Genomic DNA, 48098 nt, shown 5'->3' on the forward strand with positions numbered 1-48098 from the left:
GGGCGGCGGCGGGGTCGCCGCTAGCGCACCACGGGGATGGCGGCGGTGGGCGGGACGATGGCCTGGGTGGCGGCCTGGATGGCCGTGATCGCGACGGTGTTGACGATGTCCTGCACGAGCGCGCCGCGCGAGAGGTCGTTGACCGGCTTGCGCAGACCCTGGAGGACCGGTCCGATGGCGACGGCGCCGGCCGAGCGCTGCACGGCCTTGTAGGTGTTGTTGCCCGTGTTGAGGTCGGGGAAGATGAACACCGTCGCGCGCCCGGCGACCTGGGAGCCGGGCATCTTCGAGGCCGCGACCGCCGCGTCGGCCGCCGCGTCGTACTGGATCGGGCCCTCGACGAGCAGGTCGGGCCGGCGCTCGCGCACCAGCGCCGTCGCCGCGCGGACCTTCTCGACGTCGGCGCCGGCTCCGCTCTCGCCGGTGGAGTAGGAGAGCATCGCGATGCGGGGGTCGATCCCGAACTGCTGGGCGGTCTCGGCGGACGAGATCGCGATGTCGGCGAGCTGCGCCTCGGTGGGGTCGGGGTTCACCGCGCAGTCGCCGTAGACCAGCACGCGGTCGGCGAGCGCCATCAGGAACACGCTCGAGACGACGGAGACGCCCGGGCTCGTCTTGATGATCTCGAAGCCGGGGCGGATGGTGTGCGCGGTCGTGTGCGCGGCTCCCGAGACCATCCCGTCGGCCAGGCCGAGCTGCACCATCATCGTGCCGAAGTAGGAGACGTCCGTGACGGTGTCGTAGGCGTGGTCGTAGGTGATGCCCTTGTGCGCGCGGATGCGGGCGTACTCCTCGGCGAAGCGCGCACGGTGCTCGGGGTCGAGGGTGCTCAGCACGCGCGCGCCGTCGAGGTCGAGGCCGAGGCCCGCCGCACGGGCGCGGATCTCGGCCTCCTCGCCGAGGATCGTGAGCCGGGCGATGCCGCGCTTGAGCACGGTCGCGGCGGCGCGGAGGATCCGGTCGTCGCCGCCCTCGGGCAGGACGATGTGGCGGTCGGCGATGCGCGCGCGCTCGATCAGCCCGTACTCGAACATCAGCGGCGTGACGACCTCGGACCGGCCGACGTCGAGGAGGGTGAGCAGCTCGACCGCGTCGACCGCCTCCTGGAAGAGGGCGAGGGAGGTGTCGCGCTTGCGCGGGGAGTCGGCCGCCAGGCGGCCGCGGGCCGCAGTGACGCGGACGGCGGTGTCGTAGGTGCCGAGCTCGGTCATCACGATCGGCACGCGGCTGTCGACGCCCTCGATCAGCCGGACGATCGGCTCCGGCAGCTCGAAGCCGCCGTTGAGGATGATGCCGGTGACGGTGGGGAACGTACCGGAGGCGTACGCCATGATCACGGCGAGGACGACCTCGGGCCGGTCGCCGGGGACGATCACGACGCCGCCCTCGGTGAGCCGCGGCAGGACGTTCACCATGGACATGCCGGCGATCACCACGCCGAGCGCCTCCCGGCCGAGCAGCTCCGGATCGCCCGCGACGACGACGCCGTCGACCGCCTCGACCAGGCGGGACAGGCTCGGAGCGACGAGGAACGGATCCTCGCGGATCGCCCAGACCGGGACGGTGGCGGGGATGCTCTCGCGGATCGCGGCGACGGCGTCGGCGGCGGTGTCGGGATCGGCGCGGTTCGCGATCACTCCGATGAGGCTCGCGTGGGCCGTGCGCAGCTCGACCGAGGCGAGCTCCGTGATCTGGCGCATCTCCTCCGGCGTGCGCGCGGGCGCCTGGCCCAGCTGCTCGCTGCGGGACGAGTCCCGGCCGGTGAGGACGAGCAGGACCGGAGCGCCGAGGTTGGCGGCGATGCGGGCGTTGTAGCCGAGCTCGGTGGGGCTGCCGACGTCCGTGTAGTCGGAGCCGAGGATGACGACGGCGTCGCACCGGGCCTCGACGCCCTTGTACCGCTCGACGATCCGCGAGAGCGCCGCCTCGCCGTCGGCGTGGACGTCCTCGTAGGTGACGCCGATGCAGTCCTCGTAGGCGAGGCCCGAGTCGGAGTGGCCGAGCAGCATCTCGAGCACGTAGTCCGGCTCGGAGGTGGAGCGGGCGATCGGGCGGAACACGCCGACCCGCTGCACCTGGCTGCTGAGCGCATCGAGGACGCCGAGGGCGACCGTGGACTTGCCCGAATGACCTTCGGCGGACGAGATGTAGATGCTCTGAACCATCGGATCCAGCCTACCGAGGGGGTCCCTCCGCCTGGCTGAGTAGAGGCCAGGGATGGGAGGGCGTGCATGGCGCGCGGCTGTGGAGGAGCGTCCGCAGTCGGTAGGGCCTCGTAGCGGCTGTGCGGCGGTCCATCGGCGGAGCAGGCGGGCCGGTTAACGGAAGAAGACCCCCCGCGCACCCGCCAGAGCCCGGTTACCCTTGCTGCGTTTCCGCCCTGGGGGAGTTGGCCTGGATGGCGCCACGCGGGGAGCCGGGTGACAGTCTAACCGACGACGGCGGCCGAGGAGAGCGGGGCGTGTCGGGGTCGTGGTCAGCGGGAGCCTCCGACACCGGCTAGTATCGATGAGTCGCGGCTCAGGTCGTGCCAGGAGGATTCGCCTAGTGGCCTATGGCGCACGCTTGGAAAGCGTGTTGGGTGAAAGCCCTCGGGGGTTCGAATCCCCCATCCTCCGCGAACGGTGTCCGTTGCTCTCGCCAGCACGGGCACCGTTTTGTTTAACCGGTGCGGCCGATCGTCGGAGCCCGGTCGACCGGTGGAGGCGTCGATCGGAGCGGCCCACTCACGCAGCGCCGGGTTCGCCCTGCCGGGGCACACCCGGCTGCAGCCGACGACGTCGCGCCGAGCAGGCGCCGCCGATCGTTCGGCGCGCGCCGGGCGTGCGGGATCAGCCGTAGAGGTGGTTCGTCCGCGCGCAGGAGTCGGAGCAGAAAGCACCACGGCGGGCGACGAGCGGGGCCGAGCAGGCGGCGCAGACGGGGCGGAAGAAGAGTTCGGCTATGGATCGCGACATGGTCCGACCGTAGGTGCCGGTCCCGGATCGTGCCCGTCGCCATCCGTATTACGACAACGCGGACGACAGGGCGGCGATACGGGCCCTCCGGCGACGCCGGCCGTCAGTCGGCGATGCGCTCGAGCCATTCGTCGAGCAGGAGCCGCTCCCCCGCGCTGAGGGGCTCGATCTGCGGCAGCGCCGTCCGCAGGGCGACGGCGTGCGCGACGACCGCACGGGCGGCGGGATCGGTGGGGCCCGCCTCCGCCGTGGTGATCGCCGCGAGGACGGACTCGCGCGAGCGGGACGAGAGCTCGTCGTCGGGGTCGGCGAGGGCGGTCAGCGTGAGGGTGCAGCCGAGCGCGGCCGACTGGAGCAGGCGGGAGGCCCGCTCGACGTCGACGGTGAGGCGGCCGGCTTCGGCGACGGCCCGGACCGCGTCGAGGAGGACGCCGCGGGACAGGCGCGCCGCCTCCGACTCCTCCCCCGGCCGCGCGGTGAACATCAGCGCGTAGAGGTGCGGTTCGGCGAGTCCGAAGGCGACGTGGTGATCCCAGGCGGCACGGAGCGCGTCGACCGGGTCGGCCGGCGCCTCGCTCCGCTCGAAGTCGGCGAGGGCCGTGGCGAATCCGGCTGCCGCGGCCGAGTCGAGCAGCCCGCGCAGGTCGCCGAACGTCCGGTAGATCGTAGGGGCCTGCACCCCCGCCGCCGCGCTGATCGCCCGCGTCGACACCGCGTCCCGCCCGCCGTCCGCCAGCAGCTCGACCGTCGCTCGGAGGATCCGCTCCCGCGTCGTCCCGCTCTCACTCATGCTACCGACGCTAACACGATTCCGTTAGCGCCTCGTCTCCCCGAGCGGCCCGGGTCGCGTCAGCGCCGTCGGGCGGTCCCGAAGATCCCGCGGACCACCTCGCGCAGCAGCGTCCTGCCGGCGCTCGAGCCCAGCACCTCCTCGACGACCGTCTTGTCGCGGCGGGTGGTGCGGGTCCCGCGGGAGGTCGGTGCCGTGCGCCGTCGGGAGCGCTCGGCGGCCTGGTCGGCGGCGCGCTCGGCGGCGGCCCGCTCCTTCGCGCGGCGGGCGGCGTCCGCGGTCTCCTCCTTGGCGCGACGCGCGTCCTCCTTCGCGCGGCGGGCGTCGTCGGCGGCCTGCTGCTCGGCGGCGGCGCGGGCCTCCTCGGCGTCGGCGGCGGCGTCGAGCCGGCGGGTGAGGATCTCGCGGGCGGAGTCGCGGTCGAGGGGCGTGCCGTAGCGCGCGAGGAGCGGGGACCTCTGGACGCTCGCCTCGCGGTCGGCCTCGGGGGTGGGCTTCATCGAGCCGAGCGGGGCGCGGAGACGCGTCCAGGCGACCGGGGTCGGGGCGCCGCGCTCGTTCATGACCGTCACGATCGCCTCGCCGATGGGGAGCGCCTGGAGGACCTCGCCGAGGTCGTAGTCGCTCTCGGGGTAGGTCGAGACGGTGGCGCGGAGGGCCTTGGCGTCGTCCGGCGTGTGCGCGCGGAGCTGGTGCTGCACGCGGGAGCCGAGCTGGGCGAGGACGTCGCCCGGCACGTCCTTCGGGGTCTGCGTGACGAAGACGATGCCGACGCCCTTGGAGCGGATGAGGCGCACGGTCTGGGTGATCGCGGCGAGGAAGTCCTTCGACGCGTCGCGGAAGAGCAGGTGCGCCTCGTCGAAGAAGAACACCAGCTTCGGCTTGTCGAGGTCGCCGACCTCCGGCAGGTCGTTGAAGAGGTCGGCGAGCAGCCACATCAGGAAGGTGGAGAACAGAGCCGGTCGGTCGGCGACTCCGGGGACCTCGAGGAGGCTGACGACGCCGCGCCCGTCGGCGGCGAGGCGGAGGAACTCGGCCGTGTCGATCTCGGGCTCGCCGAAGAACACGTCGGCGCCCTGGTCGGCGAACGCGATCAGCTCGCGGAGGATCACGCCGGCGGTCGCCTTGGACAGCCCGCCGAGCTCGGCGAGCTCCGCCTTGCCCTCGTCGCCGACGAGGTAGGTGAGCACGGCGCGGAGGTCGGACAGGTCGACGAGCGGGAGACCGGCGCTCTCGGCGTGGTGGAAGACGAGGCCGAGGCTCGACTCCTGCGTGTGGTTGAGGCCGAGCACCTTCGCGAGCAGCAGCGCGCCGAATCCCGTCACGGTGGCGCGGACGGGGACGCCGATGCCGATGCCGCCGAGCGCGAAGTACTCGGCGGGGGCCGCCTCCGCCCGCCAGTCCTGGCCGATGCCGCGGGTGCGGGCGAGCAGCGCGTCGGTCGCGGTGCCCGGAGTGGCGAGGCCGGAGAGGTCGCCCTTGATGTCCGCAGCGAAGACGGGGACGCCGTGGGCCGAGAGCTGCTCGGCGAGGACCTGCAGCGTCTTCGTCTTGCCGGTGCCGGTCGCGCCGACGACGAGGCCGTGCCGGTTGAGCATGCCGAGCGGGATGCGGACGGGCACGTCGATCCGCGCGTCGCCGTTGACGAGGGCGCCGAGCTCGAGGGCCGGGCCGGTGAACGCGTACCCGGCGCGCACGGCGTCGACGGCGCTCTCGGGGAGCGGGCCGGTGGCCGGGGCGGGCGCCGAGGGGGCGGGCGGAGCAGGTGCATCCGGAGCGATCGGACCGGAAGCGACGGCGTCCGGAGCGACGGCGTCCGGGGCAACGGGAGCAGCGGACTGCTCCGCTCCGCTCCCCGACGCCGCCACCAGCCGCACGTCGTCCGCGACGGCCTCCGCCTCCTCCGGGCCGGCCGCCGCGTTCAGCGCCGCGGCCGCCGCCTCCGCTCGCGCCAGGGCCTCGGCGGCCTCCGCCTGCAGTCGGCGGGCGGCCTCCAGGGCCGCGCGCGCCTCGTCCCTCGCCGAGGCGAGCCCGTCGTCGTCACTCATGGGCTCAGCCTAGGTCGGCGGCGCCGGTCAGTCCTCGCGGACGTGCCAGGACTGTCCGTACCCGCCGTCGGCCTCGGGGCGGGCCATCAGCTCGAGGAACGGGTCGGCGCTGAACGCCTCCGGCCCGAGCACTCCGGCGCCGGTCCACACGCCGGTCGCGAGGAGCTCGAGGGCGACCACCGGGTTGAGCGCCGTCTGCCAGACCACGCACTGGGTGCCGTACTCGGCCATCGTCCACTCGTTGTCGCTCACGTGGTAGAGGTACACCTCGCGGCGGGCGCCGTCCTTCGTGCCCGAGACGAAGAGGCCGGCGCAGGTCCTGCCCGTCATCCGCGGGCCGATGCCGGCGGGGTCGGGCAGGGCGGCGGCGACGACGTCGCGCGGCGAGACCTCGACGGGACCGCCGGCCGAGCGGACCCGCAAGGGCTCGGTGCTGTCGAGGCCGAGGAGGTGGAGGGTGCGCAGGACGCCGATGAACTGCTCGCCGAGGCCGTACTTGAAGGTGACCTTCTTCGCGTCGAGCCAGCGCGGCATCAGCAGCACCTCCTCGTGCTCGACGTTCACGCACTCGACCGGGCCGATGCCCTCGGGGAACTCGAACACCTCCGGCTCCGAGAAGGGGGCGGTGGTGTACCAGCCGCGGTCGCGCTCGAACACCACCGGCGGGTTCAGGCACTCCTCGATCGTGGTCCAGATGGAGAAGGACGGAGCGAAGATCTCGCGGCCGTCCGCGTCGTGCACGACGAGGTTCGCGCCGTCGCGCACTCCGAGCTCGTCGATCTCGTCGAAGAGGTGGTCGGAGGCGTAGCGGGCGAAGACGTCGGAGAGTCCCGGCTCCACGCCCATGCCCACCAGGGCGAGGCGGCCGCGGGAGGACCACTCCTCCGCCGCGGCGAACTGCTCGTCGCCGAGCTTGAGCCCCGTCAGCTCGTGGGGCCGCTCGGGGTGCGGGAGCGAGAGGCTCATCGCCATGTCGAGGTAGTCGGCCTCGGCGGCGAGCGCTCCGGCGAAGATCGTCGGGACGAAGCGCGGCTCGACGGCGTTCATCACGTGGGTCGCCCCGTGCGCGCGGGCGACGGTCTCGACGTTCTCGGCGTCGGAGGCGTCGATCCGCGCGGCGACGAAGCGGTCGTCGGCACCGTGCCGGTCCGCGATCCAGGCGACCGTGCGCTCGGCGCGAGCGAGGTCGTAGTCGCAGACGATGATCTGCTCGAAGAAGGAGCGGCGCGCGGCGATCTTCGCGAAGGCGTCGCCGACGCCGCCGGCGCCGACCAGGAGGATTCTCATGGGGACACCGTAGCGACGGATCGCGTCGTCCACCATGCCGAGCACCGACGGAATCGGAGCGGAGCGCGCCTTCCGGCCACCGGATCCGTCACAGGGCGGCCCGCTCCCCCCGCTCGAGCAGGCGGAGGAAGCCGGAGAGGTGCCCGAGGCCGGTCAGCGAGGTCGGGAGCGAGGCGGCGAGCGCCGGCGAGTGCACCAGGTAGGCCACCCACTTCGCGCGCGAGACCGCGACGTTCAGGCGGTTGGGCAGGAGGAGGAACTCCATTCCGCGCGGGACGTCGGCCCCGGAGGACGCGGCGAGCGACACGATGGCGACCACCGCCTCCCTGCCCTGGAAGAGGTCGACCGTGCCGACCGGCGTCTCCTCGAGGCCCGCGGCGTCGAGGGCGGTGCGGAGGAGCCCGCCCTGGGCGTTGTAGGGCGCGACGACGATGACGTCGGCCGCGGTCAGCGTCCGCTCGCCGTGCTCGTCGGTCCAGGCGCGGCCGACGAGGGAGAGGGCGATCTCGACGACGCGCCTCGCCTCGTCCGGCGAGGAGGTGGTGTCGCCCGCGTGCTCGACCGGGACGGAGTGCACGCCCGGCTCGACCCCCTCGAGGTGGCGCACCTGCGGCGCCCGCGACCGCAGCGCGCCCTCGTAGGAGAGCTCGGAGACGGCGTCGGAGAGCGCCGGGTGCATCCGGTGGGTCTGCGCGAGGAAGTAGCCGTACTCGGGCGGGAGGACGTCGTGCCCGTCGGCGAGCCAGCCGAGCGCCGACTCGTCGACCGGCTCCGGGTGCGCGCCCTGGCTCACCTGGGGCAGCTGCTGCGGATCGCCGAGCAGGAGCAGCCGCTGGGCGGAGACGGCCGACGCGATCGTCGGGGCGAGCGAGAACTGCCCGGCCTCGTCGACCACCAGGAGGTCGAGCGAGCGGCGCGGCACGGTGACCGGATTCGCGAAGGTCCAGGCGGTGCCGCCGATGACGCAGCCGCCGCCCTCCTCGAGGACCGCGGTGAGTGCCGCCGCGTTCTTCACCGGCGCCCAGGGCGTCGCCTCGAGCGCCTCGGGCGGCGTGCCGTTCTTGGGCACCTTCGCTACGCGGGAGGGATCGACGCCGCGGCCGACGACGGCGCTCAGCACGTTCTCGACCACCGAGTGCGATTGGCCGACCACGCCGATGCGCCAGCCGTGCTCGTTCACCAGCCGGGCGATCACGTGGGAGCCGACGTAGGTCTTCCCGGTGCCGGGCGGACCCTGCACCGCGAGGGTCGCCCGGTCGAGTCCGAGCAGAGTGGTGACGACCGCGCCGATCACGTCGTCGCCCTGCACAGGAGCGACGGCTCCGGGCGGCACGCGGCGGAGGACGTCGAGCGCCGGGTCGGCCAGCATCGCGGGCAGCGCGTCGAGGACCTCGCCGCCCCACTCCGCGATCGCCTCGGGCTGGGGCGCGGCGCGCGGCGGCGGCGCGGGGGCGAGGGCGACCGGAGCGTCGTCGTGCGGATCCTCCCCCGCCTTCAGGCCCTCCTTGAGGAGCAGGACGATCCGCTCCCCGTCGTCGTCGACCGCGAGGATCTCGGAGCGCTCGGAGGCGCCGCGCAGACCGGGACCGGGCGAGGGCGCACCAGGGGGCGCCGGGGCCTCGTAGACCAGGTACGGCGACGAGCCGGTGCCGAGCCGGCTGCCGGGAGCGAGCCGGCCGAGGATCCGCAGCTCGCGCGACTGCGTGCGGGCGCGCGGGAGCTTCGCCCAGTCGCGGACGACCTCGACCCGGTCGATCATCACGACGTCGCGGGTGTCCGCCCACTCGTCCAGCGGCTGCCGGAGGCGGTCGAAGTGCTCCTGCCAGAAGGTCTTGGCCTCGCGGCGGTGGTAGTCGATCGCCGCGCCGGCGAGGGCGAGCGCGGTCTGGTCGGCGGTGCGCTCCCGCGGCTCGATCCCCTCGACCTGCGCCAGCAGGGCGACCGCGACCGGGTGCGGCTCGCGGGGCACGGGGATCTCGACCTCGAGCAGCGGCGGCAGCTCCTCGCGCGGCGGAGCGAGCTCCAGGAGCCAGTCGCGCAGGCGGAGCGTGGAGCGGCAGTCGTAGGCGTTGTACTCGGCGACGAGGTCGAGCCCGCGCTGCCCCTCGGCAGGATCGGCCCTCTGTGCGGCGCGCGCCTCCACGTACATCTCGATGCTGTCGGCGGCGTTCGTGACGCCGGACGCGTCCCGCTCCTCCTCGCCCATGTAGAGCGGCTCCAGCTTCTTGAGCGAGTAGCTGCGCGAGCCCACGCGGAGCGCCCGCCGCACCACCGGGTACAGGTCGACCAGGACGCCGTCGCGCAGGAGCGCGTCGACCTCCTCCTCGCCGACCCCGTGGCGGAGCGCGAGCGAGAGCAGGTGGCTGCGCTCGTAGGAGGCGTAGTGGTAGACGTGCATCCGGGGGTGCTCGGCCCGGCGCGCCCGCAGGAGCGCGAGGAAGTCGAGGAGCGCCCGGCGCTCGGCCGCGAGGTCGTGCGCCCAGAGCGCGGTGAAGCGCTCCTGGTCGTCGACCATGCCGAAGAGGTAGTCGAGGCCCCACTCGCGGTTGTCCTCGGTGTAGAGCGGGTCGCCCTCGAAGTCGAAGAAGAGGTCCCCCGGATCGGGCGCGGGCAGCCCGGCGAGCACGGAGGCGTCGATCACCTCGACGGCCGGCACCGGCGAGGACTCCGACCGCAGCTGCAGCCGCGCCTGGGCGCGCAGGCCCTCGAGCGTGCCCGCGCCCAGGCCGGGGACGGGGCCGTCGTGCTCGGCGAGGGCGTCGAGGGTGAGGACGCCGGCCGCCGTGAGCTTCGCCCGCTGGTCGAGCCGCATCCCGGCGACGAGGATCGGATCGCGGTGCGCCTGGACCTCGGGCGCGCAGACCGAGCAGCGTCCGCAGGAGGGGTAGCGCGGATCGCCCCACTCCAGCGGCTCGTCGGCGGCGAGGCGCTCGTCGAGCACGGCGCGGAGCCGGGCGCGCTGCACGCGCTGGACCGGGGCGACGACGGCCAGCTCGTGGCTGGTGACGGAGCCGTCGCCGAGCACGAGGTGCACCTGCTCCCCCACGCGGATGCCGCGCGCCTGCATCTGCTCGGCGTAGGCGGCGAGCTGCAGCAGCGCCGGGATCTTCGCGTGCCGGGCGAGCTTGGTGTCGTAGACCTCGTAGGCGCCGTCTGCGGTGCGGAGGAGGAAGTCCGAGAAGCCCAGGAACTCGCCGTCGAAGAAGGTGGCCTGGTAGAGCACGTCCACCCCGGCGCGCATCGCCTCGACGGCCGCCTCGGCCGCCGCGGGGTAGCCGGCGGGCTCGGGGCGCTCGAACTCGAGCACCTCGTGCGTGCGCTTCAGCTCGGCGAGGAAGCGGTGCTCGTGCTCGTCGCCGAGTACCGCGGTGCGCTCGAGCATCCCGTCCCTCTCGGCCTCGAGGCGCGGGGCGCGGCCCAGCAGGGCGTCGAACCGGCGGAGGACCGCCCACTCGCAGGACGCCCAGTTCGACAGGTCGGTGGGGCTCGTGACCACGCGGCCGGACTCCAGGTACACGCGACTCCTTCCGCGATCACCGGGCGGCGATCGGCTCCAGGCTAGGGCGCCCCTCCGACACTCGTGCGGCTGCGGCCACCACCCGCGCCGCGCCGTCTCCGCGTGGCAGGCTGGGCCGATGACCCGCGCTCGCTTCGAGATCATCCCGGCCGACGACATCGGCGAGCGCGCCGCACGGGCGTTCCCGGACCCCTCCGCGGTGACGCTGACCGTGACCAGCCTGCCGAAGCACGGGACCGGGCGGACCGTGGACTGCGCGGTCGCGCTGGCCGGGCGCGGGTTCCGCGTGGTACCCCACCTGGCGGCGCGGAACGTCGAGGGCCGCGCCGCACTCGAGCGGGTCCTCGAGCGGATGGGCGAGGCGGGGATCGACGAGGCGTTCGTGATCTCGGGCGACGCGTCCTCGGCGGCCGGCACCTACTCCACGAGCCTCGAGCTCATCCGCGACGCCCGGGAGATCTCACCCGGGCTGGCCCTGGACATCGCAGGCTATCCCGAGGGCCACCCGCACCTCTCCGACGAGAGCATCGAGCGGCACCTGCGCGAGCGCGCTCCGTTCATCCGCTCGATCGTCACGCAGATGTGCTTCGACGTCGACGCGGTGGTCCGCTACGCCGACCGGCTCCGCGAGACGGGGATCACGGCCGATCTGTGGGCGGGGGTGCCGGGGCCGGTCGAGCGCTCGCGGCTGCTGACGCTGGGCGCGCGGATCGGAGTGGGCTCCTCGCTCGGCTTCCTGAAGCGGAGCACCTCGGTGGCCGGCGGGCTCCTCCGCGGACGCCGCTTCGACCCGTCCGCGTTCGTCGCGCGCCTGGAAGCGGCGGCGGGCGACCGCCTCGCGGGCCTGCACGTCTACACCTTCAACGAGCTCGACTCGCTCGCCGCCTTCGGCTGATCGGCGAGCCTCCGCGCTCCTCGGGCGCCGATACTGAGGGTCTCGAAGCCCTCGCGCGAAGAGAACTGCGCCGGTCAGGTGGTGCGGCGGATCCAGATCGGCGGGTGCGGGAGCTCGGCCTCGGTGCGCAGGCGGCCGGCGAGCGGAGCCCAGACCACGAGCGCCACGCCGATCCCGAGCAGCAGGCCGCCGACGGTGTCGCTCAGCCAGTGGGCGCCGAGGTAGGTGCGGCTCGCCATCATCGCCACGGTGTAGAGGAAGCCCGCGATCCAGACCCACAGAAGCGGGAACACCAGGGCCAGCACCATCGCCGTCGTCGCCGCGTTGGCGGTGTGGCCGGACGGGAAGGAGCCGTAGTCGCTGGTGACGAGCATGTCGGCCGGGCGGGCGCGTCCCACCAGCTCCTTGACGAGCTGAGTGGCGCCCACGCTGACCAGCGCGGCGATCGCGTAGTAGAGCGCCGCCCACCGCCTGCGGAACACCAGCAGCACGGCGACGATGCCGAGCGGGATGAGCGTCGTGCCGACGAGCCCCGCTCCGACCGTGTTCATGACAAGGGCCGGGATGTCCCAGACCGGCGAGCGGTGCTCGACGATCTCGTCCATCCACTCCACGTCGAAGCGGAAGGCCGAGGTGGGGCGGAAGGCGATCAGCACGGCGAGCAGCACCGTGAGCAGGATCGCGAGCGACGCGGAGATCAGCGGCCAGCGGCGGGAGACCCGGTGGGCCGCCTCCTTCGTCAGCAGCCGGGCGGCGACGTCGTCGGACGGCACCTGCTCGCGCATCCGCGCACGCTGGACGGCGTCGGGGCGCGCGATTCCGGGCTCGGTCGACAGGCGGTCGTCGCGGTGATCCATCCGGACATGATGCCGTCACCCGGCGTTCCCCCGCTGGGGGTTGCGGGGCGGCGCGGCCGACCGATCGGAAGACCGGCGTCCGCGCGGCGGGGTTCATGACAGGGTTCGAGCGGCCTTGCGGATCAGGGGCCTTCCCCCGCGGGGGTTCGCGGCGCGGCTCAGCCGGCCGCGCGGGCCAGGCGGGCGGCGCGGAGGGCGTCGAGCCGGGTCGGCTCGGAGGAGCGCGCGAGGAGCCGCGCGGCGACGGCGCTCACGCGGGAGTCGTCCGAGGCGGAGGCCCGCTCGAGGGCGGCGGCCGCGTCGGGACCGGTGATCGAGCCGAGCGCCATCACGGCCGAGACCGCGAGCGCGGAGTCGTCGCTGCCGGCGGCCCCGTCCAGCGCGTCGACGGCAGGACGCGCGTCGTCGCCCAGGTAGCCGAGCGCGGCGGCGGCGTGACGCCGGACCGGCGCGGACCCCTCGCGGAGAGCCTGCTCCAGACCGGGGACGGCCGCGGCGCCGAAGGAGGCGAGGACGTCGGTGAGCACGTTCTGCGCCTCCGCGTCGTCGTCGCCGAGCAGGCCGAGCAGGACCGGCAGGGCGCGCTCGTCGCCGAGGCGGCCCAGCGCGAAGCGGGCCTTCGCGGCGACGGCGGGCTCGGAGTCGGCGGCCAGCGGGGCGATGTCGTCGAGCGTCGCCGGGTCGAGGATCTTGCTGAGCACGTGCAGCGCCTGCGTGCGCACCCGGGGCTCGCGGCCGAGCGCCTCGCGGGCGACGGGGACGGCGGCGGAGCCGAGGCGGCCGAGCGACCAGGTGAGCACGTCGCGGACGAAGAAGTCCGGCTCCTCCCACAGGTGCGCGGCGAGGGGCTCGGCGGTGGCGGGCTCGGCGAGCTCGCCCAGGGTCATCGCCGCACGGAGGCGGACGTCGCGGTCGGGGTCGGAGAGCTCGGCGAGCAGGGCGGAGGAGTCGCGGGAGGACATGGGAGGGGACTGTAGCAGCGGCGCTCGGGAGCGGATCCAGCGAGGGCCCGAACACCCGGGAGGAGCTGCAGGAGCGGGGCGTGCCGGACCGCCGGGACCCGGAGCCGAGCGCTCAGTCCTGCAGCGCCGGGACGCTCCTCGGCCGGACGATCAGCCAGAGCGCCAGGATCGACACGGTCGCCGTCGCCATCATCACCACGGCCATCGGCACGGCCGAGCCGGCGCCGAAGACCCCCGAGATCGGCGACAGCAGTCCGGCGGTGCCGAAGTTGACCGCTCCGAGCAGCGACGCGGCCGTCCCCGCCTCCCGGCCGTGGTTGACCAGGCCGAGGACCTGCACGCACGGGAAGCTGAAGCCGCAGGACGCGATGAAGAACCACAGCGGGACGAGCGTGCCCCAGAGCCCCAGCCCGAGCACGTCGAAGAGGGCGATCAGGCCGGCGGAGGTGAACAGCGTCAGCGTCGTGATCGCGAGGATCCACTGCGGCCCGATCCTCCGGCTGAGGTAGGAGGACGCCTGCACGCCGAGGACGACGCCGAGCGAGTTCACGGCGAAGAGCAGCCCGTACTGCTGCGCGTCGAATCCGTAGAGGCCCTGGAACAGGAACGAGGAGCTGGAGAGGTAGGTGAACAGGCCGGCGAAGGTCATGCCCCCGATCACCGCCACTCCGAGGAACACGCGGTCGCTGAGGACGGCCCGGTAGCGCTGCACGAGCGAGCGGTGCTCGCGCTCGTGGCGGGCGGCGCGGGGCCGGGTCTCGACGACGAGCAGGCCGACGGCCGCGACGACCAGCACGCCGTAGGCGGCGAGGAAGACGAAGATCCCGCGCCAGTCCATGATCAGCAGCAGCTGGGAGCCGATGACCGGCGCGAGCACGGGCGCGAGGCCCGACACCAGGGCGAGCCGGGACAGCATGCGCACCAGCGGGCGTCCGCCGAAGAGGTCGCGGACCATCGCCATCGCGACCACGCCGCCCGCCGCCGCGCCGGCTCCCATCAGGAAGCGGAAGACGCCGAGGGTGACGATCTCGGGGGCGAGCGCCGCGCCGACGCAGGCCAGCACGTGCAGAGAGGTAGCCAGGAGGATCGGCAGGCGCCGGCCGACCGCGTCGCTCCAGGGGCCCACGACCAGCTGGCCGAGCGCGAAGCCGAGGGTCGTGCCGGTGAGGGTCAGCTGGACCGCCGCCTCCGACACGTTCAGCTCGCTCTGCAGCGCGGGGAACGCCGGCAGGTAGAGGTCGATCGTGAACGGCCCGAGGGCGGTCAGCGAGCCGAGGACGATCACGTAGACGAGGCGCTGGCGGGCCGTCAGGGCGTCGCCCGGGTGGCGGTGCACCGGGAGGGAGGCGGTCGGAGTCGAGGCGGGAGTGGACACGGAGTGCCTTCCTGCGCAGGGCGCAGCGGGGTGGGAGGGAGGGGTGCGGCCGGTGTCGTCCTCGGCTCGGGAGCGGACCTCGTCGGCTCCACGCCGCTCGGTCGAATCAATTCGATCACGTGTCGGACAGTGGCGCCACCCCTCGGCCCGCCGTCGGGTCAGACCGGGTGGAGCGGAGTGCCGAGCGGGTCGGCGAGCAGGCGCTCGAAGGCGAGCTCGGCTGCGCCCAGCATGAGCAGATCGGCGCCGAGCTCGGTCCGCACGATGCGCACGGAGTCGAGCGCGACCCGGAAGGGGCCGCCGCGGCCCAGGCGCTCCTCCAGGAACCCCGGCGCGACTCCGATCAGCGCCCCGAGGAAGCCGCCCAGCACCACGAGCTGCGGGTTGAACACGTTGATCACGTTGCGCAGGGCGACCGCGAGGTGCCCGAGCTGGCGCTCGACCTCGGCGCGGACGGCGGGGTCCTCGGAGGCGGCGAGCGCCTCCTCCAGCCGCTCGCTCTCGTCGAGGCCGAGCACGGTGAGCAGCTCGGCGCGGCCGACCTCGGTCTCGAGGCAGCCGACGGCGCCGCAGTGGCAGTCGATGCCCGCGCTGTTGACGAGGGTGTGGCCGATCTCCCCCGCGTAGCCGTCGATGCCGTGCAGAGGCGCGCCGCCGACGATGACGCCGGCGCCCACTCCGCTCGCGCCGCCGTTGAGGTAGACGAGGTGCGAGACGTCGCGGCCGGCGCCGAGGACGCTCTCGGCGAGTGCACCGAGGTTGGCGTCGTTCGCCGAGAGGACGGGCAGGCCGGTCGCGTCCGCGAGCATGCGGGAGAAGGGCTCGTCGTCCCAGCCGAGGTGCGGGCCGACCCGGACGAGGCCGTCGGCGTCGCGGACGAGGCCGGGCACGGCGACGCCGATGCCGACGGTCCGCGTCTCCTCGGGCAGCTCGGCGAGCAGCTCGGCGACCGCCTCGGCCGCCAGACGGGCGGCGGCCTCGGCGGTGGGGACGGAGGCGGAGCGGCGGATGCGGCGGCGGACGACGGCGTCGACGCCGACCACGGCGACCGTGACGGCGTCGATCTCGGGGTTCACGGCGAGCGCGACGACTCCGGGATCGGCCTCGACGACGGGGCTCGGCCGGCCGACCTGGTTCGGCGTGGCGGGCTCGCGCTCGCGCACGATGCCGAGCTCCACCAGCTCGCCGACCAGCGCCGCGATCGTGGAGCGGTTGAGGCCGGTCAGGCGGGTCAGCTGCGAGCGGGAGCGGGGGCCGCCGCGGTGCACGAGGCGGAGGATCGCCGAGAGGTTGTGCCGCCTGACGCGGTCGAGGTTGTTGCCGCGCGTCGCGTGGTCGGGCATCCGCGGTCTCCTCTGCTTGCGGGGGTCAGCCTAGCCGGGGGCGGGGCCGGGGTCTCGAGGGGAGGGCTGCGCCCGCTGCTCGATCAGCAGGAGGGCGCCGCTCAGGCCTCGACCCAGGTCCAGGTGCCGGCCGGGCCGTCGACCGAGACCTCGCCGCCGGTGCGCGTCACGGTGAAGACCGTCTCCTCCCCCGTGTCGTGCGCGACGACCCGGACCGGCGTCGCTCCGTCCGGTCCCGGGAACACCCTCAGCTCGAGCCCGTCGAGGTAGTCGTACTCGGCCGAGTCCTGGCGGGCCCCTACCGGGATCACCGCGCCCTCGCGCACGTACAGCGGCAGCGAGTCGAAGCCGTGGACCTCACGGCGCCACTCCCCCGTCGAGACGATCCGCTCGCCCGTCCACCAGCTCGTCCACGTCCCGCGCGGGAGGTAGAACTCGACCGTGCCGTCCTCGGTGAACACCGGAGCGACGAGCAGGTCGTGCCCGAGCAGGTACTGCGTGTCGAGGTGGGCGGCGCTGCGGTCGTCCTCGAACTCGAGCGCCATCGGCCGCATGATCGGGACGCCGGTGCTCGCCGCCTCCGCCCCCGCCGCGAAGAGGTAGGGCATCAGCGAGAGCTTCAGCCGGGTGAAGAGCCGGGTGACCTCCACGGCCTCCTCGTCGAACGCCCACGGCACGCGCACCGAGGAGGATCCGTGCAGCCGCGAGTGCGAGGAGAGCAGGCCGAACGCGAGCCAGCGCTTGAACACTCCGGGATCGGGCGTGCCCTCGAACCCGCCGATGTCGTGCGCCCAGAAGCCGAACCCGCCCAGGGCGAGCGAGAGGCCTCCGCGCAGGGTCTCGGCCATCGACACGTAGGAGGAGGTGTTGTCCCCGCCCCAGTGCACCGGCAGCGCCTGCCCGCCGACCGTGGCGCTGCGGGCGAAGAGGACCGCGCGGCCCTCGCCGAGCTCCTGCTCGAGCACCTCGTGCACCGCGCGGTTGTAGAGCTGGGTGTACCAGTTGTGCATGGCCTCGGGGTCGGTCCCGTCGGCCCAGACGACGCCCTCCGACGGGATCCGCTCGCCGAAGTCGGTCTTGAAGGAGTCGACGCCCTGGCGCACGAGGACGCGGAGCTTCTCCTGGAACCAGGAGGTCGCCTCCGGATTCGTGAAGTCGATCAGCGCCATGCCGGCGACCCACATGTCCCACTGCCAGACGTCGCCGGAGGCCGTTCTGAGCAGGTACCCCTTCTCGCGCCCCTCGGCGAACAGCGGCGACGCCTGCGCGATGTACGGATTGATCCAGACGCAGGTGTGCAGCCCGCGCTCGTGCAGGCGGGCGAGGATCCCCTCCGGGTCCGGGAAGGTGCGCGGGTCCCACTCGAGGTCGGTCCACTGGAACTCGCGCATCCAGAAGCAGTCGAAGTGGAACGCCGACAGCGGCAGCTCCCGCTCCGCGAAGCCGTCGATGAAGGAGTTCACCGTCTCCTCGTCGTAGCTCGTGGTGAAGCTGGTCGTCAGCCAGAGCCCGTAGCTCCAGGCGGGCACGACGGAGGGGCGGCCCGCGAGGCCGGTGTAGCGCCGCAGCACGTCCTTCTTCGCCGGGCCCTGGATCACCAGGTACTCCAGCGCCTCGCCGCCGACCGAGAACTGCACGCGCTCGACCGCCTCGGAGCCGATCTCGAACGAGACGAGGCCGGGATCGTTCACGAGCACGCCGTAGCCGCGGCTGGAGAGGTAGAACGGGACGTTCTTGTAGGCCTGCTCGGAGGAGGTGCCGCCGTCGGCGTTCCACACATCCACGGTCTGGCCGTTCTTCACGAAGGGGCCGAAGCGCTCGCCGAGCCCGTAGATCAGCTCGCCGACGCCGAGGTCGAGCTGCTCGTGCAGGTAGGCGGCTCCGTCCGGTCCGGTCAGGTAGCCCTGCGCCTTGTGCCCGGACCCGGTGAGGCGCGTGCCGGTCGAGGTGTCCCAGAACTCCAGAGACCACGGAGCGCCCTGCCTGATCCGGACCTCGAGGTCGCCGGTGCGCAGCACGCCGCCGGACTCCGTCACCTCCGCCGCTCCGACGTCGCCCTCGGCCAGCTCGAAGCCGGGGCGCACCGCCGTCCCGCGCCAGTGCTCGATCCGCACCCGCGCGACCCCCTCGGCCGGCGAGGACACCGTGACCGTGAGCGCCGGCCGGTTGAGGACGTCGCCACGGCCCTGGATGACCCGGGTCGGGGCGATCACCTCGAGCGAGGTGCCGTCGGTGCGGATGTCGTACGCCTCCTGCGCGAACAGGGGCGTGAATCCGGCCCGCGTCTGCCAGAACCCGTCGGTGAACTTCATGGAGGTGCCTTTCGATGGCGCGCCGGCGGATCCCGTGAGGGAGGCGCCGACGGAGGGAGAGAGGGCTACTTGACCGCGCCGGCGGTGATGCCGCGGGTGAGGGTGCGCTGGAAGATCAGGAAGAAGATCAGCGTCGGGAGAAGGCCCAGGAGGGCGCTCGCGCTGGTCGTGGTGACGTCCATGATCTTGTCGCCCTGGAGGCTCGAGATCGCGATCGGGACGGTCTGCGTCGCGTCGCTCACCAGGAAGACCAGCGGGATGAGGAACTCGTTCCAGGTCCAGATGAAGAAGAAGATCATCAGCACCGAGAGGGTGGGCCGCGAGATCGGGACGATCACCCGGGTGAGGACCTGCCACTTCGAGGCGCCGTCGAGAGCCGCGGCCTCGAGGATCTCCTTCGGGAAGGTGCCGTAGACGCTCGAGAGCAGATAGGTGCCGAACGCCGACTGGATGACGGTGAAGATGACGATGACCGACAGCTGGGTGTCGTAGATCCCGACCGCTTTGAACATGTAGTACAGCGGGTAGAGCAGGGCCTCCTGCGGGAGCATGTTCGCCAGCAGGAACAGGACGATGATCCAGCTCCGGCCGCGGACCCGGCCGATGCCGATCGCGTAGGCGTTCAGCACCGAGAGGGCGACGGCGAGGATCGCGACCGACCCCGAGATGAGGATCGAGTTGCCGAGCTTCTCGGGGAAGTCGACGCGGCTCCAGAAGGTCGAGAGGCCGTCGAAGGAGAGGCCGGTCGGGAAGGCGAGCGGGCCGTTCGCCGAGTACTCCGCGGGGGTCTTGAAGGAGTTGAGCAGGATCAGCAGCACCGGGCTGATGATCACGAGCCCGATCACCACGGCGACGGCGAGGATCACCCAGTCGCCGAGGGTGCGCTTCTTCGTGCCCTTCGCGGGCTTGGCGGGACGGGAGGACGAGAGGTCCGCGTCCTCCGTGCCGGCCTGGGTGAGGGGCAGGGTCTCGATGGCCGACATCAGCGGGCTCCTTCGCTGCGCTCGACGCGCTCCTGGGCGCGGATGAACAGCACGGCGAGGATCACGATGACGATCGTGAGCGCGGTCGCGATGGTGGCGCCGTAGCCCACCTGCTGCTTCTGGAAGAACTCGGTGTACGAGTAGTAGGAGGGGACGATCGTGGAGTCGCCGGGGCCGCCGCGGGTCAGGGCGTAGATCGGGCCGAAGACCTTCAGCGCGGCGATGGTGCAGGTGAGGGTGACCACGAAGATCTCGGGCCGGATGATCGAGACCGTGATCCAGCGGAAGCGCTGGAACCAGTTCGCCCCGTCGAGCTCCGCCGCCTCGTAGAGCTCGGGGTCCACGCGCTGCAGCGCCGCCATGAAGATGACGACCGGGTAGCCCAGCTGCACCCAGATCATCACGACCATGATCGAGAGCATCGCGGTGTCCGGCTTGCCGAGCCAGTCGTGCGAGAGGGAGCCGAGCCCGACGGCCTCGAGGATCGAGTTCAGCGCGCCGTTGTCGGGGCGGAGGATCCAGCCGATGACGATCGCGGCGATGACGGTCGGCAGGATCTGCGGGAGGTAGTAGGTGGCGCGGAGGAAGCTCGCCAGGCGCCCGCCGAACTTCTTGCCGACGAGATCGAAGAGGATCGCCGCGAGCAGGAGTCCGAGGATCGTGGGGACGATCACCATCGCGATGATCATGTAGACCGAGTTGAGGAACGAGGTCCAGAACTGGTCGTCGCCCATCAGCTCGATCCAGTTGTCGAGGCCGATGAAGATCGGCGGCTTGATGCCGCGCCAGGACGTGAAGCTGATGTAGACGTTCCAGATCAGCGGGATCAGCACGATGAACGTGAAGAGCACGAACCCGGGGATCAGGTAGAGCCAGTAGCCGCCGGAGCGCTTCTCGCGGGGCGGCGTCGTGGGAGGCGGCGCGCTCTCCGCGCGACGAGGTGCTGTCGTCGTCATGGGTACTCCTAGGTCGGACGGGGTCGTGGGTGTGCTGCCGCGGGATGCCGCTCCGGTACGGAGGCGACGGCGTGTCGCGTACCGGAGCGGCATCCAGCGGGGGGGGGTGGAGGCTCGGCGGTGTTCGTGCGACCCCCTCGAGGGGTCGCCGTCACGTCCTCAGGTCTTCCGCTGCCGTTCCGCGCCTGCAGGCGCGGGGTCGGCCGCCTCGGCCGACATCACGTGACGCTTCCGAGTCACGTGATGTCGGCGACTCCGTCGTCGTACTTGGCCTGGAGGTCGGAGAGCATGGCGGACTCGTCGGAGGAGCCGTTGATGAGCTCCTGCGTGGCGGCGACCAGGTCGTCGTAGAAGGTCGCGGTGGGCCAGTCGGGGTAGAAGGAGAGCTGGTCGCCGTCGACGACCGTCTTCCACTGCGAGAGCAGCGCCTTGCTCTTCTCGTCGGTGATGGCGCTCTCGTCGACGACCAGCGGGATGCCTCCGTTGTTGCCGATGAGGTTCTGGATCTCGGGTCGCATCGTGATGTCGATCCACTTGTAGGCGAGATCCTTGTTCTTCGCCGTCTCCGGGATCACCCAGTGGTTGCCGGCGGAGCCCATCGTGAACTCGGCACCCGGGAAGAGGAACGTGTCCCACTCGAATCCGGTGATCTCGGTCTTGAAGCGGCCGAACCACCAGGAGCCCGAGAAGAAGATCGGGTACTCGCCCGAGATGAACGCCGTGCCCGCGTCCTCCGCCTTCAGCCCGGAGGCGTCGGCCGAGAAGTAGCCCTTGTCGACGTAGGTCTTCAGCTGGTCGGCCGCGTAGCTCCAGGCCGCGTCCTCGAAGTCGACCTCGCCCGTGTAGGTCTGGTAGTCGGTGATCCAGGAGCGGTCGGCCTTCAGCAGCGCGAGCTGGTAGAAGAGCTGCTGCAGCGGGTACTCGGCGCCGGCCTCGGCCAGCGGGGTGATCCCCTTGGCCACGAAGGCGTCGAGGACGGCCGTGAACTCCTCGTAGGTGGTGGGGACCTCGAGGCCGCTCGCGGCGAAGGCGTCCTTGTTGTAGTAGACGAAGGTGAACTCGCCGTAGTTGGGGATGCCGTACCAGGAGCCGGAGCCCATGATCCCGTTCTCGTCGTACTTCGCGGTGGTCTGCAGCGCGCCGGGGATCAGCGAGTCCCAGCCGTAGAACGCGACCGCCTCGTCGAGGTTGGTGAGCAGGCCCTGGCTCGAGAGGAGCCCGCTGGTCGCGTTGCCCTTGTTGTACTCGACGACGTCGGGCGCCGAGTTGGAGTTGAAGATCTGGCTGGCGCCGGTGCGCAGCTGCTCGAAGGCCTTGAACTCGTACGCGATCTCGGCCCCCGTCTCCTGGGTGAAGATGTCGCGGGCGGCGAGCCAGGCGATGCCGCGGTCGCTGTCGGGCGTCTCGAAGTCCCAGAGCGTGAGGGTGCGGCCGGCGCCGTCGACCGTGGTCGAGAGCGCGTCGGAGCCGGCGTCGGAACCGCCACCGGAGCAGGCGGCCAGCGCGAACATCGCGCTGAGGCCGACTCCGCCGGCGAGGAGGTTGCGCCGGCTGAGACCGGCGGTCGGGCGGTGGAAGGCGGAGCGGGATCGGAGCGACATTGCGGTGGTTCTCCTTCGAACGGTGCGGTGGTGCTGCGGAGGTGGTGCAGGGAGCGCTCTCTCGCGGAGGCGCGGTGTCGAAGCGTTTCGACAGTGCGCAGAGCCGGAGCGGGCGGGAAGAGGGTGGAGGACTAGAGGGAGGCCGGCGCGGGAGTGCCGGACGGGACCGCCGGCACCGGAGCGCCGGTCGGAGCGACCGCGAGGGATCCGCGGTCGACGTAGGAGGGCGGGAGCAGCTCGACGCCGACGGTGCGGCCGGAGTCGATCTGCTGGAGGGTCCGCGCGACGGCCGCTCGGCACATCGCGTCGAACGGGAGGGGAAGACTGCTGGTGGGGACAGGGAGGGCGCCGCCGTCGTAGCTGGCGCAGGCCGCCAGGATCGACAGGTCACCGGGGACGGAGAGGCCGCGCTCGAGGACGCGCTCGATCGCCGCCTCCGCCACGGGCTCGTTGCAGTGCAGCACGAGCGCGGTCGGCGGGACGGGTGCGGCGAGGATCGCGTCGATCGCGGCCGATGCGCTCGGGCGGCCGATGTGCGGGCGCTCGACCGCGATCTCGACTCCGAGCGCTGCGGCCTCGGCGCGGAACGCCTCGTCGAAGCGGCGGACGAAGCCGGCGTTGCGGTCGGTGTAGGACTGCGGGTGCTCGAGCAGGCCGAGCGAGCGGTGGCCCAGCTCGGCGAGCCGGCGGACGCTCTGCCGGGCGGCCTCGGCGAAGTCGAGGTCGACGCAGGCGAGATCGTGGGAGTCGGCGGGCACGCCGATGAAGGTGGCGGGGACCCCCGCCGCGCGGATCAGCTCGGCGCGGTCGTCGTCGTCGTCGACGCCCATCAGGACGATGCCGTCGACGAGCGAGGAGGAGGAGACGCGCCCGATGCCGCTGGAGGCCTCGTCGGTGACGAGCAGCAGGACGTCGTAGTCCGACTCCCGGGCGCGCTCGAGCACCTCGGTGACGAAGCGCATGTGGGTCGGCAGGTGCAGCTCGCCGCGCATCGGGGCGGAGAGGGCGAGGATGTGGGTCCGCGCCCCGGCGAGCATCCGGGCTCCCGCGTGGGGCCGGTAGCCGAGCTGGCGCACCGCGTCGTCGACGCGCTGCCGGGTGGAGGCGGCGATCGAGCGCTTGCCGGAGAGGGCGTAGGAGACGGTGCTGATCGAGACTCCGGCAGCGCGGGCCACGTCGTGGATGGTCGCCATGGCTCCTCCTGCCGGACGTCGTCGTCGGTCGCGGTCGAGCTTCGAAGCGCTTCGACCGGTCGTGCTGGAGCGACTGTACGCACAGTCGAAGCGCTTGCGCAAGCGATCCTCGCGACGACCTCCCCGGGCGCCGGCCCGCTCCGCGAGCGGTTCCGCGGCACGAACGGGCGGCACCCGCGATCGGCCGGAGGGCGACGCGCCGGGCCTTCCGCTCGTTGCGCCTCCCGACCCTCAGGGGATATGTTGGGCTCAACAACAATTCGGCGACGTCGCCGGAAAGGATTCGGATCCCATGTCCCTGACCCCCACCCGCGCCGACAAGTTCTCGTTCGGCCTCTGGACCATCGGCTACAACGGGACGGACCCGTTCGGCGGCCCGACCCGCGAGCCGCTCGACGTCGTCCACGCGGTCGAGAAGCTCGACGAGCTCGGCGCGTACGGCCTCACCTTCCACGACGACGACCTGTTCGCCTTCGGCTCCACCGACGCCGAGCGCCAGACCCAGATCGACCGCCTCAAGGGCGCGCTGGAGTCCACCGGCCTCATCGTGCCGATGGTCACCACCAACCTCTTCAGCGCCCCGGTCTTCAAGGACGGCGGCTTCACCTCGAACGACCGCGACGTCCGCCGCTTCGCGCTGCGCAAGGTCCTCCGCAACATCGACCTCGCCGCCGAGCTGGGCGCGAAGACCTTCGTCATGTGGGGCGGCCGCGAGGGCGCCGAGTACGACTCCGCCAAGGACATCCGCGCCGCGCTCGAGCGCTACCGCGAGGCCGTCAACCTGCTCGGTGACTACGTCACCGACAAGGGCTACGACATCCGCTTCGCCATCGAGCCCAAGCCGAACGAGCCCCGCGGCGACATCCTGCTGCCCACGCTCGGCCACGCGATCGCGTTCATCGACTCCCTCGAGCGCCCCGAGCTCGTCGGCGTGAACCCCGAGGTCGGCCACGAGCAGATGGCGGGCCTGAACTTCACCGCCGGCATCGCCCAGGCGCTGTACCACGGCAAGCTCTTCCACATTGACCTCAACGGCCAGCGCGGCATCAAGTACGACCAGGACCTGGTCTTCGGCCACGGCGACCTGCACAACGCGTTCTCGCTCGTCGACCTCCTCGAGAACGGCGGCCCCGGCGGCGTCCCGGCCTACGACGGCCCGCGCCACTTCGACTACAAGCCCTCGCGCACCGAGGACGAGACCGGAGTCTGGGACTCGGCCGCAGCGAACATGCGCACCTACCTGCTGCTCAAGGAGCGCGCCGCGGCCTTCCGCGCCGACCCCGAGGTGCAGGAGGCGCTGGCCGCCGCCAAGGTCGCCGAGCTCTCCACCCCGACGCTGAACGAGGGCGAGTCGTACGACGACCTGCTCGCGGACACCGCCTCGTACGAGTCGTTCGACGCCGACGCCTACCTCGGCGGCAAGGGCTTCGGCTTCGTGCGCCTGCAGCAGCTGGCCACCGAGCACCTGCTCGGCGCCCGCGGCTGACCCGCACCCCCTGAGCCCGCGGTCCGCCGCGGGACGACCTGAAACGGACGAGATCCCCTGCACCCGCACGGGGTCTCGTCCGTTCTCCTGCATCCGGCCCGGTTCCGCACCGGACGCCCGAACCCGCACCCCCCCAACGAAAGAGGACAGCGATGACGCTCGTCGCAGGGATCGACTCGTCGACCCAGAGCTGCAAGGTGGTCGTCCGCGACCTCGACACCGGCGCCGTGGTGCGCACCGGCCGGGCGAGCCACCCGGACGGCACCGAGGTCGATCCGGCCGCGTGGTGGGAGGCGCTGCAGCTCGCCCTCGCCGACGCCGGCGGGCTCGACGACGTCGCCGCGATCTCGGTCGGCGGCCAGCAGCACGGCATGGTCGTCCTCGACGAGAGCGGCGCCGTCATCCGCCCCGCTCTGCTCTGGAACGACACCCGCAGCGCGCCCGCCGCCGCCGCGCTCATCGAGGAGCTCGGAGCCGGGGCCTGGGCGGAGCGGACCGGATCGGTGCCGGTCGCCTCCTTCACCGCCACCAAGCTCCGCTGGCTGCGCGACGCCGAGCCCGAGAACGCCGCCCGTGTCGCCGCCGTCGCGCTCCCCCACGACTGGCTGACCTGGCGCCTGCTCGGCTACGGCCCCGACTCCGCCCGCGGTCCGCAGCTCGACGCGCTCACGACCGACCGGTCCGACGCGTCCGGCACCTCGTACTGGGGAGCGGACGGCTACGACCTCGACCTGCTCGAGCGCGCCCTCGGCCACCGCCCGCTGCTCCCCCGCGTGCTCGGCCCCTCGGAGGAGGCGGGCCGCACCGAGAGCGGACTCGTCGTCGGCCCCGGCGCGGGCGACAACGCGGGCGCCGCGCTCGGCCTCGGCGCCGGCCCCGGCGACGTGATCGTCAGCATCGGCACGAGCGGCACCGTCTTCGCCGTCACGGACGACCCGGTGCGCGACGCCTCCGGGACCGTCGCCGGCTTCGCCGACGCGAGCGGGCGCTTCCTGCCGCTGGTCGCGACCCTCAACGCCGCGCGCGTGCTGGCCTCGACCGCGACCCTGCTCGGCAGCGACTTCGACGAGTTCGCCGCACTGGCCCTCGAGGCGGAGCCGGGTGCCGACGGCCTCGTGCTGGTCCCCTACTTCGAGGGCGAGCGCACGCCGAACCTGCCGGACGCGACCGCGAGCCTGCACGGGATGACCATCGCCTCGACCACGCGGCCGAACCTCGCCCGCGCGGCCATCGAGGGCATGCTCTGCGGACTGGCCGACGGCCTCGACGCCGTTCGCGCGCAGGGAGTGGAGGCGCGGCGCATCCTCCTCATCGGCGGAGCCGCGCAGAACCGCGCCGTGCAGCTCGCGGCCTCGCAGGTGTTCGACGTGCCCGTGCAGGTGCCGACGCCCGGCGAGTACGTGGCCGACGGTGCCGCCGTGCAGGCCGCCTGGGCGCTGACAGGATCGCGTCCGACGTGGACCGTCACCTCGGTGGCCGAGCCCGCGCCGGACCACCGCCCCGTGATCCGCGAGCAGTACGCGGCCGCCCGCGCCTGAGGATCCGGCCCCGGCCCTCTCCAGGGTCGGGGCCTCGCCGCAAGCCCCAGTGGACGGGGAGCGGAATCGCGCTACTCTCATTACTCAGCCAGCTGACTAATGGAGGAGCGACATGACCGCCACACGAACCCCCGACCGCGCCGACCGGATCCGCCAGGTCGTCGTCGCCGTGAGCGCGGTGCTCGCCCTCATCGGCTCCTTCATCGGCTCGGGCGCCGCGGGCGGCACGCAGATCCAGAACGCGGCCGGCGGCGCCCTGACCGCGTCCTCGACCCCCATCGCTCCCGACGGCCCCGCCTTCGCGATCTGGAGCGTCATCTACACCGGCCTCATCGCCTACGCGATCTGGCAGTTCCTGCCCTCGCAGACAGCCCGCACCCGCCACCGCCGGCTGGGCTATTGGGCCGCCGCGAGCCTCCTCCTGAACGCCGCGTGGATCCTGGTCGTCCAGGCCGGCTTCCTGACGCTCAGCGTCGTCGTGATCGCCCTGCTGCTCGCCGTGCTCGCGCGCATCTTCGTGATCCTGCGGACCACCCGCTCGGCCGGAGTGGTCGACGCGATCGTGACGGACGGCACCTTCGGGCTCTACCTCGGCTGGGTGTGCGTGGCCACGGCCGCGAACGTCACCGCCGGGCTCGTCGGCGCGGGAGTCGGCAGCGCGGACGGTCCGGGCGCCGCGGTCTGGGCGGTCGTCGTCCTCGCCGTCGCCGCGCTCGTCGGACTCCTGATCGCGGTCACCGGCCGCGGCCGCATCGCCCCGATGCTCTCGCTCGTCTGGGGACTCTCCTGGGTCGCCGTCGGCCGCTTCGCCGGCGAGCTCGTCTCGGTCCCCGCCGGGATCGCCGCGCTGGTCGCCGCCGCCGTGGTGCTGGTGGTCACCCTCCTGGTCCGCGCCACCGCGGGACGCCGGGTCAGCGCCGCCTGACTTTTGCGCGACGAAGGCCGAGAGGCCGGGACCCCTGGTCCGGGGCCGCCCGGCCTCTCGGCCTTCGTCGTGGTGGCGGATCAGGTGATCAGCGTGTCGACGTACTCCCGGTTCTCGTCCATCCACGCGGCGAGGGCGGCGGAGCGGTCGTCGGCCCCGTCGTTGAACAGCGCGTTCTCGAGCGAGTAGAGCGTCTTCGAGTCCATCCGGAAGTCGCGGATCCAGCGGCTCATCGTCGGGTAGTCCGCGTCGAACGCGGCCGAGCCGAAGGAGTGGATCCCCTCCGCCTGCCCGAGCAGGCCCTTCGGGTCCTCGAGGTCCTTGACCGGGAAGGCGTCGTAGGCCCAGTGCGGGCGCCAGAGCGTGACGGCGATGTTCTCGCCCGCGGCGGTCGCGCTCGAGAGCTCCTGGAGCATGGCCGGCGTCGACGAGGTGAGGTAGTCCATCCCCTCCAGGCCGTAGCCGGGGATGACGTCCTCGGTCGTCGTCTTGTTGAGACCGGAGCCGGGCTCGATGCCGATCAGGCGGTTGCCGACGACGCCCGGGTCGGCGGCGAGCTCCTCGAGGGAGTCGATCGGGGCGTCCTCGTTGACCGCGATGGTCAGCTTCGCCTCGTCGTTCCACGCGCCCAGGTCGACGATCGAGTCGCCGTACTGCTCGACGTACCGGGCGTGGGTGAGCGGCAGCCAGGTGTCGAGGGCGAGGTCGTAGTCGCCGGTCGAGAGGCCCTGGAAGCCGGGGGCGACGTCGGCGTTCTGCAGGGTCACGTCGTAGCCCTGCTCCTCGAGCACCGCCTCCCACAGAGCGGAGACGGCGATCCCCTCGTCCCAGCCCTGGAACACGGCGACGGTCACGTCGGTGCGGTCGCCGTTGTCGACGGAGGCGGCGGTGGCGGGAGCGGCGAGGGTCGCGGCCCCGAGGGACGCGACCAGGCCGATCGAGACGACGCCGACGGCCGAACGGGTCGCCACGACGGCGCGGCGGTTCTTCGCCCGGGCGACCCTCGCCGGCGAGGGCGAGCCCAGCGCGCCGGTCATCCGGTCGAGGACGACCGCGAGGATCACGACGGAGATGCCCGCCTCGAAGCCGAGCGCGACATCGATCCGGTTGAGGCTCGCGACGACGTCGCCGCCCAGCCCTCCGGCGCCGACCATGCCCGCGATGACGACCATCGAGAGCGAGAGCATGATGACCTGGTTGAGGCCCGCCAGGATCGAGGGCAGCGCGAGCGGCAGCTGGATCTGGCGGAGGATCCGCCACTTCGAGGAGCCGAACGACTCCCCCGCCTCGACGAGCTCCGGGTCGACGCCGCGGATGCCCAGCTCGGTGAGCCGGACGCCCGGCGCCATCGCGAACACGATGGTCGCGACGATGCCCGGCACCACTCCGACCCGGAACAGGATCAGCGCGGGGATCAGGTAGACGAAGGCCGGCATCGTCTGCATCAGGTCGAGCACGGGCCGGATGACCGCGGAGGCCGTGCGGTTGCGCGCGGCGAGCACGCCCAGCGGCACGCTCAGCGCGATGGCGATCACGGAGGCGACGAGCACCAGCGCGAGGGAGTCCATCGCGTTCTCCCACTGGTCGACCCCCACGATCAGCAGGAGCCCCACGGCGGTGCCGGCCGCGAAGACCCAGCCGCGGACGGCGTAGGCCAGTACGGCGAGGAAGGCGACGATCACCCAGAAGGGCGGTGTCGCGAGGACGAGGTCGACGCAAGAGTAGAGGGCGCCGAAGACGGTGCGCAGCAGGTCGAAGACCGGCTGGAAGGTCTGCGTGAGGACGTCGACGGCACCCTCGGCGAGGGCGCCGAGCGGGAGGCGGAAGCCGAGATCGGTCATCGTGCACCTCCGTCCGCCGCGAGGACGGCGTCCTCGACGGGGCCTCCGGTCGCGTGCAGGGTCGCGGTGACGACCTCGGTCGAGACGGTGGCGGGCGGCTCGATCAGCGGGTGCTCGCCGGTGCGGGCGGGCACGTTGCCGAGCGCCGCGAGCAGGGTCACCCGCGGGATCGCTCCGAGCAGACGCCCGTCGGCGTCGACCACGGCGACCGGCAGCGCCGACTCGACGGCGGGCTCGATGACCTCGCTGAGGGCGGTGTCCGGACCGACGGTGACGACGTCGGAGGTGAGGACCGCCGAGAGGTCGCCGGTGCTCCGGCGCACCTGCTCGATCACGTCGCGGTCGCGGACCGTGCCCAGCAGGCGGCGTCCGCCGCCGACCACGAACGCGGCCGAGGTCTGCAGGTCGCGCATGCTCCGGAGCGCGGCGCGGGGACCGGCCGCCAGGGTGACCACGGAGCGGGCGGGCTCCATCACGGCAGAGGCGGTGAGCACGCGGGCGCGGTCGACGTCCTGCACGAACTGGGCGACGTAGTCGTTCGCCGGGTCGGTGAGGATCTCCTCCGGGGTGCCGATCTGGACGATGCGGCCGTCGCGCATCACCGCGATGCGGTCGCCGAGGAACATGGCCTCGTTGAGGTCGTGCGTGATGAAGACGATGGTCTTGCCGAGCTCGTGCTGCAGCTCGATCAGCTGCTCCTGCATCTCGCGGCGGATCAGCGGGTCGAGTGCCGAGAACGCCTCGTCCATCAGCACGATGTCGGTGTCGGCGGCGAGCGCCCGGGCGAGGCCGACGCGCTGGCGCATGCCGCCGGAGAGCTCGTCGGGCATCTTCTCGTGCCAGCCGGCGAGACCGGCGCGCTCGACCGCGAGCAGGGCCCGCTCGCGGCGCTCGGCCGCGGGGACGCCCTGGATCTCGAGCGGGTACGCGACGTTGTCGAGCACGGTGCGGTGCGGGAGGAGCGCGAAGTGCTGGAACACCATCGACACCGACGAGCGGCGCACGCGGCGCAGCTCCGCCTCGGAGACGCCGGTGATGGTGGAGCCCTCGATCAGGACCTCGCCCGCGGAGGGCTCCTGGAGCCCGTTCAGCATGCGGATCAGGGTGGACTTCCCGGAGCCGGAGAGGCCCATCACGACGAAGATCTCGCCGCGGCGCACGGTGAAGGACGCGTCGATCACCGCGGCCGTGCCGAGTCCGGCGAGCTCGCCGCGGTCGGCGCCCTCGCCCAGTCGGCGGACGACCTCGTCGGGCTTCCGGCCGAACACCTTGAAGAGGTGGCGGGCCTCGAGAGCGGGGGTCGCGGGATCGGCACCCGCCTCGCTCCGGGGCTCGCTGATGATCTGCTGGTTCTGGTGCACGTACACTCCGTCGGCGCGCAGGGACGACGCCCTGCGCTCATCTCGTGGTGCCGGGTCGGGAGCGTGGGACAGCCGTGCGTCGAGCCTCCGCGTACGTCCCGCCGCTCAGCGCGGCAGGGGGTGGAGGCGAGAGCGTCCGAGGCGGCCTCGGGGCCGCCTCCACTCCCGTTGACCGTACGATCGCGGCGCGTCCTGGGGGGACGCCGTGCGAGCGCGGACCGGTTCATCGGGGCCCGTGAGGACCGCCGACCACGGTAGCCGCGGAGCTGCCGAGGGGCAAACGTCGGACAATTGCGGGGGCGGGTCCAGGGGTGGTGATGAACCGATCGGCGCGAGCGAATGTGCTGGTCGGAGCTGGTTTCCGGAGTGTTGCGCGATCGTTACCGTGATGGCGCGGCCGGCGGCGCTCGTTCCGGCCGGTCTCCATCCGCCGCTGCTCGACCGGCGAGGAGGCCCCGCAGCTCAGACGGTGGTCTCGCCCGCCGGGCCCGAGGGGGCCGCCGCGCCGACTCCACTGACGGGCTCGCCCTGCCAGGACACGAGCGTCCACGCGTCGCCCGAGCCCTCGAGGACGACGACGCCGGTGTTGTCGAGCAGGTGGTCGGCGATGAAGCGCGCATCGAGGTCGAGGGAGCGCAGACCCGCCCAGCAGCGGATGGCCGCGCCGTGGCTGACCAGCGCGACGACCTCGTGCCCGAGCGCCTCCGCCTCCGCCACCACCGCGTCGTAGCGCGCCGCGAACTCGTCGCCCGTCTCGCCGCCCGCCAGCCGGATCGACGTCTCGCCGCCGGCCCAGCGGAAGACCGTGCCCATGTACTCCTCGACCGCCGCGTCGTCGCCGCGCATCTCGAGCCCCGCGGCCGCGACCTCGCGGATGCCGTCGCGCTCGATCGGCTCGAGCCCGAGCGCCGCGGCGAGAGGGGCGGCCGTCTCGTGGGTGCGGACCATCGTCGAGACGAGCAGCGCGCCGATCCCCTCGCCGGCGAGCCGACCGGGCAGCGCCGCGGCCTGGGTGCGGCCGAGGTCGGTGAGCCCGGGTCCGGGGATGCGGGTGTCGAGGAGCCCGGCGACGTTGGAGGGGGTCTGGCCGTGGCGGATCAGGAGGAGGCGCATCCGCCCACGCTAACCGCGGAGGCTGGGCTTCCGGGGCGCGCGGTCGCGCTCGCTCCCGCCGTTGTGCGGCGAGTGCGGCGCTGTCACGATGTGCGGGGACGCTCCCGGACCGGGAGCCGCAGACGGACGGGACGGGCGGACATGGCCTCCGAAGACGGTTTCTCGAAGGACGAGCGCGCGGCGATGAAGCAGCGCGCGGCCGAGCTGCGGGCGGAGGCGAAGCGGCAGAAGAGCGCCGACAAGGCCGACGCCGACCGCAGGGACGCGGAGGCCGCGATCGCCGCGATGACCGACGAGGAGCGGCCGATCGCCCAGATGCTGCACGACGTCGTCGGCGAGACCGCTCCCGACCTCCTCCCGAAGACCTGGTACGGCTTCCCCGCCTACGCGCGCTCCGACGGCAAGGCGATCGTCTTCTTCCAGCCCGGCGCGAAGTTCGGCACGCGCTACTCGACCCTCGGCTTCCAGGACGGCGCGCAGCTCGACGACGGCACGATCTGGCCGACCGCCTACGCGCTCGTCTCCGCCGACGCCGAGACGCGCGCCGCCGTCACCGAGCTGGTCCGCCGCGCGGCCGGGGCCTGATCCCGTGGCGCACGTCTACGACGAGATAGACGAGAGCCTCTCCTCCTGGATCCACGAGCAGCCGATGTGGTTCGTCGCCACCGCGCCCCTCGCCGCCGACGGGCACGTCAACATGTCGCCGCGCGGCCACGACTCGTTCTCGATCCTCGGCCCGCGGCGGGTCGGCTGGGTCGACTACACGGGCAGCGGAGTCGAGACGATCGCGCACCTGCGCGAGAACGGGCGCGTGTGCCTGATGTTCGCGTCGTTCGGACCGCGTCCGCGCATCGTCCGCCTGCACGGCACCGGCTCCGTGCACCTGCCCGGTTCGGAGGCGTTCGCCGAGGTCGCGGAGCAGCACCCCGATCACCCGAGCACCCGCGCGGTCGTCACCGTCGAGCTCACCCGCATCAGCGACGCGTGCGGCTGGGGCGTGCCGGTGATGGAGCCGGTCGGCGAGCGCGACCTGCTCCTCCTCCAAGCCGAGAAGAAGGGCCCCGACGGCATGGCCGAGTACCGCGCCACGCGGAACGCGGTCAGCATCGACGGGCTGCCGGGCTACCCGCTGGACTGAGCGGGCGGGAAGCGGCCGCAGCGCGGCGCGCACAAGCACGCCGACCGGCTCGAGCAGGGTCTCAGTGATGACGGCGAGCGGGTTCGACCCGGTCGGGCGGGAGTCGACGGAGAACCGAGTCCTCGTCATTCGTCAAGTCCTCGACCGCTGACCGCCGCTCAGCACGACCAGACGTGCATCACGGTCCGTCCCCCGTTCGGGAACCCCGGGTCGATCGACGTGTTCGTCGTCGGTGCGGGTCTGAAGCGGGCGCTCCTCGCGGGGACGATGACCGGCGGCCTCGTCGACGGGTACACCGCCGCCGTCTCAGGGAGATCGCTCAGCGCGGGACCGGTTCGCGGAAGCACGCACGAGGACGCTTCGCACACGTCCCTCGGGGATGGACTCCTGGGACCAGTAGTCGGCCCGGATCTTCAGGAGGGGCCCTTCGACGGTGGAAGTCACCGTGATGGCGCGAGGGTCCCGGAGGGTTCCCGCGATGCGTGTCTGCGGGGTCCTTTCGAGTGCTCGACAACTGCTCGGGAGTGGTTCGCGTCGGGAGGGACGACCGCGAGCAGCCGCCGGCATCCACCGGAGGCGCATTCGACGGTCCCGCTGACGAGCTCGCTCCCCTGTGGACGGTCGATGGCCGAGGCCGCCGACCGCGCTGGTGAGGCTCATCCACGGGTCGGGACGAGAGCGAGCTCCGCGGAGCTCCGGCCGATCCCAGAAAGGGCGGACACGGAGCGCGACCGAGGCCTGCTCGATCGACGATCCGATGGGACGGCGTCCACACCATCGGCCCCGCAGAGATCCCCTGGCCGATCCGCCCGCCGCTACCCCCGCTCGTCGACGGCCCGGATCGAGAACAGCTCCTGCGGGGTGCAGTCGAGCGCGTCGCAGATGAGCGTCAGCGTCGTGAAGCGGATCGCGCGGGCGCGGTTGTTCTTGAGGATGGAGAGGTTCGCCATCGTGATGCCGGTGCGGGCCGAGAGGGCGGTGAGGGTCACGCCGCGCTCGGCCAGCACTGCTCCGAGGTGGCAGTCGATCCGGTGCCTCTCGTCGTCGGCGGGCTCAGACAACGCCGTCGACGTCCCGTTCGAGCTTCGCGCCGGCGCGGAACGCCGCCGTCAGGGCGAGGGCCACCACTCCGGCGAGCAGGACGGGGACGGGCCACTGCGGCAGGTTCGTCCCGATGGCCTGGTAGTCGCCGCCGAGGAAGGCATCGCGCTGCTCGTCGGTCACCCGGCCGGCGGCGAACAGCAGGCCGATGCCGGAGCTGAGGTACAGGCCCGCCGCGGTGTCGGCGAGGCCCTGCGCCACTCCTCCGATCAGCAGGGCGAGGCTCAGACGGCGCCAGTTCGCGAGGACGAAGGGGTCGAACGGGCGTCCGGCCGCGATGCCGCGGAGGACCCGCAGGAGGAAGACCGTGGCGAGGACGATGGTGACCGCCTGGAGGAGGCTCGGCAGCGCACCGAGCAGGCGGAGGGAGAGAGCGGCGTCGGCGAGCGTGGGCGCGGTGCCCTCGCGCGGCTCGGCCTGCAGCAGCTGCGGGAGGCTCCGGAGCGGGAGGCGGCCGTCCGCTCCCCCGAAGACCAGCAGGGTGCGCCCGGTGGTGACCGTCCAGGTCTGCAGGAGCGCGGTGAGCACGGAGAAGACCGCGACGATGAGCAGGACCGCTCTCGCCACCCGGAACACGCGCGGACGCTCCCGGACCGGTCCGCTGGAGATGACACTCGTCATGACGTACTCCTTATCGATCGTCGATGTTATCGAGTATCGATACTACGCACGCCGGTCCGCCGATGTCGACCCGCGGAGCCCCACCGACCACGGAGACGGCGGGAGGGGTGGTTGCCCGCGGCGAGGAGCCCGATCTAGCGTGGAGGGATGTCGGATGCGAGGGAGCGCGCCGCCCGGTACCGGGCCGGCGCCGCGGGCGAGGAGGAGTCGGAGCAGCCCGCCCTGCCCGAGGATCCGCTCGAGCGGGCCGCGTTCGTCGAGACGGCGATCCAGCTCGCGATCCGCCGCGGCGACTTCGACGACCTACCGGGATCGGGGAAGCCGCTCCCGGACCTGGGCGCGGCCCACGACCCGGACTGGTGGATCCGCCGCAAGATCGAGCGCGAGAACCTCACCGGGATCGGCCCGGCCGCCTTCCTCCTCCGCGCCGAGGACCGCGCGCTCGACGAGCGCCTCGACCGCCTGCACCGCGAGGAGGAGGTGCGCGCCGAGCTCGCCGACTTCAACACGCGGGTGATCGAGGCACGCCGCCAGCTGCTCGGCGGGCCCCCCGTCGTCACCCCGCTCCGGGACGTCGACGAGGAGGTCGCCGCCTGGTCGCAGCGGCGCGCCGATCGCGCCGCCGCGGCCGAGGCCCGGGCGGCCGCCGAGCCGGAGCGGTCCCGCCGCTGGTGGTCGCGGCGGCGCTGACGTCCCCGGAAACCGGACAGACCTGCCCCTCTCACTGGGGTCCCGCCCCGGGAAACCGGGCCGGAGCGCGCCTCCGAATCATGCGTACACATCAAGTCGACCGGAGTCCGCATGCTCACCGCCACCACCCCCGCACGCCTCCCGAGGGCCCGCCCCTCGACCCTCGCCGCGCCGCCGCTCGCACTGCTCGAGCCCGACTCGGACCGGATGCTCGTCATCCGCGCCGCGGAGGGCGACGACCGCGCGTTCGCCACCATCGTCCGCCGCTACACCGCGCTGCTCCGCACGACGGCCGCCCGCACCCTCCGCAGCAGCGCCGACGTCGACGACGTGGTGCAGGAGACGTTCCTCGCGGCGTGGACCCACGTGGACAGCGTGATCGACGGCGAGACCATCGCCGGCTGGCTCGTCACGACCGCCCGCCGCCGCAGCGTCGACCGACTCCGCTCCAGCGTCTCGCGGCTGCGAGCCGAGCTGGACGACGAGTTCCCCGCCTCCGCCGCCGACGACCCGGAGCACGCCGCGCACTGCGGATCGCTCGCCGCCGACGCCAACCGGGTGCTCGCCGCGATGCCCCCGGCCCAGCGCCGCTGCTGGGAGCTGCGCCAGCTGGAGCAGTGCAGCTACGACGCGATCGCGCACGAGCTGGGCCTCACGACCTCGACCGTCCGCGGACTGCTCGCCCGCGCCCGCGCGACCCTCCGCACGGAGCTCGCCCACTGGCGCTGATCCGCGCTGCGGATCTCGGCGCAGGCGACCAGGCGGGGGCCTTCAGCGCAGGAGAACCGGCCCCGCGCCGATCCGCACCCGGAACAGCGCGTACGGGTACGTCCGCAGATCCGTGCCGCCCTGGTAGTCGGCCTGGCGGTGCAGCTGGTTCGCGGTGACGTACAGGTGCTCGTCCGTCGCGATCGACAGGGTGTCGGGCCAGAGCAGCCGCTCGTCGTGCACGATCGTCTCCATCGTGCCGTCGGTGCGACGGCGGACGATCGCGTTGTTCTCGTAGCTCGTGGCGTAGAAGCGGCCCAGCGCATCCGTCTCGAGTCCGTCCGCTCCCCCGCCCTTGTCGCCCTCGTCGACGACGGTCGCCGCGACGTCCTCGTCCGGCACCGACCGGTCGACCAGGGCCGCCGTCGCCACGCTGAACCAGCGGCGGGAGGCGAGCGGGCAGTACCAGAGGCGCTCGCCGTCGGCCGAGATCGCGATGCCGTCGGCGCCCATCGTCACCGGCTGCGGGGCGCCGTCTGCCGGGCGCTTCATCAGCACGCGGCCCTCGGCCATCGGCACGAGCTCCGGAGGAGTGAGCGCCTTCGTGCTCGGGTGGTCGTGCAGGCGGCGCCAGGCGGTCCCCGTCTCGAGGTCGACGACGATGATCCCGTTCGGGCCGGAGTCGGCCGAGTCGGTGATGTAGGCGATGCCGCGCCGCAGATCGAAGCGCACGTCGTTGAGGTAGGTGGTCGGCAGGGCGACGTCCGGCTCGAGGACGATCACCTGCTCGACGGTGTCGGTCGCCAGGTCGACGCGGACGAGCTTGGGGCCGCCCTTCTTCGTCGGCTCGAACATCGGGCTGCCGGTGTCGAGCATCCAGAGCCGGTCGGCCGGATCGACGACGATGCTCTGCACCGAGACGAGGGCGCCGGCGTCGTCGATTCCCGACGGCGTGTTCCAGGCCTCGTCCGGGTAGGGCACCGCCGCTCCGTCGACCAGCTCCACGACCGTGGCCGGGACCTCGTCGCCCCACTTCGGGAAGTTCACGAAGATCCGCCCGGTGTGCGAGACGCTGACGCCGGTGGGCATCGGCCCGCTGGTGAAGGCGTGCACGAGCTCCAGCTCGCCGAGCGGCTCGTCGACCGGGCGCGTGCCGCGGGTCTCGTCGGTCGGTCCCCAGAATCCCATGGTGCTCTCGCTGTCCTCCCGCCGGCGCGGGCTCGTGGCGGTCTCAGTGCCGGTCGGGTGCGGAGTCGGTGCCCGCCGCGACCGGTGCTCCTCATCCTGCGCGTCGGCGCCGGTCGGCGGGGAGGAGGTGGCGGAGGAGGCGGCGAGCGCCTAGCATCCGGCCGCAGCGGGCGACCCGGGAGCCGCGACCGAGGAGGCGGAGGAGGACCGGCCCGCGTCCGACTTCGGCACGGCCTTCACGAAGGGGCTCAGCATCGAGACGGGGCAGTGCCCGGTGGAGCGGGTCGCCTCGGCGGCCGCTCCCGCCGCCCGCAGTGCACCGCCCCCCGCCGTCGCGCTCACCCGCTGGTCGGCGGATCGACGGACCACTGATCCGCCGGCCGTCCGCTTCCGGACATGACCGCTAGAGGGCGTTGCCACTGCGGCCGCTCACCTGCCACGGTCGCAGAGCGACCGACGACGGTCCACCGATCAGAAGGACCGAGGCCCGCTCATGGACGACTCCTCTTCGACCGAGACCAGCACGAGCGAGATGACGCCCGAGGTGCTGGCCGCGTTCAGCGACGCCTGGACCCGCCACGACCTCGAAGCGCTGATGAGCCACATGACCGACGACTGCGTCTACGGCGCGTCCGTCGGCCCCGAGCCCGGCCGCACCTGGACGGGGAAGGAGCAGGTCCGCGAGGGATTCGCGCTCATGCTCGCCTTCGACACCGGACAGGAGCGGCACGAGGAGGGGGCTCCCCTCATCGCCGGGACGCGCGGCGCGGCCACCTGGTCCTTCACCGGGACCGGCCCCGACGGCCGACCCCAGGTCACGCGGGGCTGCGACATCTACGAGTTCCGCGGCGGGAGGATCGCCCGCAAGGACGCGTTCCGGAAGGTCTACCGGGCGGACGAGGAGTAGTCCGCGCCGGCCTCCGAGCCCGCGGCGAGTCGCACCGGGCGGAGCCCGACCCGCCGAGCGGAACGGTCAGCGGCGGCTCCGGACATCCGTTCACCCGCTCGCTACTCGACGGTGGCATGCTCCGAGCATGTCCATGGCCGAACCGTTCCTGCCCGCACACGAGCCGCGCGACGCCGATCGCGCCCGAGACACCGTCGACGACGACGACGTCCTCCTCGAGCCCGACACCGCTCCCGCCGAGGCGGAGCCCGCGGTGGACGAGGACGAGGACGCGCCAGCCTTCCGCACGCCCGTTCCCGGGGACCGGCTGACCGCGGACGAGCTCGCCGAGGAGCTCGACGAGGAGGCGTCAGCGGATTGAAGCCTCGACCCGCGCGCCGCCTCCTCAGAGGACCGGCGCCCGCTGCCGGCGGAACTCGCTGGGCGTCGCGCCTGCCTGCCGCTTGAAGGCGGTGCTGAAGGCGAAAGCGTTCTCGTAGCCGACCTCCCGGGCGACGGACGCGACGGTCCTGCCGGGATCGAGGAGGAGATCCGCGGCGACGGTGAGACGCCAGCGGGCGAGGTACTCCATCGGCGGCCGGCCGACGCCCGCCCGGAACCGCTCGGCGAGCGTGGCCCGGGAGACGTTCACGCTCCGCGCGAGGGACTCGACCGTCCACGCCTCGGCGGGCCGCGAGTGGAGGCGGTCGAGCGCTGCGAGCACGACCGCGTCGTCGCAGGTGAGCCACGTCTCCCCCCGGTGAGCAGCGAGCTCGGCCCAGCGCCGCACCGTCGAGACCGTGAGCACGTCGAGGAGCCGGTCGATCACGACCCGGCCCGCGGTGCCCTCCCGGGCCAGCTCGCCGGCGAGGAGGCCGACGACGGGATCGACGGTCCCGTGTCCCGGCACGATCGCCACACGCGGGAGCGAGCGCAGCACGAGACCGCCCACCTCGTCGGAACGGTCGTAGGACGCCACGAGCAGACCCGTCCCGCCGCCGGAGGCGGTGCCCCAGTGGCGGACGCCGTTGCGCAGCTCGTCGGAGAGGTCGCGTCCGTCGAGGCTGACGCACCGGTGCCCGGGATCGATCCGGATCGTCGGCGGGCTCCCCGCCGGATCGGACACGGTGTACGGCTCCGGGCCGCGCACCAGCGCCGCATCGCCCGCACCGAGCGGGGTCCCGTCGAGGAGCACCGACCCGGCGAGCACGGCGACGACGGTGAGCGGTGCGCCGTCGCGGACGTCCAGGGCCCATGCCCCGTCCATGTCCACGAGCAGAGCGAAGGCCCGCGACGCCCGCGGTCCGGAGAGGAAGTGCTCGAGCGGATCCACGGCCCCACGCTAGACGCTGACGAAGGAGGAGCCGAGCCCCGCCCATTCACCGTCCGGCGAGCGACCGGTGGAATCGAGGCATGACCTTTCTCCACTCCGGCGGCGCCGAGCGCACCGGCTCCCGCATCCTCGCCCGCCTCGAGCCACGCGAGCACACCGTCCGCCCCGCGTCTCGCTGCACGGGTGCCGATGACGACGGCGCGGGTACCGGGCGGGCGCCCGTCCGGGACCGCGCGTGCCGGATCGCGGCGACGGCGGCCCGGCGATGATCGCCACGATCACCGTCGTCGGGACCGGGCTGCTGGCCGGGGTCTACGCGGCGTTCTCGGTCATGGTGATGCCGGCGCTGCGGCAGGCGAGCGCTCCGGACGCCGCGGCGACGATGGCCCGGATCAACAGGCGAGCGGAGCGCGGTCCGTTCCTCGTGCTCTTCGGCGGGACGGCCGTCGCCGCGGCCGCCCTCGGCGTCTCGGGTCTCGTGCGCGGCTCAGCGGTCGACGTGCTGATCGCCGGAGCGTCCCTCTCCGGCACGGCCCTCACCGTGCTGCGCAACGTGCCGCTCAACCGCGGCCTCGATCGCGGCGGAGCCGGGGAGTGGGACCGCTACCGGCGCTCGTGGACGCGATGGAACCACTGCCGCGCCCTCCTGTCGATCGCCGCGGTCGTCATCGCGACCGTGGGGTGATCGTCGCGACCGCGTCGCTCGGCCCCGCAGGAGCGGTGCCGAGCAGCGGACCTGTCGACGCGCACCGATCCACGCTCCCCGCCCCGTCCCCCTGACGCGTCGGCGGTGACCGACGAGGTGGCCGCGGGAGGAGTCGTCGTGGCGGTCGCCGCCGACGAGCGGCTGGCGGACAGCTACTCGCGCCTCGGCTTCTCCCGGGGACGGGGCCTGCGCGTCTTCCAGCAGGTCTGATCGGCACCTCGTCACCGGACGGAAGCCACCGGGGGGTCGGTACGGTGGGGATCGTGCAGTGCGGCTGAGGCCTTCCCGATCCCCGTCGCTCCCGCCCGCTCCCTCCGGCCCGCTCCCTCCGGCCCGCACCCTCCGGCCCGCTCGGGCGCGATCGAAAGGCTCCCCGTGTCCGCACTCCTCCCCCTGCAGGGCAGGACCGCTCTCGTCACCGGTGTCTCGCGGCGGCGCGGCATCGGATTCGCCGTCGCCGCGAAGCTCGCCTCCCTCGGCGCGCACCTCGTCGTCCACCATCACCGCCCTCACGATCTCGACCTCCCCTGGGGAGGCGACGACCTCGATGCGGTCCGGTCCGAGCTCCGCGCGCACCTCACGGAGGGCGCGCGGTTCGCCGACGTCGCCGCGGACCTGGCCGATCCCTCCACGATCCCCGGTCTGATCGCCACCGCGGCCGACCTCACCGGGAGCCTGGACGTCCTCGTCTGCAACCACGCGAAGAGCGGCGACGACGGCAGCATCCTCGACATGACGCCCGAGCGGCTCACCGCGTTCTGGGACGTCAACACCCGCTCCACCCTCCTGCTCACCGCGGAGTTCGCGCGGCTCCGGGCACCGCGCACCGACGGACCCCGCCGGCCCGGCGACCGGGTCGTCGGAGCCGGGCCCTACGCCCGGGCGCAGGGGCACGTGTTCTGGATGACGTCCGGCCAGATCCACGGCGCGATGCGCGGAGAGGTCGCCTACGCCGCGAGCAAGGCCGCACTCGCCGGCGTCACCGCCACGGTCGCCGCCGAGCTCCTGGAGCTCGGGATCGTGCTCAACACGATCGATCCCGGTCCGGTGAACACGGGATACCTGGACCCGGAGACCACCGACCGGTCGCTCGAGGACCTCGAGGAGTACGTCGCGACCACGCCCTTCGGCCGGGTCGGCACGCCGGCGGACCCCGCGGAGCTGATCGCGTGGCTGGCCACGTCGGCGGGCAGCTGGGTCGTCGGGCAGGTGCTCACGACCGACGGCGGGTTCAGCCTGTGACCGGAGCGGCGGCGAGCCGTCCGGCGACGACGACCGGCGGGACCGGGCCCGGGGATGATGGGCGCATGGGAACTCGTGGGGCCGGAGTGCTGTGGGTGGTGAGCGCGCTCGCCTACGTGGGAGCGGAGGCGGTCACCGCGTCCGCGTTCCCGGGTTACAGCTACGCACGGAACTACATCAGCGATCTCGGCGTGCCCGAGGTGGGCGTGTTCCAGGGGCGCGCGATCGACTCGCCGCTGCACGCGGTGATGAACGCCGGATTCCTCCTGCAGGGGGCGCTCTACCTCGCCGCCGCCGTCACGACCGTGCGGGCGGCGCGGGGCGGATCGCGGGGGCTGTTCCTCTCCCTCGCCGTGGTCTACGCCGTGGGCATCGCCGTGGTGGGCCTCGTGCACGGGAGCAGCGCCAGTGCGCAGAACGGGATCGGCGGCCTGCACGTGGTCGGCGCCGCGATGGCGATCGTCGGCGGCAACGCGGCCTCGATCGTCGCCGGTGCCGCGGCCCGGCGCGGCCGCGCCCCGTGGGCGCTCGGGACGGTCGGGATCGCGCTCGGCGCGGTCGGCCTGCTCGCGCTGCTGATGCTGCAGGTCGACACCCGCGTGCCCGGCGTCGATCTGCTGCCCGACGGCGTCTGGGAGCGCGCCTCCGTCTACGCCGTCACGGCCTGGCAGCTCGCGACCGGCCTGCGGCTGCTCCGGCGCCCGGACGCGCCGCGGCGCCCGCTGCCTCCTCAGACCGCGGGCAGCGGCGCTCCGATCCGGTAGAAGCGGTCGGCCGTCGCCGCGAAGACGTCGCGCCGCTCCGCAGGCGAGAGTGCCGCGGTGAGCTCGTCGAACGCGGTGTACAGCTCGGAGAAGCTCGAGTAGAGGCTGTCGACCGGGAAGTTGCTGCCGAGCATCGTCCGCGCCGGCCCGAACGCCTCGAGCGTCTCGTGCACGAACGGCGCGATCGACGCGCGGGTCCAGGAGTGGTCGTTCGTGCCGATCGCCGAGATCTTCACGACCGTGTTCTCGCGCTCAGCGACGGCGCGCAGCCCCCTCCGCCACTCGTCCACCGAGTCGGAGTCGCGGCCGATCGGCATGCCGAGGTGGTCGAGCACGATCGCGGTGCCGGGGAAGGCGCTGGCGAGCTCGGCCGCCTCCTGCAGCTGCGAGGGGAACACCTGCAGGTCGAACGACAGGCCCAGCGGCTCGAGCCGCGCGAAGTGCGCGCGCCAGACCGGATCGGCCGAGATCCCCGGCCGATCGCGGTGCGTGAAGACCGGATCCGGGTGCCAGTTCAGGATGTCGCGGACGCCGCGCGTCACGGAGTACCCGGCGTGCTCCTCCAGCTGCCGGGGCGCGTCGGCGTCCAGGAGCGACACGTGCGCGACGTGCACCGTCGGCACCGGGCGCTCGCGGGAGAGGGCGTCGATCCAGGCCGTCTCGGCGAGCGCGTCGGCCGCGCCGTTCTCGACGTGCACGGAGGCGACGAGGGTCACGTCCCGGGCGTCGGCGAGGTAGTCGTCGACGCTGTAGGAGCGGCGGATCGGCCGGTCGTCGCCGTGGTAGCGGAAGGGCTCGGCCGGCCCCTCCAGCCACGGGTAGGAGCGGCGGAGATCCGTCAGGTGGTGGTGGGCGTCGATGACGACGAATCCGCTCATGCGTGCCTCCCCGGGGTCGGAGCGCCGAGGCGCGCGATCGTGCGGACGACGCCGGTGTGGTCCAGATCGCCGTCGCCGTCGGCGACCATCCTCTCGAACAGGCCGGTCACGGCGGTGATCGCGGGCAGGACGACGCCCTCGGCGTCCGCAGCCTCGCGGACGTAGCGGAGGTCCTTCAGCTGGTTGCGCGCGCTGCCGCCCTCGGCGAAGTCGTCCTTCAGCCACTTGGCGCTCTTCTGCTCGAGCACGGTCGTGCGGGCGAGGCCGCCCTGCAGCAGCTCGACCATCACCTCCGGGTCGAGTCCGGCGGTGCGGGCGAGCAGCAGGGCTTCGGAGACGACGGCGACCGTCCCGGCGACCACGATCTGGTTGCAGAGCTTGGCGGTCGCTCCGGCGCCGCTCGGGCCGAGGTGGCGGACCGTGCGGCCGAGCCGCGCGAGCACGGGGAGGACGCGGGCGACCGCCTCCTCCTCACCGCCCACCATGATGCTGAGGGTCGCGTCCCGGGCGCCGACCGTGCCGCCGCTGAGCGGGGCGTCGACGACGCGGACGCCGTGCTCCTCGGCGAGGCGGGCGGCGAGCGCGGCCACCGCCGAGGGCGAGACGGTCCCGTGCACGACGAGCACCGGATCCGCGATGGCCTGCTCGCGCCAGCCGGCGAGCAGGCCGTCCTCGCCGTCCAGCAGCGACTCGACCTGCGCGAGGTCCGGCAGCACCGTCAGGGTGATGTCGGCCGCCGCCTCGCGCGGAGTCGCCGCCACGCGGGCTCCGAGCGCGGCGAAGGGGTCGGCCTTCGCGCGGGTGCGGTTCCAGACCGCGAGGCCGCCGTCGTCGACGAGGTTCCGCGCCATCGGGGCGCCCATGGGTCCGAGGCCGAGCAGCGAGAGCGTCACGGGGCGACCTCGGCGAGCTGGTCCGGCGCCACGTCGTCGAGCAGCACCGCGGCCTCGAAGCCGAGCAGCTCGCGGGAGCGGGTGAGGTCGAGCCCGACGGAGCGGCCCGGCAGCTCGCCGCGCGGCACGCCGGGGGCGATCGCGTCGAGGGCGGCCGCGGTGTCGCCGCGGAGGTAGGTGAGCGGAGCGGCGACCAGGATCCCCGGAGCGGGAGGCGTGTCGTGCAGCAGCGCCGCGAGCACCGAGCGGGCGGCATCGGCCGCGTCGAGGTAGCTGAACCCCTCCGCCGCCTGGCGGCGCGGGTCGGCGGCGAGCGCGGTGCGCAGGTGCTCGCCGAACCGCCGTCCGCCCTCGAGCGTGATGTCGCGCACCAGCGGGAAGCGGAGGCCGGTGAGCTCGAGGCCCCAGGTGGTGTGCGCCATCCGGGCCGCGTCCTCGCTCGCGAGCTTCGAGAGCGAGTACTCGTCCGAGATCCGGGGAGCCGCGTCCTCGGAGTAGGGGAACACGGGCGGGAGCGCCTGCTCGGCCCCGAGGGGGTAGCCGTTCGCGTTGATGCTGGAGGCGTAGACGACCTTGGCGACTCCGGCCGCCGCGGACGCCGCGAGCACCGCGAAGGTGCCCACGGCGTTCACGCGGTAGGTCTCGACCGCGTCGGCCATCCCGAGTCCGGCGTAGCCGCCGAGGTGGACGACCGCGTGCTGGCCGGACAGCGCCTCGGCGAGGACGGCCTCGTCGGTCACGTCGCCGACGACGGTCCGGACGGCCGGGTCCGCCCCCGCGTCGCTGCGGTCGAGGACGGTGACGACCGCTCCCTCCGCCAGGAGCGCCGCGACGGTGGGCCTCCCGATGAGGCCCCAGCCGCCCGTCACGAGGACCCGCGCGCCGTCGAGGGCGGTCAGCGCGGTCACACGTTCACCGACGGCGTCGACTCGGTCGGAGGAGCGGCGACGTCCTCCTGCTTCTTCCTGCGGCCTCTGGAGAACATCGGCCAGCCCTTGCTGCCCTGGTCGAGCGTGACGGCGATCAGGACGACGAGGCCGGTGACGATCTGCTCGTAGAAGCTCGGCACGTTCAGCAGCACCAGGCCGTTGGTGAGCGCGCCCAGGATGAGCGCGCCGACCAGGGTGCCCGCGATGCGGCCCTCGCCGCCCATCAGGTTCGCTCCTCCGATGACCGCCGCGGCGATCGCGGTGAGCTGGTACGGGCTGCCCGCGTCCGGCTGCGCGGCGTTGATGCGGGCGACGATGACCAGGCCGGCCAGGGCCGAGAGCCCGCCGGAGATGCAGTAGACGGCGATCTTGACGCGGTGGACCCGGACCCCCGAGAGCCAGGCGGTCTCCTCGCTGCCGCCGACCGCGATCACGTTCTGGCCGAACACGGTCTTGCGCAGGAGCAGCCAGGCCGCGACTCCGACGACCGCCACGATGACGACCACGACGGGCACGCCTCCGATGTAGCTGTTGAGCAGGAGGATGAACTCCTTCGGCACGTCGTAGACCGGCTTGCCGTTGGTGGCGACGTAGGCGCCTCCCTGGAACACGCTCATCGTGCCGAGCGTGGCGATGAAGGGCGGCAGGTTCAGCTTGGTGACCAGCAGGCCGTTGATCCCTCCGCAGATCAGGCCGAGGACGATGCCGGCCGCGAGACCGAGCAGCGGGGGCACGCCGCCGTTGACCATCAGCGAGGCGCTGACGATCCCGACGAAGCTGGCCATGGCGCCCACCGCCAGGTCGATGCCGCCGGTGATGATGACGAAGGTCAGGCCGATGCCGATGATGGCGTTCACGCTGGCCGACACCGCGACGTCGCGGAGGTTGCCGATGGTGAGGAAGTTGGGGTTCAGCACGCCCAGGATGACGAAGAGGACGACGGCGGCGATGTAGATGCCGAAGGCCTGCAGGTTGAAGGAGCGCCGGCGCGGGGTGGCGACGCTCCCGGTCTCGGGGGAGGTCATGAGGTTCCTTTCGCCACGCCCATGGCGTTGGCCACGATGCTGTGCTCGGTGATGTCGTCGCCGACGTGCTCGGAGACGAAGCGCCCGGACCTCATCACGAGGACCCGGTCGCTGATGGAGATGATCTCGGGCAGGTCGCTCGAGACGACGATCACGGCGTGCCCCTCGGAGGCCAGCTGATCGATGAGCTCGTAGATCTCGACCTTGCCGCCGACGTCGACGCCCTTGGTCGGCTCGTCGAAGAGGAAGACGCTCGCTCCGAGCCAGATCCACTTCGCGATCACGATCTTCTGCTGGTTGCCGCCCGAGAACTGGCGGGCGTTGAGGCGGACGTCGGCGGGACGCAGCGACATGCGCCGGCCCATCTCCTCCGCCGTCTCGATCTGCCGCTTCGTGCTGATGAAGGGGCCGAAGCCGTTCAGCTGCCGGTCGGAGGTGAGGGCGACGTTCGCGTAGGCCGGGGTCTGGAGGACGAGGCCCTGGTGCTTGCGGTCCTCGGGGATGAACGCGATGCCGGCGTCGCGGCTGTCGCGCGGCGAGCGGATGCGCAGCGCACGGCCGCCCAGGCGGACGGTCCCCTCGCTGCCGTCGTCGGCGCGGATGAGCGCGCGGAGGAACTCGGTGCGGCCGGAGCCGACGAGGCCGGCGATGCCGACGACCTCGCCGCGGCGGACGCTGATCGACTCCGGTCCGACTCCGCTCGGGTGGACGACGCCCGTGGCCTCGAAGTGCACCTCGGCGTCCGGGGCGACCGGGTGGCGCCGCTCGAACGAGAGCAGCTCCCGGCCGACCATCCGCCGCACGATGTCCTCGGACGAGGTCTCGCCGATCGGAGCGTCGTAGGCGGGCCGGCCGTCGCGGAGGACGACGACCGTGTCCGACACGCTCATCACCTCCGGCATCTTGTGCGAGACGTAGATGACGCCGACGCCCCGCCCGTGGGCGATCTCGCGGACCCGGGTGAGGACCCCCTCGACGTTGTGCTCGAGCATGCTCGTCGTCGGCTCGTCGAGCGCGACGATCTTCGCGCCGAACGCGAACGCCCGGGCGATGGTGAGCGCGTGCCGCTGCGCCGGGCTGAGCCGGCCGACCGGGGTCCTCGCCTCCATCGGGAAGCCCATCAGGTGGACGTCCTTGAGGGCCCGGTCGATGTCGTCCTGGGCGGACGCGCGCTGCTTGCGCGTCCGCCCGAGGAGCAGGTTCTGCATCACCGTGAGCTGGGGCACGATGGCCGGCTCCTGGTGCGCGATGCGGACCCCCTCGGCGAGCGCCTGGCGGGAGGTGTACTCCATCCGCCGGACGCCGTCGATCGTGATCGAGCCGCGGTCCGGGCGCAGGGCCCCGCCGAGGATGTTCAGCAGGGTGCTCTTGCCCGCGCCGTTCTCGCCGGCGAGGGTGCGGATCTCGCCGCGGTCGAGCGTGAAGCTCACGCCGTCCAGGGCGCGGACGCCCGGGAACGATTTCGCGATGCCGCGGACCTCGAGCAGATGCTCGGCCATGTTCCGTCTACTTCCTTGTCGAGGAGGTCGTGGGGAGGGAGGAGGTGACGGGTTACGGCATCCCGGTCTCGTACTGCGCGACGTTGGTGCTGTCGATGATGAACGCGGGGACGTCGATCCACGCGGGGACCTTCTTCCCGGCGAGCAGGTACAGCGCGGCGTCCACGCCGGTCGCGCCCTCTGTGGTGGGCAGCTCGCTGACGGTGGCGGTGTAGTCGCCGGCCAGGATCTGCTTCTTCGCCTGCGGGATGCCGTCGGTGCCGACCAGGATCACCTCGCCGGTGAGGCCCTTCGCGTCGATGGCGGCCTGGACGCCGAGCGCCATGCCGTCGTTCTGCGAGTAGAAGGCCGCGATGTCGGGGTTCGCGGTCAGCATCGTGGTCGCGATCTCCTGCGCCTTGGTCTGGTCCCAGGAGGCGGTCTGGGAGGCGACGAGCTCGAGGTTCTCGTGCTTCGCGAGGGCGGCGGTGAAGCCGTCTCCGCGGTTGATCGCGTTGGAGGAGCCCGGGTCGCCCTCGATCATCGCGACCTTGCCGCCGTCGGGCAGCTTGTCGGCGATGTAGTCGGCGGCGGTCGCGCCGATGGTGGTCGCGTCGGGTCCGACGTAGACGGTGCCGGCGACGCCGCTCTTGGCGTCGTTGAGGACGATCGCGGGGATGCCGTCGGCGAGCGCCGACTCGAAGATCGAGTCGAGGCCGGTGGCCGAGATCGGCGAGGCGAGGATGGCGGAGCAGCCCTGGTTCATGGCGCTCTTGGCCTTGTCGAGCTGCTCGGTGATCGAGGACTCGTCGGTGACGTCGAAGGTCTGGTAGTCGACGCCGAGCTCCTTCGCGCGGTTCTCGAAGCCGTCGCGCTCATAGCCCCAGAACTCGTTGGAGAGGGTGCGGGTGATGTAGCAGAGCTTCGCGCCGTCCGGCACGGTGGGGGTGCCGAGCGAGGAGGCGACCTCGTCGGCGGGGGTCTGCGCGGAGGCGTCGACGAGCGACACGATGTCGGCGCCGGAGCCGGAGCCGCCGGCGGATCCGCCGCCGTCTCCGTCGGGCGAGGCCGAGCATCCGGCGAGGAGCGTCAGGGAGGCGAGGCCGGCGAGGGCGACGCCGGCGGCGCGGGTGGGGAACGACATGGGAGGGGGGCCTTTCGTCATTGGAAGGTAGGGG

The 48098-nt window shown here is 72.9% G+C and carries 43 protein-coding genes, 1 tRNA gene and 1 other RNA gene; 15 read left to right on the forward strand and 30 right to left on the reverse strand.

The annotated features are described in order from the left end of the window. Positions 1–20 precede the first annotated feature (20 nt). Complete coding sequence (pta, locus tag C5D50_RS15515) at positions 21–2165, reverse strand: phosphate acetyltransferase (protein ID WP_104227473.1); 2145 nt, start codon at positions 2163–2165, stop codon at positions 21–23. A gap of 159 nt (positions 2166–2324) precedes the next feature. Then, positions 2325–2421, reverse strand: an RNA gene (gene ffs, locus C5D50_RS15520) — signal recognition particle sRNA small type. Positions 2422–2533: 112 nt separating this feature from the next. Between ffs and C5D50_RS15525 the strand changes: the two genes are divergently transcribed. Beyond that, positions 2534–2618 (forward strand) — tRNA-Ser (locus tag C5D50_RS15525). Positions 2619–2831: 213 nt separating this feature from the next. Here C5D50_RS15525 and C5D50_RS16900 read toward each other — a convergent pair. The 5 genes from C5D50_RS16900 to C5D50_RS15545 all read right to left on the reverse strand — a co-directional run bounded on the left by C5D50_RS16900 (position 2832) and on the right by C5D50_RS15545 (position 10599). Beyond that, positions 2832–2957 carry a hypothetical protein gene (locus C5D50_RS16900; protein ID WP_258060618.1) on the reverse strand — a complete coding sequence of 42 codons (126 nt, stop codon included), beginning with the start codon at positions 2955–2957 and terminating at the stop codon, positions 2832–2834. A gap of 103 nt (positions 2958–3060) precedes the next feature. After that, positions 3061–3747, reverse strand: coding sequence for a TetR/AcrR family transcriptional regulator (locus tag C5D50_RS15530; RefSeq protein ID WP_104227474.1), 687 nt, complete (start codon positions 3745–3747; stop codon positions 3061–3063). 59 nt (positions 3748–3806) lie between these two features. Further along, complete coding sequence (locus C5D50_RS15535) at positions 3807–5795, reverse strand: helicase HerA-like domain-containing protein (protein ID WP_104289032.1); 1989 nt, start codon at positions 5793–5795, stop codon at positions 3807–3809. A gap of 27 nt (positions 5796–5822) precedes the next feature. Further along, positions 5823–7082, reverse strand: coding sequence for a saccharopine dehydrogenase family protein (locus C5D50_RS15540; protein WP_104248316.1), 1260 nt, complete (start codon positions 7080–7082; stop codon positions 5823–5825). An 88-nt stretch (positions 7083–7170) separates the two neighbouring features. After that, positions 7171–10599 (reverse strand): bifunctional RecB family nuclease/DEAD/DEAH box helicase, encoded by a 3429-nt coding sequence (locus C5D50_RS15545; protein ID WP_104283909.1) that lies wholly within the window; start codon positions 10597–10599, stop codon positions 7171–7173. Positions 10600–10717: 118 nt separating this feature from the next. On the opposite strand from C5D50_RS15545, the gene C5D50_RS15550 reads away from it, so the two are divergent. Further along, complete coding sequence (locus C5D50_RS15550) at positions 10718–11494, forward strand: methylenetetrahydrofolate reductase (RefSeq protein WP_104251307.1); 777 nt, start codon at positions 10718–10720, stop codon at positions 11492–11494. A gap of 74 nt (positions 11495–11568) precedes the next feature. Here the strand turns inward: C5D50_RS15550 and C5D50_RS15555 are convergent, their stop codons facing one another. From C5D50_RS15555 to C5D50_RS15595, 9 genes are all read right to left on the reverse strand, one after another. Further along, positions 11569–12351: a phosphatase PAP2 family protein gene (locus C5D50_RS15555; protein WP_244229597.1), complete on the reverse strand. Its 783-nt coding sequence runs from the start codon at positions 12349–12351 to the stop codon at positions 11569–11571. 158 nt (positions 12352–12509) lie between these two features. Continuing rightward, positions 12510–13313: a HEAT repeat domain-containing protein gene (locus tag C5D50_RS15560; RefSeq protein WP_104234526.1), complete on the reverse strand. Its 804-nt coding sequence runs from the start codon at positions 13311–13313 to the stop codon at positions 12510–12512. 112 nt (positions 13314–13425) lie between these two features. Next, the gene (locus C5D50_RS15565) at positions 13426–14688 is read right to left on the reverse strand and encodes a multidrug effflux MFS transporter (RefSeq protein ID WP_104258263.1); all 1263 of its coding nucleotides are present in this window, start codon (positions 14686–14688) and stop codon (positions 13426–13428) included. A gap of 158 nt (positions 14689–14846) precedes the next feature. Further along, complete coding sequence (locus C5D50_RS15570; RefSeq protein ID WP_104227455.1) at positions 14847–16031, reverse strand: ROK family transcriptional regulator; 1185 nt, start codon at positions 16029–16031, stop codon at positions 14847–14849. Positions 16032–16132: 101 nt separating this feature from the next. Then, the gene (yicI, locus tag C5D50_RS15575) at positions 16133–18343 is read right to left on the reverse strand and encodes an alpha-xylosidase (RefSeq protein ID WP_104283911.1); all 2211 of its coding nucleotides are present in this window, start codon (positions 18341–18343) and stop codon (positions 16133–16135) included. Between the two features lie 65 nt (positions 18344–18408). Next, a complete protein-coding gene (locus C5D50_RS15580; RefSeq protein WP_104283912.1) occupies positions 18409–19326 on the reverse strand; it encodes a carbohydrate ABC transporter permease in 918 nt (305 codons plus the stop codon). Next, positions 19326–20282 (reverse strand): carbohydrate ABC transporter permease, encoded by a 957-nt coding sequence (locus C5D50_RS15585; protein ID WP_104224874.1) that lies wholly within the window; start codon positions 20280–20282, stop codon positions 19326–19328. Before C5D50_RS15585 ends, C5D50_RS15580 begins: the two co-directional genes overlap by 1 nt. 236 nt (positions 20283–20518) lie before the next feature. Continuing rightward, complete coding sequence (locus C5D50_RS15590; RefSeq protein ID WP_258069649.1) at positions 20519–21883, reverse strand: ABC transporter substrate-binding protein; 1365 nt, start codon at positions 21881–21883, stop codon at positions 20519–20521. A gap of 131 nt (positions 21884–22014) precedes the next feature. Continuing rightward, complete coding sequence (locus C5D50_RS15595) at positions 22015–23076, reverse strand: LacI family DNA-binding transcriptional regulator (RefSeq protein ID WP_104224875.1); 1062 nt, start codon at positions 23074–23076, stop codon at positions 22015–22017. Between the two features lie 292 nt (positions 23077–23368). Here C5D50_RS15595 and xylA point away from each other — a divergent pair, with 292 nt between their 5' ends. The 3 genes from xylA to C5D50_RS15610 all read left to right on the forward strand — a co-directional run bounded on the left by xylA (position 23369) and on the right by C5D50_RS15610 (position 27025). Beyond that, on the forward strand, positions 23369–24562 hold the full coding sequence (gene xylA, locus C5D50_RS15600; RefSeq protein WP_104224876.1) for a xylose isomerase: 1194 nt from the start codon (positions 23369–23371) through the stop codon (positions 24560–24562). Between the two features lie 152 nt (positions 24563–24714). Further along, a complete protein-coding gene (gene xylB / locus C5D50_RS15605; RefSeq protein WP_104283913.1) occupies positions 24715–26100 on the forward strand; it encodes a xylulokinase in 1386 nt (461 codons plus the stop codon). Positions 26101–26212: 112 nt separating this feature from the next. Beyond that, positions 26213–27025: a tryptophan-rich sensory protein gene (locus C5D50_RS15610; RefSeq protein ID WP_104224878.1), complete on the forward strand. Its 813-nt coding sequence runs from the start codon at positions 26213–26215 to the stop codon at positions 27023–27025. 80 nt (positions 27026–27105) lie between these two features. Here the strand turns inward: C5D50_RS15610 and C5D50_RS16965 are convergent, their stop codons facing one another. From C5D50_RS16965 to C5D50_RS15625, 3 genes are all read right to left on the reverse strand, one after another. Then, the gene (locus tag C5D50_RS16965; RefSeq protein ID WP_104283914.1) at positions 27106–28866 is read right to left on the reverse strand and encodes an ABC transporter permease/substrate binding protein; all 1761 of its coding nucleotides are present in this window, start codon (positions 28864–28866) and stop codon (positions 27106–27108) included. Then, entirely contained in the window at positions 28863–30227 is a 1365-nt protein-coding gene (locus tag C5D50_RS15620; protein ID WP_374955353.1) for a glycine betaine/L-proline ABC transporter ATP-binding protein, read from the reverse strand. The genes C5D50_RS16965 and C5D50_RS15620 overlap by 4 nt, the downstream gene beginning before the upstream one ends. Positions 30228–30689: 462 nt before the next feature. Further along, entirely contained in the window at positions 30690–31340 is a 651-nt protein-coding gene (locus tag C5D50_RS15625; protein WP_104224880.1) for a histidine phosphatase family protein, read from the reverse strand. A gap of 141 nt (positions 31341–31481) precedes the next feature. Between C5D50_RS15625 and C5D50_RS15630 the strand changes: the two genes are divergently transcribed. Both C5D50_RS15630 and C5D50_RS15635 read left to right on the forward strand, forming a co-directional pair. Next, the gene (locus tag C5D50_RS15630) at positions 31482–31925 is read left to right on the forward strand and encodes a hypothetical protein (protein WP_104227361.1); all 444 of its coding nucleotides are present in this window, start codon (positions 31482–31484) and stop codon (positions 31923–31925) included. Between the two features lie 4 nt (positions 31926–31929). Then, positions 31930–32478 (forward strand): pyridoxamine 5'-phosphate oxidase family protein, encoded by a 549-nt coding sequence (locus tag C5D50_RS15635; protein WP_104283915.1) that lies wholly within the window; start codon positions 31930–31932, stop codon positions 32476–32478. An 815-nt stretch (positions 32479–33293) separates the two neighbouring features. Here the strand turns inward: C5D50_RS15635 and C5D50_RS15640 are convergent. Both C5D50_RS15640 and C5D50_RS15645 read right to left on the reverse strand, forming a co-directional pair. Next, positions 33294–33539, reverse strand: coding sequence for a helix-turn-helix transcriptional regulator (locus tag C5D50_RS15640; RefSeq protein ID WP_104224883.1), 246 nt, complete (start codon positions 33537–33539; stop codon positions 33294–33296). Next, positions 33532–34200 carry a hypothetical protein gene (locus tag C5D50_RS15645; protein WP_104283916.1) on the reverse strand — a complete coding sequence of 223 codons (669 nt, stop codon included), beginning with the start codon at positions 34198–34200 and terminating at the stop codon, positions 33532–33534. Before C5D50_RS15645 ends, C5D50_RS15640 begins: the two co-directional genes overlap by 8 nt. Positions 34201–34347: 147 nt before the next feature. Here C5D50_RS15645 and C5D50_RS15650 point away from each other — a divergent pair, with 147 nt between their 5' ends. After that, a complete protein-coding gene (locus tag C5D50_RS15650; protein ID WP_104283917.1) occupies positions 34348–34890 on the forward strand; it encodes a DUF1992 domain-containing protein in 543 nt (180 codons plus the stop codon). A gap of 111 nt (positions 34891–35001) precedes the next feature. Continuing rightward, positions 35002–35619, forward strand: coding sequence for an RNA polymerase sigma factor (locus C5D50_RS15655; RefSeq protein ID WP_104283918.1), 618 nt, complete (start codon positions 35002–35004; stop codon positions 35617–35619). A 42-nt stretch (positions 35620–35661) separates the two neighbouring features. On the opposite strand, the gene C5D50_RS15660 is transcribed toward C5D50_RS15655, so the two are convergent. Continuing rightward, positions 35662–36786, reverse strand: coding sequence for an L-dopachrome tautomerase-related protein (locus tag C5D50_RS15660; RefSeq protein ID WP_104283919.1), 1125 nt, complete (start codon positions 36784–36786; stop codon positions 35662–35664). 150 nt (positions 36787–36936) lie between these two features. Then, positions 36937–37155 carry a hypothetical protein gene (locus tag C5D50_RS15665; protein ID WP_104283920.1) on the reverse strand — a complete coding sequence of 73 codons (219 nt, stop codon included), beginning with the start codon at positions 37153–37155 and terminating at the stop codon, positions 36937–36939. Positions 37156–37279: 124 nt separating this feature from the next. Here C5D50_RS15665 and C5D50_RS15670 point away from each other — a divergent pair, with 124 nt between their 5' ends. Both C5D50_RS15670 and C5D50_RS15675 read left to right on the forward strand, forming a co-directional pair. Then, on the forward strand, positions 37280–37693 hold the full coding sequence (locus C5D50_RS15670; protein WP_208543359.1) for a nuclear transport factor 2 family protein: 414 nt from the start codon (positions 37280–37282) through the stop codon (positions 37691–37693). A gap of 127 nt (positions 37694–37820) precedes the next feature. After that, on the forward strand, positions 37821–38054 hold the full coding sequence (locus tag C5D50_RS15675; RefSeq protein ID WP_146086942.1) for a hypothetical protein: 234 nt from the start codon (positions 37821–37823) through the stop codon (positions 38052–38054). A gap of 24 nt (positions 38055–38078) precedes the next feature. Here the strand turns inward: C5D50_RS15675 and C5D50_RS15680 are convergent, their stop codons facing one another. Next, positions 38079–39005: an AraC family transcriptional regulator gene (locus tag C5D50_RS15680; protein ID WP_104283922.1), complete on the reverse strand. Its 927-nt coding sequence runs from the start codon at positions 39003–39005 to the stop codon at positions 38079–38081. Positions 39006–39270: 265 nt separating this feature from the next. Between C5D50_RS15680 and C5D50_RS15690 the strand changes: the two genes are divergently transcribed. From C5D50_RS15690 to C5D50_RS15700, 4 genes are all read left to right on the forward strand, one after another. After that, positions 39271–39690, forward strand: coding sequence for a DUF1772 domain-containing protein (locus tag C5D50_RS15690; RefSeq protein WP_104251111.1), 420 nt, complete (start codon positions 39271–39273; stop codon positions 39688–39690). Between the two features lie 105 nt (positions 39691–39795). Further along, entirely contained in the window at positions 39796–39921 is a 126-nt protein-coding gene (locus C5D50_RS16915; RefSeq protein WP_258069650.1) for a hypothetical protein, read from the forward strand. Between the two features lie 165 nt (positions 39922–40086). Continuing rightward, positions 40087–40953 (forward strand): SDR family oxidoreductase, encoded by an 867-nt coding sequence (locus tag C5D50_RS15695; RefSeq protein ID WP_258069651.1) that lies wholly within the window; start codon positions 40087–40089, stop codon positions 40951–40953. Between the two features lie 65 nt (positions 40954–41018). Further along, complete coding sequence (locus tag C5D50_RS15700; RefSeq protein ID WP_104283924.1) at positions 41019–41717, forward strand: DUF998 domain-containing protein; 699 nt, start codon at positions 41019–41021, stop codon at positions 41715–41717. Here C5D50_RS15700 and C5D50_RS15705 read toward each other — a convergent pair. Genes C5D50_RS15705 through C5D50_RS15730 form a run of 6 tightly spaced genes read right to left on the reverse strand, consistent with a single transcriptional unit; the run spans position 41684 to position 48064 of the window. Then, positions 41684–42595 (reverse strand): amidohydrolase, encoded by a 912-nt coding sequence (locus C5D50_RS15705; RefSeq protein WP_104283925.1) that lies wholly within the window; start codon positions 42593–42595, stop codon positions 41684–41686. The two genes, C5D50_RS15700 and C5D50_RS15705, sit on opposite strands and share 34 nt — an antisense overlap. After that, positions 42592–43488, reverse strand: a complete 897-nt coding sequence (locus C5D50_RS15710) for an NAD(P)-dependent oxidoreductase (RefSeq protein ID WP_258069652.1) — start codon at positions 43486–43488, stop codon at positions 42592–42594. The genes C5D50_RS15705 and C5D50_RS15710 overlap by 4 nt, the downstream gene beginning before the upstream one ends. Further along, positions 43485–44396, reverse strand: a complete 912-nt coding sequence (locus C5D50_RS15715; protein ID WP_181137365.1) for an NAD(P)-dependent oxidoreductase — start codon at positions 44394–44396, stop codon at positions 43485–43487. The genes C5D50_RS15710 and C5D50_RS15715 overlap by 4 nt, the downstream gene beginning before the upstream one ends. After that, positions 44393–45442, reverse strand: a complete 1050-nt coding sequence (locus tag C5D50_RS15720) for an ABC transporter permease (RefSeq protein ID WP_104283927.1) — start codon at positions 45440–45442, stop codon at positions 44393–44395. The genes C5D50_RS15715 and C5D50_RS15720 overlap by 4 nt, the downstream gene beginning before the upstream one ends. Next, positions 45439–46941: a sugar ABC transporter ATP-binding protein gene (locus tag C5D50_RS15725; protein ID WP_104283928.1), complete on the reverse strand. Its 1503-nt coding sequence runs from the start codon at positions 46939–46941 to the stop codon at positions 45439–45441. The genes C5D50_RS15720 and C5D50_RS15725 overlap by 4 nt, the downstream gene beginning before the upstream one ends. A gap of 52 nt (positions 46942–46993) precedes the next feature. Further along, on the reverse strand, positions 46994–48064 hold the full coding sequence (locus C5D50_RS15730; RefSeq protein ID WP_159939642.1) for a substrate-binding domain-containing protein: 1071 nt from the start codon (positions 48062–48064) through the stop codon (positions 46994–46996). Positions 48065–48098: the final 34 nt, after the last annotated feature.

This window comes from Rathayibacter sp. RFBD1 (assembly GCF_002932915.1).
Classification (GTDB): domain Bacteria; phylum Actinomycetota; class Actinomycetes; order Actinomycetales; family Microbacteriaceae; genus Rathayibacter.

Coding starts and splice junctions, on each gene's coding strand:
- xylB (WP_104283913.1), top strand. CDS start 24,715: ATGACGCTCGTCGCAGGGATCGACTCGTCGACCCAGAGCTGCAAGGTG.
- yicI (WP_104283911.1), bottom strand. CDS start 18,343: ATGAAGTTCACCGACGGGTTCTGGCAGACGCGGGCCGGATTCACGCCC.
- C5D50_RS16965 (WP_104283914.1), bottom strand. CDS start 28,866: ATGACCGATCTCGGCTTCCGCCTCCCGCTCGGCGCCCTCGCCGAGGGT.
- C5D50_RS15690 (WP_104251111.1), top strand. CDS start 39,271: ATGATCGCCACGATCACCGTCGTCGGGACCGGGCTGCTGGCCGGGGTC.
- C5D50_RS16900 (WP_258060618.1), bottom strand. CDS start 2,957: ATGTCGCGATCCATAGCCGAACTCTTCTTCCGCCCCGTCTGCGCCGCC.
- C5D50_RS15625 (WP_104224880.1), bottom strand. CDS start 31,340: ATGCGCCTCCTCCTGATCCGCCACGGCCAGACCCCCTCCAACGTCGCC.
- C5D50_RS15630 (WP_104227361.1), top strand. CDS start 31,482: ATGGCCTCCGAAGACGGTTTCTCGAAGGACGAGCGCGCGGCGATGAAG.
- C5D50_RS15595 (WP_104224875.1), bottom strand. CDS start 23,076: ATGGCGACCATCCACGACGTGGCCCGCGCTGCCGGAGTCTCGATCAGC.
- C5D50_RS15570 (WP_104227455.1), bottom strand. CDS start 16,031: ATGCCCGACCACGCGACGCGCGGCAACAACCTCGACCGCGTCAGGCGG.
- C5D50_RS15670 (WP_208543359.1), top strand. CDS start 37,280: ATGGACGACTCCTCTTCGACCGAGACCAGCACGAGCGAGATGACGCCC.
- C5D50_RS15650 (WP_104283917.1), top strand. CDS start 34,348: ATGTCGGATGCGAGGGAGCGCGCCGCCCGGTACCGGGCCGGCGCCGCG.
- pta (WP_104227473.1), bottom strand. CDS start 2,165: ATGGTTCAGAGCATCTACATCTCGTCCGCCGAAGGTCATTCGGGCAAG.
- xylA (WP_104224876.1), top strand. CDS start 23,369: ATGTCCCTGACCCCCACCCGCGCCGACAAGTTCTCGTTCGGCCTCTGG.
- C5D50_RS15645 (WP_104283916.1), bottom strand. CDS start 34,200: ATGACGAGTGTCATCTCCAGCGGACCGGTCCGGGAGCGTCCGCGCGTG.
- C5D50_RS15700 (WP_104283924.1), top strand. CDS start 41,019: ATGGGAACTCGTGGGGCCGGAGTGCTGTGGGTGGTGAGCGCGCTCGCC.
- C5D50_RS15585 (WP_104224874.1), bottom strand. CDS start 20,282: ATGACGACGACAGCACCTCGTCGCGCGGAGAGCGCGCCGCCTCCCACG.
- C5D50_RS15580 (WP_104283912.1), bottom strand. CDS start 19,326: ATGTCGGCCATCGAGACCCTGCCCCTCACCCAGGCCGGCACGGAGGAC.
- C5D50_RS15720 (WP_104283927.1), bottom strand. CDS start 45,442: ATGACCTCCCCCGAGACCGGGAGCGTCGCCACCCCGCGCCGGCGCTCC.
- C5D50_RS15730 (WP_159939642.1), bottom strand. CDS start 48,064: ATGTCGTTCCCCACCCGCGCCGCCGGCGTCGCCCTCGCCGGCCTCGCC.
- C5D50_RS15655 (WP_104283918.1), top strand. CDS start 35,002: ATGCTCACCGCCACCACCCCCGCACGCCTCCCGAGGGCCCGCCCCTCG.
- C5D50_RS15705 (WP_104283925.1), bottom strand. CDS start 42,595: ATGAGCGGATTCGTCGTCATCGACGCCCACCACCACCTGACGGATCTC.
- C5D50_RS15540 (WP_104248316.1), bottom strand. CDS start 7,082: ATGAGAATCCTCCTGGTCGGCGCCGGCGGCGTCGGCGACGCCTTCGCG.
- C5D50_RS15675 (WP_146086942.1), top strand. CDS start 37,821: ATGTCCATGGCCGAACCGTTCCTGCCCGCACACGAGCCGCGCGACGCC.
- C5D50_RS15560 (WP_104234526.1), bottom strand. CDS start 13,313: ATGTCCTCCCGCGACTCCTCCGCCCTGCTCGCCGAGCTCTCCGACCCC.
- C5D50_RS15550 (WP_104251307.1), top strand. CDS start 10,718: ATGACCCGCGCTCGCTTCGAGATCATCCCGGCCGACGACATCGGCGAG.
- C5D50_RS15590 (WP_258069649.1), bottom strand. CDS start 21,883: ATGTCGCTCCGATCCCGCTCCGCCTTCCACCGCCCGACCGCCGGTCTC.
- C5D50_RS15725 (WP_104283928.1), bottom strand. CDS start 46,941: ATGGCCGAGCATCTGCTCGAGGTCCGCGGCATCGCGAAATCGTTCCCG.
- C5D50_RS15660 (WP_104283919.1), bottom strand. CDS start 36,786: ATGGGATTCTGGGGACCGACCGACGAGACCCGCGGCACGCGCCCGGTC.
- C5D50_RS15535 (WP_104289032.1), bottom strand. CDS start 5,795: ATGAGTGACGACGACGGGCTCGCCTCGGCGAGGGACGAGGCGCGCGCG.
- C5D50_RS15530 (WP_104227474.1), bottom strand. CDS start 3,747: ATGAGTGAGAGCGGGACGACGCGGGAGCGGATCCTCCGAGCGACGGTC.
- C5D50_RS15555 (WP_244229597.1), bottom strand. CDS start 12,351: ATGGATCACCGCGACGACCGCCTGTCGACCGAGCCCGGAATCGCGCGC.
- C5D50_RS15610 (WP_104224878.1), top strand. CDS start 26,213: ATGACCGCCACACGAACCCCCGACCGCGCCGACCGGATCCGCCAGGTC.